Here is a 57,671-nt window from a genome sequence, read left to right as displayed (position 1 = left end):
ACGGTAAAGCGATCGAGAACCCCGAAAACCTGCAATTCAACTATTTCGTACAGACTACCGGTCCGTATATCCCGGAAGATATGCTCCGTGAATTGGGTATCAGCAAGGACGACACCATGCTGATAGAAGACTCCGGCTGGGAAAGCGGACTGCAGGAAATGGGACTGGACAGCCGGAATGCACAGGGCAAACTGAATCCGGTATATCATTTCCCGCTAACCAAGAAGATGTATGACACGCTGTCCGGCAACAAGAAACTGATCAGCAAGATTGTGATGGAACCGGAAGATTACGCAGGCCAGATGTATCCGTTGAATCTTTACACGAAATGGGACCGCAACAACTATGGTCCTATCTGGATTCCCGCCAAAGGAGCTACCATCACGCTGACAGAAGATAATCTGCCTATCTATGAGCGTTGTATCGTAGCCTACGAAGGCAATAAGCTGGAAGTGAAACCGGACGGTATCTACATCAACGGTGAAAAGACCAACGAGTATACCTTCAAAATGGATTATTACTGGATGATGGGTGACAACCGTCACAACTCCGCCGACTCCCGTTATTGGGGATTCGTGCCCGAAGACCACGTAGTAGGCAAACCGATCGTCGTATGGCTGTCGCTCGATAAAGACCGCGGATGGCTTGACGGTAAGATCCGTTGGAACCGACTCTTCAAGTGGGTAGGATGATAAGTGTACGGATAGAATAGCGTGATAAGGTGATAAATATTGATGAACATTCGTAAATTCAAATGGATACTAGCATTTGCCGGAGCAGTAGTCGTGGTGCTTCTGCTCCGGGGATTTGCTTTCACGTCCTGCCTTATCCCTTCCACCGGCATGGAGAATTCCATTTTTCAGGGTGAACGTATCCTGGTCAACAAATGGAGTTACGGGTTGCGGGTTCCTTTCATGTCGCTTTTCTCTTATCATCGCTGGTGCGAGAGTCCCGTGCGTCGGCAAGATATCGTAGTATTCAATAACCCTGCCGGAATCCGGCAACCTGTCATCGACTGTCGGGAAATCTATATCAGCCGTTGCCTCGGAGTGCCGGGCGATACGTTATTGGTCGATTCTCTTTTCTCCGTTATTTCTCCGGAGGCACAGTTTAACCCGGATAAGAAAAGACTTTATTCGTACCCCGCTTCAAAAGAAAATCTGATTACGTCACTCATGCATACTCTTTCCATCACCAACGACGGATTGATGGGAAGTAATGACAGCACCCATGTACGCAGTTTCAGCCGTTACGAATATTATCTGTTGGAACAGGTCATGAATGGGAAAGAGAGTTTCGTCCAACCTTTGTCAAACAAAGAAGATGCCGAACCAAATCCGCTGATTGTCCCCGGAAAAGGGAAATTTATCCGGGTCTATCCCTGGAACATAACCCTGCTACGAAATACACTCGTGATGCACGAAGGCAAACTGGCAGAGATAAAAAACGATACCCTCTACGTGGACGGAAAGCCCACGAAACACTGTTATTTCACAAAAGATTATTATTGGATGGGGTCTAACAATACTATCAACTTCTCCGACTCGCGTCTTTTCGGATTTGTCCCTCAAGACCATGTCATCGGAAAAGCCTCCGTCATATGGTTCTCCAAAGAAAAAGATACAGGACTGTTTGACGGATACCGATGGAACCGTTTTTTCAGAACAGTGAAATAATCTCCGGATCATAAAAGAAACTACTCCTGAATAATATCCTTCATTATAAAGTCTCCTAAACGAATTAAAATGAAAGAAATGAAAATAGCTTATTTATCTTCAGCTTATCTCGCTCCCGTCGAATATTACACCAAACTTCTGGCTTATGACAAAGTGTTTGTAGAGCAACACGACCACTATATCAAACAAACCTATCGTAACCGGTGTACCATTGCCGGCCCATCCGGTGAATTAGCTCTTTCCATCCCAACCGTAAAACCCGACACATTGAAGTGTCCAATGAAGGATATCCGCATTTCCGACCACGGCAACTGGAGGCATCTGCACTGGAACGCCATCGAATCAGCCTACAACAGCACTCCTTTCTTTGAATATTACAAGGACGACTTCCGCCCCTTCTATGAAAAGAAATACGAGTTTTTAATCGATTTCAACGAAGAACTCTGCCGAATGGTCTGTGAACTGATTGATATTCACCCCACCATTGAGCGCACTTCCGAATATAAGATGGAGTTTGCTCCCGGAGAATCCGATTTTCGGGAAGCGATCCATCCCAAAAAGAATTTCCGGGAAGTAGATACAGAGTTTGTTCCGCAACCTTACTATCAGGTTTTCGAGTCCAAACTGGGTTTCCTGCCTAATTTGAGTATCATAGACCTGTTGTTCAATATGGGACCGGAAAGTCTGTTGGTACTAAGCGGTAAAAGATATACAAATGGATGAAAGTCTTATCAAAAGAAGTCCTACAAGATTAAAACATAAAGCTAAATCCTTTATTGTGAGAAGCTTTATATTTTTGAATTTCCAAAGACTGTGATTTTTTCAATTGCACCGCCATGAAATCCCCAAAAGGCCGGTTGGTTTCATCATCTTGCGCCTGTTGTAAAGAAAGGATATAATCTGCCCTATCCTCCTTAAGAATCTTAACGGGGAAAATTAGGCAATAAAAAACGCTAAGTCAATTTGTTGCAATCACTTAGCGTTTTCCGAGTACCCAGACTCTCTGTCATCTCCTTAAAAAATCTCTAACCAAACATCTACCTATTTCAACTCAAATGGTACAATACCTTTAATATCCCTGGATGAACTACCGATAATTGCTTCAAACTTGCCCGGTTCGGCCACCCATTCGTGTTTGGCATCATCAAAGAAGCTCAATGCTTTCTTATCAATCGTCAGCGTTACCGCTTTCTCTTCTCCCGGAGCCAGTTTCACTTTCTGGAAACCTTTCAACTCTTTGATCGGACGAGGGAGAGAGGATTTCTTATCGCTGATATAAAGCTGAACAACTTCTTGCCCCTCACGAGTTCCTGTATTCTTCACATTGACCGTGAAAGAGATAGTATCATCTGCTGTCATTGTTTTCTTGTCAGCCGAAGGCTTTCCATAGGCGAAAGTAGTGTAGCTCAATCCGTGTCCGAACGGGAACAACGGTTTGATCTTTTCTTTATCCGCCCAACGATAACCTACAAAGATATCCTCACGATAGATTTCATTAATAGTATCTCCCTTATGTTTAGACTGTGCCAATTCTTCTTTATTGCCCGGATATTCTCCTAATTTATGAGCACCCACATCTTCCAGTTTTGCCGGGAAGGTGAAAGGAAGCTTTCCCGAAGGATTGGCGTCTCCTACTAATACGGAGGCAAGAGCCGTTCCGGCTTCCGAACCTAGAAACCATCCCTGAACAATAGCAGGCACTTCATTCACCCAGGGCATGGCTACCGCATTACCGGAAATATTAACCACAATCAGGTTTTTATTTACCTTTGCAAGTTCACTAATCACTCTATCCTGTGCGTATGGCAAACCTAAAGAAACACGGTCCGAATCTTCACAGTCCTGATGGCTACTCTTATTCAGACCACCGAAAAAGATTACATAATCAGCATCTTTAGCCACCTGCAGAGCCTCAGCAAGGAGTTCATCTTCCGAACGGTCATCTTTCAAGTTCTGTCCGGTCTTCACTCCATTATATTCTCCTGTCGGATCACCGACATACCCACGGGCATATACAACCTCTGCCTGCGATCCCACTCGATTTTTCAATCCATCCAACGGAGAAACCTCATATTTCACTTTCAAAGAAGAACTACCACCGCCTACTGTCATCATCTTAATCGCATTCTCACCGATAACAGCAATCTTCTTCGCTTTGTTCAGATCGATAGGCAACACGTTATTATTATTCTGCAAAAGAACAATTCCCTCCTCGCCAATCTTTCGTCCGGCTTGTCCGTGCTCGGGAGAGCCTAAAGAACCGAACGGTTTATTCGGATCCATTGAGGTGCGGAAAATCAGACGAAGGACATTGCTTACCTTTTCATCCAACTCTTTTGTACCGACTTTCCCTTCCTTTATCAACCGCAGATAAGGGAAAGCCAAATAGTAATTATCGTAAGCGTTTCTCGTTCCGGCAGATAATCCGTTTGTCCACGAACCAAACTCCAGATCCATACCGTTATAGATGGCCTGTTCGGTATGATGCACACCTCCCCAGTCAGACACCACTACTCCGTCGAAACCCCATTCATCCCGAAGAATGTCTTTGAGCAAACGTTTATTGTGGCAACCATGTTGTCCTTGATAAAGGTTATAGGAACCCATTATCGACCAAGTTCCCCCTTTCTGAACAGCAGCTTTAAAGGCCGGCAGATATATCTCATAAAGAGCACGGTCGCTTACTTCAACATTAGTTGTATGCCGGTTGAACTCCTGATTATTCAACGCATAATGTTTCACACAGGCAGCCACTCCGTTTTCCTGTACCCCCTTGATGTAAGGAACTACCATAATGGAAGACAAATAAGGATCTTCGCCCATATATTCAAAATTACGTCCATTCAAAGGGGTACGATAAATATTCACACCGGGGCCTAACAGAATGTCTTTCTTCCGGTAGCGTGCTTCTTCACCGATACTTTTTCCATAAAGGTAGGACATTTCGGGATTCCATGTCGCGGCAAGGCATGTGAGTGCGGGATAAGCAATACAAGAATCGTTTGTCCATCCTGCCTGATTCCATTCATCCCATAATACTTCCGGACGGATACCGTGAGGCCCATCGGTAGCCCATACTTCCGGAATACCGAGACGGGGTACGCCTGCCGAACTAAATTTAGACTGTGCATGAATCATCCTGACCTTTTCTTCAAGAGTCATCCGGTTCAACGCATCTTTCACTCGCTCTTCGATTGGCTTGTTTGTATCCAAATATACCGGTTTCTGCGCACAGACAGGCAATGCGGTCATTATGGACAGGCCAAGCAACATTGCTTTGAATTTCATATTCATATAATTTCTATTCTTATTCAGACTTTACTACCACAGTATTCATACTTTGAGCCAGATTCTCAATTGTTGATTTCGAACCATCCAACGGAGCATAGATTTCCAAACTGGACTTCAACATACTTCCATCACAAAGTTTGTTTATTTCTTCCTCATTCATTGCCGAACGGTAGAAGAACAGTTCACTGTACTCTCTGCCCTCTGTAGAACTATTATCACCGATAATAAACTTACCTACAGTCAGTTTCTCGTTCAATTCTCCTGCTAAACTCTTATCGGTGTATAGCAATGTACGTCCTTGTGCATAATAATGTGTCAAAGATACTACATGCCATTGATTATCCGTAACATTTCCACCTACTATTTTACCTTGCGATGGAGAGTTATATACTACTTTTCCCTCCTGAATCTTCAAAGTTCCCATAGTATTGCCACCATTTGTAAAAGTGGCAATCGTTCCATCTGTAGCACCTTTCACCTTAAAAGAGATTGTAAACGGATGTACTGTTTCTTCCGGAGTAAATTCCAAAACCTTTCCCGCCAAAGTATATGAAGTTCCGGAGACACGTGCAGGAAGAGTCTTACCAGCTTCTATTGCATCAAACAACGAAGGAACCATAGCATAAAGGAATTCACGGTGTCCTTCTGTATTCGGATGATAAAGATCCGTACCATTCTGATAACCGTCTGCCCATTTACCACTACCGTTATCTATTGCACCTAACATATTGACAGAAGGAAGATCCCACTCATGAATCAGCAGATTCATCTGTTTTACATATCTATAATCGCTCTCCTCAAAATCTCCACGAGTATAATTATTCATCATCACGGGATATTTACCGTCTTCACGCGCTTTACTAATCAAAATCTGCATATTGTCTTTGAATTGATTATAGATAGCCTGCTGATCGGCAGCCCCATGTATTCCCTCATTACCCAAAGAAAGTCCGAAGATAACATACTTGCCGCAGTCATACAACAAATCATTGTAACGAGCCAACAAATTCAATGTACTGTTTCCACCAATAGAAATACCAGATGTATACCATGGCAGACGGGTCTCCTGATTCTTGAAACGCTCGTCCTGCAATTCACCGAACATATAGGCATAACCATGATTACTGTCTGCCCCCTGTCCGTTAGCGACAGAAGATCCCATTACAGAAATCTTAAAAGGATCTATACCTTCTTCACCACAATCAATATAGAAAGCGAAACGACGGAGATCTAAAGTGATATTATACGTACCATGATTCAAATTTATATCACTGGAAGAATAGCCAGAATTGGAGAAAGCCACTTCATTAGGAGTATCAGAAATACGTTTCATTGTATAATCCCAACTTTTGTTCATAATAAAGTTGAAGCGGGCACGGTCACTTGCCGTACCAAGTCCGGTCAGTTTTACCCGTCCACCCCATACACCTTTACCTTGATAGGCAAGCGGTACACCAGCTCCGGCATTCCAACCTCCTTCCGTAACACTCCCAACAATGCTCCATTCTTCTACCGGAGTAATGGTATAACTCTTCTTTGACATATCCACTACAATATATACCGGACCTGTCACCTCTGCCGAGATACCGTAACTATTCATCGCCACAACACCAGGTTCATGTCCCTTTCCAATATCAGTAGATACCCCCTCCGATGTTACCCCCTTGAAAGAAAACTTACCCGATTGAAGTGACAAAAAAGCTTCAAACTTATTACTTACCTTGTCTGTCGGAGAAATCATGTGCATAGGCACTTCTCCTTCTTCTACCGCACTACCGGTTATTGTCAACGAAGTAAATGTTTGGGGACGTTCTACATCGGTATATTCTTCTAGCTTCAAAGCATTTATTGCCATATATGCTCCCGTACTACGAGAAACAGCAAAGGTCAAGGTGCCTTCTTCATCCGGATAGACTAATCCGGACTCGCAGATATTAGCAATATTCTGGTTAACCCCTTCTCCGCCTAAATTTGTTCCGGCAATCTGCAACTCACCTTGATAACTGTTCAACCCGGACATCGTATAATAAGCAACACGTTTCTCTGTGGCACTTCGGCTACCGAACGCATAGAACTTATATGCCTTCTCCTTATCCAAGCCGGAAATGGTAAAGTTATTGCCATTCTCCCCACTCTCTATATAGAAATAATCTTCTGTAGCTGTAGATACGGCAAAATCTTTCAACAACTCTGCGTCAGGAGTTAACAAACCACCTCCGCCAGAACCTCCATTAGTAGAAAAACGGGTATTCAACGTCAGTTTATAGCCTACGGAAGTACCTTCCGAGTTAACAAAGTCTTCAAATACAGAGTTAACAGCAGCATAAATCCCATCATTATTATAAATGTTATTCCAATAGTGTCCGTTCTCATCCGGACTTTCAGTTTGAAAACCTCTATTTTCCCCTCCTACCGAACCAAAATCAAAATAAAGGGTTTGTACCAATACAGGATTGATAGGCTCCGGCGCAGGTATCACTACCTCTTCGTCTTCCCCCGGTATGGGAGAAACAACAGGCTCATCGTCATTGCAAGACCCAACAGTAAGCACTCCAAAGAGTGCCATAACCAAAAGTATATGTTTTTTCATGTTCCTTCTTTTTACAGATTAATATATGATATAGTTATCGTATGCCGGACCATTCTTCCATTTTCATGATATTCAAAGGGATATAATCACCTGTCGCACGGGAGACTGTAAACAAAATCTTTCCTTCTTCATCCGGATACACCCAATCCGATTCACAGATATTCTCTACATTATGATTCTTCCCAGTACCTCCACAATCGGTGCCGGCCGCCTGTAATTCTCCTGCCCATTCGTTTGTACCAGCTATCGTGTAGCGTGCTGTACGAATCTGAGTTGCGTCTCGACTAGCAAACATATAAAATTTGTACCCTTTATTTTTATCCAAGCCCGAAAGAGTAAAGTTACCATTATCTTCCAACTTTTCTAAGAAGAAATAATCACCGGTGGCTGTAATCACTGCTAAATCACCTAATTTGTCTTTATCCGGATTCGTCAAACCACCTGCTTTATTAGCCGTAAAACGTGAATTCAACGTCAATGAAAAGCCTGTCTGATCATTCCTTGAATTTACAAAATTGGTATAAACAGAGCCCTTCTTTGCATAAAATCCATCATTATTAATAATATTATTCCAGTAATTTCCATTATTATCCGGGGAGACTGTCGGTTCCCCGCGAGTTCCACTTTCATTACCACCAAAATCAAAATACAATGTCTGTACTAGTGTCGGTTGCGGTTTCACCTCTCCATCTGAAATCTTCTTGAAAGAAATTACTGCCTTATCATTTCCGGCTGTCAAATCAACAGTAAGTACATAGGTCGCTCCCTCTTCCAGCTTTACATCATTAGCAAGTTCAAAATTTTTGCTATCTGTCAACTTCAACAATGCTTCTGTACCGGAAGCCAATGTTATCTGAGAAAATTCTCCTCCATAACCATTCTGGAAGAAGAACTTAGCACTTATATAATCAAAACGGAAACGCTGTCCTATTGATGAACCATGTTCAGGGCCTGCCACTCCAGTAAACTGATATTTCTTTGATGAAATTTCCGGCATACAATAGTTGCTTCCGATATTCCACCCAAACTGGCTATCCAATGAAGGAGAGCCGACTCCCCAACCCATTAACCAAATAGCACCATGTCCGTCATCAGAAAGAGTAGCCTCCTCATCACCGTTCATGCGGGTCACACTAAAATATTTCTGCTTCATATTAGCTACTACACGATACTTGCCATTCACCGGTAAGAAAGTCAATGTGCCATTGGATTCTTTCCTAAAATAATCCGGATTAATCCACCAGCCATCCAGATCTATACCCACAACTACTATGGACTGTCCCTGAGTAAATGATTTCTGTATCAGATAAGTATTCGCATCCTGTGCTATCATCTTCTCTCCGTCAAACAATACATTGACCAATGGAGAAACTGCGTATGTAAGCACATTGAAAGTTACCTCATAAGGTTCTGCCTCCGTACCGGAGAAAGTGATGGGATCCACATTCTTCCCTTCCGAAAGCTGATTCTCATTATCCCATCCGAAAGTCAGTTCGTTGCCGTTTTCACCGACTTTCGGGGTTTTAAAATAAGCCTTCATATCTTGAGGAAATCTACCGGTCACACTATAATTATACAGAGACTGCCTCTTCATCAGATATTCTTCACCCATTTCGTCAACCAAAGTGACATAAGGGAAGTCCGGTCGGGACAAAACAACCTCCCGCTCCATTTCCGTAGTAGTGAAATGGATATTCTGAAGGACAAACTTCAAAGTAGCCCTACCATCAATCACGTTGGGATAATAAGGCACAAAGACTTTGCCCGTATAATCGCTACCACTTGTCTTGGTGCGAATCACAGTTTCCGACACCAATTCCTCTCCATAAAAAAGTTTCGCTTTCAAAGTAGAAAGAGGTACATCCACATCCGAAGCCTTAATGGTGAACGGGAGACTATCGCCATAAAGCGCACTTACTTTCCCAGCTCCGAGTTCCATATCCGGATTACCCGAAAGGAATTCATCGTCACTACAGGAATTCATGACCAGTATTCCTACCAATGCCAATATTATATAGATACTTTTATTCATGTCTTTATACTTTTAAGGTTCTTATTTCAACTTCGCCCAACGGTAAGAGGTCACAGACTTGCCAGGAACATCATAAGCAAAATGACGTTTACCATCACTGATAGTTATCCTCTTTGTCTTCTCATTGTTATTCATCAAAACAAAGGCGTATGTACCATCCGTATTCTCGAAAGCAGAATACATAATATTGCTGTCGGAATAGCCGGATGCACCGATACGTACTGCGCCCGGTTTCACTACACTTGAAAGATGGGCAATAATATAATAATGTGAGTTACGAATGATTGTCTTATAGTCACTATTGCTGATATCCACCGCTCCATAGCAAGTCTGGCAACCACCTTCACGATTGGGAGCACGGTCATTATCAAGCATCAGATTCCATACAATCACCCCTTTACACCAATTGTTCACTGTTCCCAATGCAACTTCTTTCATATCTTCCAGCAATCGCTTTGACAAGTCACGTCCGCTATTCCATGTACCGATAGAAGTTTCCGTAAACAGTAGTTCTTTCTCGGGATAAGCTTTATGGATTTCCAGCAGTTCCTCACGATCGCCGCCATAATTGTGATATGCTGCACCGGCTATATACTGGGATGCATCGCTATCACCGTAAATCTTGACCGGATACTGTTTCTCTGCCTCAAGATTGCTGTAATCATAATTATGATCATAGGCATAAATCTTTGTATCCAATCTCGCAGCCTTGAACTGAGGTCCGAGTGCAGTTTTCACAAAGTCTCTCTGTTCTTCCCAACTCATGTACATCGAAGCCGAATTGCCATGATTCAATGGTTCATTTTGAGGAGTCACAGCATAAATATCAATACCTTCGGCCTTAAATGCCTGTACCCATTTTACGAAATAGGTAGCATAGTCTTGATAATAAGCAGGATTCAGCTGTCCGCTTGTCCACGTCGTCAGCGGGGTAAGATCTTCCAAACTCTTTACCTTCATCCACAAAGGGCAAGTCCAGGGGGCTGCAATAATCTTAATAGAAGGATTAATGGACAGAATCTCTTTCAGAATCGGCAAGATATAGTTTTTCTCTTCACTCTGCAAAGCAAAGTTCTCTATTCCTTTCGTATCGCAACAAGTATATTCGCTCAACGAAAAGTCCGAACAACCAATCGAAATACGAATATAACTAAACCCGAAACCACTATTATCAGAGAATGTTTCGGTCAGGAAATCATGGCGGTCCGTCGGCTGCATCTGTAAAAGATTAAAGCAGGTAGCTCCCGTTATGGCTGCCCCGAAACCATCCATTGTTTGGTATTGTTCTGTAGGATCCAGCGTGATAGAAGTAGGTGCCAGGTTATCCTTCGAGCTGAAGTTAACCGCATCACGGGTTAAATCACGTGTCAGGCTGTTGGTCGTTGCATAAATCGTCACATCTCCGGTTGGAACAGGTGCTACCGGTTTTTCTGCGTCGTCACTGTTGCTGCATGCAGCTAATATGGTGAAGCACCCTAAAAAAGTCAATGCTATATTTCTCATGTTTATCATAATCTTAAGTTTCTAATATATTAATAACCCGGATTCTGTTGAATCTTATCATTCGCATCAATTACTGACTGCGGGATAGGCAAGCGATAGGAGTTCTTATCGAAAGCATAAACCTGTGCCTTGCGTCCTGAATCTTTCGCATACACAGCATTCATCACTTCTTCTACCTTGTCCAGACGTACTAAATCAAACCACCGTTGTCCTTCAAAAGCCAGCTCCAACCGACGTTCTTTAAGCAAAGCGTCAATCATGGAATTCTTGTTTTCACGGATAGATGAAGGAAGTTTCCCCAAACCGGCACGTTTCCGTATTTCATCAATAATACCGGCAGCCGCTTCCAAATCAGGTGTATCCTGCATTATCAATGCCTCTGCCTTCAGCAACAACACATCAGCATAACGATATTTTATAATACTACTATTGGCCGAACGGCATTTATACATGAACGGATAATTATCCGACGGATAATAATTGCTCCACGAACAGTCATAATAAACAACCGACTCTTTAAAACGAACCTCATCACCTTCTTTCTTGAAAGCATTAATCAAGTCACGTGACGGAGTTACCCATTTCGCCCATGTGAAGTTGGTATTCCAGTTCACCAAATCGCGTCCGAACATCCACGAACACCAATTGCCCGCTCCGGGAGTAAACTGTGCCTCAAGAATAGCTTCCTTTGTATTACGTACTTTCGCATCCGTATTAGCATCGTTCATGCCAAACAAATCGCTGAAATCTTCTACCAAATCGAAGCCATCCGCTTTCACTTCATCACAATATTGGATTACCTTCGTATAGTCACGCAACGGCTTTTCTGCATAAATTTTAGCTAATAATGTACGTGCCACCGATTTGGTGAATAATGTCTTATTGCTCAGTGTATTGTCCGGTGCATACTTCACAGCATCCAATAAATCTTTCTCAATCTGTTGGTAAGCTTCAAGTTCCGTATTTTGCTCAGGAAAATACTGGGAATATACATCTTCAATATTATCCGAAGTAATATCATCCGCCACAGTTGTAATCACCGGAAAGTCTCCCCAAAGACGCACCATATCAAACATAATCATAGCACGGAATATCTCCGCTTCCGCTTTATACTGTGCCCGTTCGTCGGCAGTCAATGAATTATCTTTCACCAGGTCGATGTTGCAAATCAGCTTATTGGCACGGGCAATATCCTCCAAATACCGGTTCCAGTCACGCTCCAATACAGAATTCGATCCTTCAATAGAATTATTTTCAAACGGAACAACTTCCGCTCCCGTAGTACCTGCATAGGCATTGTCTGAATGAGAATCCGCAATCAGCAGCAAATCCACATACCAATGTTCCTGACGATCACGCATCTGATTGTAAAGCGTAGTCAGATGGCTTTCAACAGCTGCCTTATCCTTGAACACAATCTTCGTTCCGTTATCCGTTATTCCTTCAGTCACATCCGAATAGGTGTCTAATGGCTCATAATCCAGTGAACAGGAAGAAATCCCCAATAACAGACCGGACGTCAATCCACAAAATATAGTTCTTAGTTTCATAATCTTTCCTTTCATTAGAATTCAACATTAATACCAAACACGTATGATCTGCAATGCGGGTAAGTTCCCCAGTCGATACCCTGCACCGTACCGCTATTACCCCATTGGTTCACTTCCGGATCCATACCGGAGTAACTGGTCCACGTCAGCAGGTTGGTAGCTGTAAAATAAGGTTGCAGACGGGTGATTCCCCATTTCTTCAAGAGTTTGCCTTTCACGTTGTATGACAAAGAGACGTCTTTCAACCGCAGATAACTGCCATCCTCCACGAAATAAGTAGAATTCAACAGTTTAAAATTGGCTTTCGGCACATCCGTTATCTGTCCGGGTATTCTCCAGCGTCCCAGCACGCGGGTCGACTGATTCTTACCATCATACATACCTTCCGTTTCGATACGTGAAGCGTTATAAACATCATTTCCGTACGAACCTTGTATAAAGATACTCAGATTAAAACCTTTCCAAGAGAATGTGTTGGTCATACCATAAGTGAAATCCGGATTCGGGTCACCGATATAAGTACGGTCGGAAGATGAGATCTTACCATCATGATTCAAGTCACGATACATCAGCTCACCGGTTTCCGGGTCCACACCGTCGCTAATATAGCCATAGAAACCTCCCAAAGCACGCCCCGGCTCATTACGTACGACATAATCATTGACTACATCCGCTGTCTTCGCATCATAATACACTTTTTGCAGTTCCAGCTTCGTCAGTTTATTCCGGTTGAAAGAAATATTGAAATCCGTATCCCAAGTAAATGCTCCGCCACGGAAGTTCTTCGAACTGATAGAAAATTCAAAACCCTTGTTCACCATTTCACCTTCGTTTCTGGCTATCGAAGTGGCTGCGGCAGCGCCGGCAGGCAGAGATACATTCATCAGCATATTCTTTGTTTTCTTATAGTAGTAGTCCGCATTGAACGTCAAACGTCCATTCAAGACTGTCAAATCCAAACCTATATTTGTCTGTGTGGTTGTCTCCCAAGTTAAATCGGATGTACGTAAGTTCGCCTGACTGATGGTCGGTACGGCATTGGCATAATCCGTCTTATCCCCTTCCTCACCTTTCTTAAACCATTCGATACGACCGATGTTATAACGTTGCAGATAAGCATAGTCTCCGATACCCGATTGGTTACCCGTTTGTCCCCAACCTCCACGCAGCTTCAAGTCATCAATCCAAGTCAGATCTTCCATAAACTTTTCTGAAGAGATACGCCAAGCGGCAGAAAATGATGGGAATACCCCCCAGCGATGGTCAGGATGCAGTTTAGAGGAACCATCAGCACGGATATTGGCAGTCAGCAGATACTTACTGTCGAAATTATAGGCTACACGTCCGAAGAATGACATGATACCCCATTGGGAAGCCCCTGTTCCGGTATTATCCCAAGAAATCTTATTGGCCGCATTCAAGGTCTGGATCTGGTCATCACGATAATGAGAACCGTTAATCCAACTGTTTGAATAGTCGGAATCCGTCCACGACGAACCGGCCATGACTTCCAGTCCATGCTTTTTGAAGTTCTTATTATAAGTCAAGACATTATCAAATGTCAGGACCGTATTCATGTTCCGATTATCCGAAGCCTCTCCATATTGGTTGCGTCCCCAAGTAGTGGAAATAGGATCAAGGAAAGTAGTATTGACAGCATTACGGCGGTCAAGAGTAAGTGTCGATTTGAATTTCAACTCAGGAAGAATCGTCAGCAACACGTTACCGGAAGCCAATAAACGATTTTCTTTATCTTTATTGTTCTTTGCACGTGCCATATTCTCCAGTGGATTGGTGATATTGCCCACTCCATAAAAATTATTATAATATTGGTTCGGGTTCAAAGCGTCCCAAACCGGAGCATACGTCGGAGTATTGATAACCGCCAGAATAACACCTCCCCGATTCGCTCCTGTACCCATAGCGCCTCCTCCATTGCTTGTATAGTCGGAATAAGAGATATTAGCACTAACGGTCAACCATTTACGAACCTGATTTTCGAGATTCACACGGAAGTTATAACGTTTGTAGTAAGAGATATCCAACACACCTTGTTCATTCAGATATCCGGCAGAAAGATAGTATTTCATCTTCTCGTTGCCATTGGATACAGCAATCTGATAATTCTGGGTCTTCCCTGTCTGGTATGTCTCATCAAACCAATCGGTGCGGTCGGGCAATCCGTCAGGCAGAGACACCAGTCCGATCTCGTCCTGCAATTCTTTGTACTGTGACGCATTCAAGGACTCCACTTTATCGGCCACTTTATTCAGTCCGAACTGGGCAGTCAGAGAAACTTTCGCATTTCCCGTCGCACCTGCTTTTGTCGTAATAAGAATCACACCGTTAGCGGCACGCGAACCGTATATAGATGCGGAAGAAGCATCTTTCAAGATCTGCATACTCTCAATATCATTCGGAGAAAGGAACTTGATATTGTCTACCGGCACTCCGTCTACTACATATAGCGGATCGTTACTTCCATTCATTGAAGTAGTACCACGCACACGGATAGACATCTCGCCTCCCGGCGTACCATTGGGCTGGATGACCGATACACCTGCCGCCTTACCCTGAATGGCCTGTCCGGCAGATACAATGGGACGCATATCCAGATCTTTGGTGGATACGGAAGAAATGGCTGTCGTCACATCTTTCCGTTTCACCGAGCCATAACCGATTACCACCACTTCATCGAGCACTTCATTATCTTCCTGAAGTGTGACCTTCATTTGACGGGTAGCCTTCATCTCCTGCGACTTATAGCCCACATAAGAGAATACCAGAATGGCATTTTGTTGAACATTTAATGAAAAGTTACCGTCCAGATCGGTAATCGCACCGTTAGTCGTTCCTTTTTCCTGTACACTAACACCGATAAGCGGTTCGTTCTGCGCATCCAGTACCTGACCGGAGGCAGTAATTTGTTGTGCGGATGCACTCAATGATAGAAACATTGCCAGAATAGCAAAGAGAATCTTGCGACTCCCCGAAAGGATTTTTCGCCTGTTCTTTTTCATGCGTACTAATTTTAAAGTTAATAATAAACGTCCGTCCGCAATGGAGTTCCTCTCATTGCTTCCGAAGCACAGGTCAAAATTATAAAGAAATGAGAACGGATTCATAAGGAGGGGGCAATAAGTGGATACCATTAAAAGGCAAACAATTCATTTCCAAAAGCTTACTCTCTTTTCTTCAGTCTAAAAAAGTGGATAGTTTACAACCTTGATTAGCGGATTTTTCGTACTAAATCCTCAAAATCCTCTCTCGAGCCACGAGTTTTGTTCTTCACTTTTGCACGGTAATTATAGATTGTGTTCACCGAATAACGAAGGAACTCAGCGATCTGTGAACTGTCTTCAATGCCTAGACGTATCAAAGCGAAAATACGTAATTCGGTATTCAACAGTTCGTCTTTCTTCAATACAATCCGTTCATTATCCTGCAGCAGGTCATTAAACTTCTTCACGAAATCGGGGAACAGATGTAGAAAGGCTGTATCGAAGTTGGCATACAACTCTTCCAACTCTTCGTCAAGAGCGTCCTGCGAACGGGTTATCTTTAAAAGTTCCGCTATCTGTCCGGCGGATACTTTCTTATTCACCATACGCCGATAAGCATCCAAACGGTTAATATAGGTGGAGCACAGCTTGATAAACCGCGCGATATATTCCTCCTTAATCTGATTGGACTCTGAAAGTTCTATGTTGGTGGATGACAGACAACTGTTCATCTGCCTCAACTCCTCATTCAGTCCGTTTAACTGCTCGTTAGCCTGTTGAAGATGGTTTCGTGCATCCGCAAGTTTCTTCATCTGACGATAGATATAGCCCAAAGCCACTATCAACAGTACCAGCAATGTAGTGATAAGCAACAGATATTGCTGGAGACGACCATTCTGCTTTTCAATCATTGCCTGATAAGTCTTGTCAATCAGTGAAAGTACATCAGCACTTTGCCAGCTACGCAAACGGGCATTGTAGAACTTGGTCGCATTCCATGAAAAACGCATATACTGATAGGCACGCTCCATATCTCCGTCCTCATAAAGAAGTTGGGCAAGCATCCACAGCGACGCATGATCTTTAATAGCCGAACGAATATCTGAAATAGCGGAGATGCAGAGATTCTTCTCCTCCCCTAGATGATCCCCACTGTATTTGTAGATGAGGGAACGATGATAAGTGGCCATCGCATATTGAGGTGTATACGGCTCCATCTCCGCCAATCGGAGGTCATTTATTTTCAAGGCTTCCTCATATTGATGTTGGTCACGAAGCAACGCTTCACGCATCAACAGACGTTCTTCCGATGCAGGCGGCAATATGGCGTACAAAGAATCCCTATATGCCTGCGAGATACTCCAATAATGTCCCGAAAGGGCTTTATCCTGTGTATAAACGCTCAATTCTCCATACACATGATCGAAACAAGTGTAATAATCCGGGATTAAGCGAGCGGCTACCTCCTGACGGTCTACCGACTCCAAAACGTCGATAGACTCTGTATACATCCCCGTCGAAGATAGTAGTAATGAGAGCTGCAGCTTGCTTTCTATCTTCCGGTCTGTATCATGCAGATACTCTGCAATCCGTATATTCTCATTCAAATAATGAATGGCGGAATCGCAGATAAAAGCTCTGTATTCTTTGTATATCTGATTATTCAAGTTGTAATGTTCCGCTGACTTGACCTCTATTCCATTTACCAATGACTTAAGATGTCCGATACGCAACTCACGTTGGGCAACGTATGTCTCATGCTCTTGAATCGTCCGGTCAAGCACGTTCAAGAGTGAATCTAAAGTCTTATCGGCCCAAGTATATAACGGCAAAGAAAGAAATACAAGGAATAACAGACTATTCTTTTTCATTGGAGTATCAAGCTTAAAATACAAAGGTTAGTTATTCAGTTATTTTTCTTCTTCTACCATCCAGCGCTCCACATTCCGCTTTTCCGCACTGAACTCCACACCGACTTTTATCACTTGCCGACCCTCTGCCGCATAAGGAAGCGTATAGCCTTTCTCTTCAATCTGTTGCAGGGCCTGTCCGGCAGTTCCTTTCAACTTAAACTCGAATACATAAACAAACTTAGGAGTCTTTACAACAGCGTCTGCACGACCCCGTGAGCTATGGACCTCCGCTTGGGTGAACTGCCCCATCAGCTTGAATATTAAATATATGATGACTTGATAATGACGTTCAGTCTGGCTATTCAACTGATTCAAGTCACTGAACACACTAACTTGAGAAAACTTTGTGACACCGGTCAGAAACGCAAAACGGAGGTAACGGTCCGCACTCTTCAATACCCCGTAAAAAGCCTTTAAGGTAGAACGGTAAGACTCAAGAAGAGGTTCATTCTGAATGGCCTGCAACAGTGGCTTATCATACTCATCCACCAATACCACAACACCCTTGCCCGTCTGTTCGGAAGCACGACGGATGACATAAGCAAAACGTTCTTCCGAAGCACGGTCACGCTTTTCTTCTCCATACACCGCTTCCCATCGTTCTAAGTGCTGATTTAAAATAGCATCCAAATCCGCCGGAGTGGTGTACTTACGGGCATTCAAGTCAAGATGAAGCACTGGATGCTCTTCCCACTTCTTCTCCAACTCTTCCACAGCAAGCCCCGTAAAAAGCTCACGTCTCCCCTTGAAGTAGACTTCGAACGTAGATATCAACAGACCTTTTCCGAACCGGCGCGGACGACTTAAAAAGAAAGGCTTGCCAATGTTCGCTATAGTCCACATCAATGCCGTTTTGTCCACATACAGATACCCGTCATTGCGAATATCCTCGAAAGTCTGAATCCCGATGGGGAGTTTTCTACCCGTTACCAACATACTGCCTCTGTTTTTAGATTGTTATCACACACGTATCTGCTACAAAAATACGAATTATACAGACGAAAACAAGTAGCATTCCTCTTTTTTAATTAGAATCACTCTTCATCCGTTCCGCAAATACGCACACAAGCTACAGATCGTCAACGAGCGGCACAATAAAATGCATCTGATTGCCACGTCCCACTCTCTTGATAATCCCTTCGGCCGCAAAAGATTTGAGGTCGGCAAGCGCGGAGTTCTTCAAGCGACCTGTGAGTTCAGTATAAGTAGCCCTTGTGATGAACCCATGCTTCCGGATATGCTGCAATACAATTTGTTCCAGTTGCTTCCTGTCCCACTCTTTCGAAGTACGGAAACCGATACATCTCCTACGTTCCAAATCTCCCCTAATACCGGTACGGAAAGACTTGGACGCACGGAAATTCACCCCATCAAAGGAAACGGAATTTGAACGTAAGTCATTCCTGTTCTCCACCAGGCGGGACTTTACTTTGGCAGAGAAGAATCCAAACTCTCCCAACTCCACCCGATATCCTTCACTCAGGTACTCCAACGTCTCGTTCTGCAACTCGGAAAGGATTCCTTCTATCATCCCCTCCTTGAAACCGGTTCTCTGGGCCACTGTCCGGATAAGACGCTCTGCCGTAATCGTTCCGCTATACACAATGTCGGCATACATTGTTTCCTTATCACCCTCTTTCGTGGTAAGGGACGGTTTTTTCTTCAAATTGTAATAAGCCATAATTCTTTTCTTACTATGTTTAGGACTCTTCAGTGCAGAGAATAAGAATGTTCTGTGCAGAAAACAGTGCGGTTTTATGTAGCCGGGAAGTCGTCACCTTGCAAGGTGACCATCGGCACCTTACAAAGGGACAAAAGGCACTTTATAGGGTGACAAACGGCACCTTATAGAGTGACATCTCTTTAGAGAAAAGAATAAAACTTGTAAAGATACGAATTTAATCAGCGAAAAGCAAGACCGCCTACTAATTATTTGTAAATCAACGTGGACAAATATTCCTCTGCAAACATTTCATTGGACACCTCCAACAACTGTTCCGCCGTCAAAGCTTCTATGCGTTTAAAGACAAGCTCGGACGACTCGTATTTGTGATAATGCAAATAGGTTTTCGCCATTCCCAAAGCATTATTTTCAAAATTGTCCGAAGCCACTCCTATTTGCCCTATCAGTTGCTTCTTGGCCGCCGCCAACTGGGACGAAGTCATCTTCGTATCCCGCATCCGCTTCAACTCCTTATAAGTCAGTTTCAAACAGGTATCCATATCTTCAACATCAGTGCCGAAGTAGATACAGAAAGCTCCCGTATCGGTGTAAGAAGTCAGATTGGACTCGACATTATATACCAGTCCCCTACGTTCGCGCAGAGATACATTCAGCTTGCTGTTCATACCGGGACCGCCAAGAATATTGTTCAGCAAATAAAGCGCCGTACGCTTATCGTCATACGCATTGTATCCACGACTGCCAATCATCACATGAGCCTGATGCGTATCCTTAGCGACCGTCAAATGCTCGGGAGCATAAAGCGGAGGAGGCACACGTCGGCTGTTTACCTCTCCGGCAGGGACATCCGACAGATACTTCTCCGCCAGACGGATTATTCTTCTGAAGTCATATTGCCCTTGAACGAAAAATACCATATTTCCCGGCTGATAGAACCGGCGCGTAAACGAAAGGACATCTTCGGTGCGAAAGCTACGCAACAGTTCCGGCTTACCCAGGATGTTCCTCCCCAACGGGTGGTTACGGAAAATCATATCCTCGAAATCATCGAATATCAATTCCGACGGAGTGTCTTCGTATGATTGAATTTCATCAATGATAACCTCCGTTTCCTTCTCAATCTCGTGTTGGGGAAAAGTGGAATGAAACACAATATCCCCCAGCAATTCGAGCGCCCGTTCCAGATGTTCGGTCAGGAAAGCGGAATAGACTACCGTTTCTTCTTTATTGGTGTAGGCATTCAAATCGCCGCCTACATTCTCCATCCGGTTAAGGATATGCCAGGCTTTCCGCTTCTCCGTCCCCTTAAAGATGAGATGCTCCACAAAATGAGCCATCCCCTGTTCGTGCTCCGCCTCGTCTCGTGTTCCGGCGTCGATGGCAAAACCACAATAAGCTACTTTCGAGAGAGTCGGTTCATGGATAATACGAAGGCCATTCGGTAGTGTATATTCGTTATAATGCATTGTTTTCTACTTCCTTATTGAATTATGCCGCAAAAATACAATAAAACTTATTGCTGTTTATAGAAAATTGCAGATATTTGTGGACTATAACAGTAACAACGTATATGGAAAAGATAGGAATATTCTGTTCTGCCGCCGCAAACATTGACAAAATGTACTTTGAAAGTGCCCGCCAAATCGGTGAGTGGATGGGTAAAACAGGTAAAACGTTGATTTATGGAGGAGCCGATCTCGGACTTATGGAATGCGTAGCGCGTGCCGTGAAGGAAAACGGCGGTAAAGTAATCGGGGTAGTTCCTACCAAACTGGAAGAGAAAGGACGTGTCTGCACGTTCCTTGATGAAGTGATCCATACCCACAACCTTAGTGAGCGGAAAGATATCATGACAGAGAAATCGGATATCCTGGTAGCATTGCCGGGAGGCATAGGCACATTGGACGAGATATTCCATGTAATGGCTGCCGCTTCCATCGGATACCACCGGAAAAAAGTCATCTTCTACAACGAATATGGTTTCTATGACGAACTGTTGAAAACACTCAAGACATTAGAGGATAAAGGATTTGCCCGGCAGCCTTTCTCCACCTATTACGAAATAGCAAACACGCCGGAAGAATTAAAAGAAAAAATAAACTGATTATATGATAGACTCCATCAAACAACTATTGCAACAGGAAGCACAAGCCGTGCTCAACATCCCTGTAACAGACGCATACGAGAAAGCTATACAACTGATTGTAGAGCAAGTACATCAGAAAAACGGGAAACTGGTTACTTCCGGCATGGGAAAGGCCGGACAAATTGCGATGAACATTGCTACTACTTTCTGTTCCACCGGTATTCCGTCCGTTTTCCTGCACCCCAGCGAAGCGCAACACGGCGACTTGGGAATCTTGCAGAAGAACGACTTGCTTTTATTAATCTCCAATTCCGGCAAGACACGTGAGATTGTCGAACTGACCCGGTTGGCACATAACCTCGATCCGGACTTGAAGTTCATCGTAATCACCGGAAATCCGGACAGTCCGTTAGCACAAGAATCGGATGTCTGCCTGAGCACCGGAAAACCGGCTGAAGTCTGTACATTAGGAATGACTCCTACCACCTCGACAACCGCGATGACCGTCATCGGCGATATCTTAGTGGTACAGACCATGAAAAAGACCCAATTCACCATAGAAGAATATTCGAAACGCCACCACGGTGGTTATCTGGGAGAAAAATCAAGGTCACTATGCGAAAAGTAATCGGCATCGGAGAGACCATCCTCGATATCATCTTTCGAGGAGAACAGCCTTCCGCAGCCGTGCCGGGAGGCTCCGTGTTCAACGGCATCGTGTCCTTAGGAAGGATGGGAGTCAACGTCGGTTTCATCAGTGAGACCGGCAATGACCGTGTAGGGAATATCATCCTGCAATTCATGCGTGAAAACAACATCCCAACCAATCATGTGAATGTATTTCCCGATGGCAAATCACCTGTATCGCTCGCTTTCCTCAATGAGCAAAGTGACGCTGAATATATCTTTTACAAGGACTATCCGAAGCAACGTCTGGATGTACTGTTTCCCAAATTGGAGGAGGATGATATTGTCATGGTAGGCTCATACTATGCCTTGAATCCAGTATTGCGGGATAAGATTCTCGAATTATTGGATCAGGCGCGTGAGAAGAGAGCCATTATCTACTATGATCCGAACTTCCGTTCTTCACACAAGAATGAAGCGATGAAACTGGCCCCTACCATCATCGAGAATCTGGAATATGCAGATATTGTGCGCGGTTCTTTGGAGGACTTCCTCTACATGTATAATATGCAGGACGTAGACAAGATATACAAAGATAAGATAAAGTTCTACTGTCCCCGTTTTGTCTGCACCGCCGGTGGCGACAAAGTATCTTTGCGTACCAACCTGGTCAGCAAAGAATATCCGATAGAGCCGTTGGAAGCCGTCAGCACCATCGGAGCCGGTGATAACTTTAACGCAGGCCTGATCTACGGACTACTTAAATATGATGTCCGTTACCGCGATCTGAATAACTTGAATGAAGAGATCTGGGATAAAATCATTCAGTGCGGAAAAGACTTTGCTGCTGAAGTTTGCCGAAGTTTCAGCAATTCGGTTTCGGCGGAGTTCGCACAAAAATATAAATAACAATTATTTCCTAATTTTATATAGGCATTTTTGAAAAAGATTCCATATCAAACCGGTATTTACTTTTACGGTTCGGTATAGAATTATAAATCTCAAACATGAGAATTAAATCACAAGCTAGTATTTATCAAATATTATATTTACCTTTATCCCAAATTCAACTTTAGCGATAAAATCTAATATAATCATGAGAAAGTTCATTTTACCTGTATTACTCTGCTTTATTTTTATCAATCCGGCTACAGCTAACGATGAAATCAAGTCATTACTAAAAACATTAGATAAAGCCCTAAAGTATAAATTAGATTATGCAGAACAAAAGCAAGAGCAAATAGATAGTCTTAAAATAGAACTGAAGTTACATCATAAAATACGTAAAAAAGTACAAATAGCCGAATTATTATGTTTCGCCTATTCTTCCTTTCAAAAAGATTCCGCTTTAACCTATGCTATTCATATGAATGAGTTAGCTCAAGAAAGTGGAGATAGAAAGCTTATCATAGAAGCCAAGCTAGACTATGCACGTATTCTATCTTCCATGGGATTTTTCAAAGAGGCATTGTCCATCGTCAATCCCATACAACATGAATTATTATCTCCCAAACTTAAAGTGGAATACTTCCTCGGGCAAGCCACTATCTACAATCACCAGAAGAATTTTGCTTCCAGTGAAATAGAATCACGCAAGAATGATTTGATAGAACAAACTTATCGCGACTCCTTACTCCAATGCGCAGAAGTCCCTTCCAATATACGAGCTTTCACAATTGCTCCTATCCTGCTACACAAAAAGAAATATAATGATGCCATCCATATGCTTGACAGTGCTTATTTAAGCTATCCCCAATATTCGCGGAATGCCGGTATATTAGCTTATTCATTAGCCTCCGCTTATCAAGGCAAAGGTGACTCTAAGAATGCGGTCAGGTATTTTACCATATCCGCCATATCTGATGTAATAAACGGAACTAGAGAAAACCGTTCTTTGCGAATATTGGCAAAACTTATTTTTGAAAGTGGAGATATAGATCGGGCATACGCATACATGAAAAATGCAATGGAAGATGCGATTTTATGTAATGCAAGAATTAATACTATCGAAGCCTCGGATATGTATCTCTTCATTGACAAAGCTTTTCAAGAGAAAGAAAAACGCAAATTTGTTATTATCAGTAGCCTACTCAGTTCGCTGTGCCTTGTTTGTATCCTATTATTTATACTTTTCACCCAACTAAAGAAGCAAAAGAAAAAAGTGGAACAAGCCAATAAAAGCCTGTCATATCATTTGGATGAAATACAAAACATAAACTCTGCACTGGCTGATAGCAGTAAAATTAAGGAAGAATATGTGGGATTATATATGGAGCAATACACCAACTATATCACTCAGATAGATAGTTTCAAAAAAAGAGCCCTTAAAATAGCAAAGAGTGAAGATATCAATAAAGTGGTTTCTTTCCTCAAGTCTTCGCTAAATACAGAAGGAGACTTGGCAGAGTTTTATAATAATTTCGACAAAGCAATCCTCAACTTATTCCCAAACTTCGTAGCAGACTTCAATGCGCTCTTATCACCCGAAAATGCCATAATACCCGGTACAGGCAAACTGCTGACTCCTGAACTGAGAATCTTTGCACTAATTCGGTTAGGAATCACGGACAGTGTAAAAATAGCCCATTTCTTGCAATATTCGCTGTCTACCATTTACAATTACCGCTCGAAAATGAGAAGCAAAGCTATTGGCGACCGTAACTCTTTCGAAGAAAGAGTGGGACGTATCGGGCAATAAAAGCTACTCTCACCATAACAAAAAACACCCACTGTAATAAGCTGTTTTCTCTCATTGCAGTGGGAATAATATTTTCTCATATTGGTGCTAAAAAAGCCCTTTGCACACATCTGTCTACATCAAGGATTGACTTTGACAACTTGTTCCCATTTCAATTTCGTCGGATAGCCCCAATCCGGTTTAGTAGGATCACAGAAATCGCCAACAGACGCCATTCGAGCATAAAGTAATTTAGTAAGTTCTTCACGTTTTTTACTATACTTCGAATTATCATAAAGATTATTCATTTCCATTGGATCCGCCTTAAGGTCAAAAAGCTGCGGATGACGCTGACCGTCTACATTGTAAAGTATAAGTTTGAAACCATCCTTCTTGATGGCTCGTTGGAGGTTAATATATGTCAGCAATATGTCCTTGCGCTTTTTCACTTTCGGGTTCTGTATGGTTTGCGCTAATGAAATACCCTTAACAGTAGCCGGCGCCTTTATCTTCGAAAGATCGCAGAGAGTGGGGTAAAGGTCATAAAGATAACAGTAGGCATCGCTCATAACATTTTGCGGGATATTAGGTCCGCATATCACCAAAGGCACTCTCACCGCCGCTTCATATAAGTTCTGTTTCCCCAACAGTCCGTGTTCTCCGACACAAAGGCCGTTGTCCGCAGCAAATACGATGATGGTGTTATCGGCTTTGCCGCTTTTTTCAAGCATATCAAGGATACGTCCTATCTGAACATCTACCTCGTTCACCATACTATAATAGCGGGCCCTTTCAGCAAGCACCTGTTCCGGTACACGCGGAGTAGGCAACAGTTTTTCATCACGTTCATTAAGGTCGCCATTATCAAACGGATGCTGTGTGACAAAATTCTTTGGCATCGTAATTTCCTTGCTGCCGTATTTGCGTCCGTAATCGGGTAATACGTTACGCGGATCATGCGGCGAAGTAAATGCGACATACATCAGAAACGGGTTATCATTCGATGCATTTGTTTCAATGAACTTGATGGCGGCATCGGCATACAACTCAGATGAGAAAGTATTGAGTGATGCATTTACCCATTGACCATTTTTGTATTTCCCTGTCGGGTCATACTCATGCAGATAAGGGCATCGGTGTCCCTTTTCTTCCTTTTCATTTCCATAGGGATGCATTCCCCCGAAAAAAATATTTGCACCCGTAGAGAACGAACGGTTGAATGCAGCTTTGTCACTATGCCATTTGCCGGTTCCGAAGGTTGTATAGCCGTTCTCGCGGAACAGTTCGGGAAATGTTTTCTCATTCTTGGGGATGATTTGTCCGTTGCGGTGTACATCCATCAGACCGCGCCCGGTAAGGAGCATCGCACGACTGGGCTGCGAGATGGCGCCATTGAGCCCGCCCATTACGTGAGTTTGGGTGAATGACATACCCTGATTGACAAGCCTATCCATATTCGGAGTCTGAATTTCGTTATTACCCCAGGCATGGATAGTGCTGAATGTCTGGTCATCCGTTAGTAATACAAGTACATTAGGACGTTTCGGGCTATTTTCTTTATTGACTTTTTCTGGATTTGCCCCGAATACAGAAGAGCCTCCAAAAGGGACATTTAATATGGCTGGAAGGCATAGGAACAGAGTCTTGTTTTTCATTTTTAAATTCATCATACTAGTTTTATTTTATAATTTAAGTTTCTATTTAGACGGTGCCTGGCAAGGGACTGCCCCCCAAGCACGATAATGCCTGGTCATTGCATTGTTCAATTTCCGAAACCTATCCCCTTGCAAAGGTAACGGAGTAGTTTCCAAAGAGTCCTCTTCCAAATTGAACATCTGCGCCTCTTCAAAGGGAAGATTCTGTAATAGTTTGTACTCATTATACCTCACAGCACTCTGTGACTTGCCACCAAACTGCGCACCACCTTCATTTCGGAGCCAAAAGACAAAGCGGTCTTCTGTGTTCTGGGTCTTTCCCTTAATGGCATCCAGTACGGAAATACCGTCTATCTCATGCTTGACCGGTACATTTACAAAGTCGCATATAGTAGGCATAAGGTCCATCATCACCACGAAGTGATTGTCATGTCGGCCACCTTCGAAAACTCCCGGCATATTCAATGCGCAAGCGACATGAATACCACCCTCAAACATATCGCCTTTGGCACCCCGGGTAGGACCATTATTCGCCATACTTCCCCGGTCTCCTCCATTATCAGAAGCAAATATCACCAACGTATTATTCAATTGACCACTTTCCTCAAGAGATTGTATCACCTTACCTATATTATAATCCAAATGTTCAATCAGGGCTATCAGCCTTGCACGCTTAACCGGCAGAGACTTGTCTCTCTCTTGCACCTTGTTCACCCATTCTACCGGAGGTTGCAAAGGAGAATGGGGAGCATTGTAGGCAAGATAAAGAAAAAAGGGCTTCTTCTCTTTTGCTTCTTTCTTGATATAATCCACACTCCATGAAGTAAACAATTCGGTAGCATGGCCTTTAGGATCGATTTCCTTATCATTCAGGTACATATAATTCCCTCCCTGTCGCCGATGCGTGTAATAGTCATCCATCATATCCGCAAGAAAGCCATGAAAATGTTCAAATCCTCTTTCATTAGGAAGGTTCGGACTTTCCCAACCCAAATGCCATTTACCAATCAACGCGGTTCTATAACCACCATTCTTGAGCACCTCAGGCATAGTGACGGCAGACGGATCAAAATAGCCCCAATTTTGGTCAACGGAGGGACGTATGACTCCGGGCACTCCTACCATAGCCGGGAAACGCCCGGTCAACAGTGCGGCACGCGAAGGAGAAGATACCGATGAATTGGCATAAAAATTATCCAAACGTACTCCCGTTTCAAAGATGCGATCAATATTGGGAGTACTCAAATCTTTGGCATATTGGCAGGACAAATCGCCCAATCCAAGATCATCTACAAGAATCAGCAAGACATTAGGAGTCGCTTTATCAACCGTATTCGAGGCCAAAGCCGCACCGGAAGTCATAGCAGCTCCCAATGCCAACAAGGCTGTTTTTTCTATCTTCATAGTTACTATGTATGTTAACGTGTTATTTTTTATTCGTGCGCTGTACTTTTCGGGCAAACTGATCAGGAACTTCCGAATAGACGGACTCAGCCCAGCGGGTAATCTCTTTGTCCAGTCTTTCAACCAATTCAGGTTCCTGCTTGCTCAAATTGTTTTTCTCATATGGGTCATTGTTCAAATCAAACAAATGCAGCGTAATGTCCCCCTTTTGATTGTAACGAACCAGTTTCCATTTACCGTCTCTCACTGATATAGTCTTATTACCATTACCCCAAAATAAAAGCCTTGTAGCAAGATTTTCTCCTTTGAACAAAGGCACCAGAGAGGTTCCATCCAGTTTCTTCTTTGAATCGTTATAATGAATGTCAGCCATATCCAACATAGTTGGAAAAAGGTCGAAACTCATCACTGTTTGTTCGCATGTTGTGCCCTCTTTAATAGTACCGGGCATATAACAAATGCCAGGAACACGATGACCACCTTCCCATGGACTTCCTTTAGCACCTTTATATCCTCCGGCAGAACCTCCATTATTTATTACCGGACCATTGTCGGAGAAAAAGACAACGAAAGTATTCTCATCCAGTTTATATTTCTTCAGTGTCTCCAGAATCCGCCCTACACTCCAGTCTAATTCCTCTACCATATCTTTATAGATTTCTTTATTCGATCTATCAGAGTTTTTATCCCCTTCCGGAGTGGCCTCTGTACGAATCGCTTTCTCATGAGGACCCTGCATGGGAGAATGAGGAGCCGCATGTCCTATATATAGACAAAACGGCTTATCTTTATTTTCCTTTATATAATCTTCAGAGAGCGTTGTTAATAGGGTTGTTGTGTATCCCGGCATATCTTTCACTTCCAGTCCATCCCACCAATCCATATCACCATAACGGTTGCGGTGGCTCTGATAGTCGACATTTCCGGACTTAAAACCTACAAACTTCTGAAAGCCGAAATTCATCGGATGATGTTTCTGTAAATATCCTAAATGCCATTTGCCAATCAAAGCTGTCCGGTATCCATTGTCTCCCATGACTTTTGCAAAGGTTATTTCTTCCGACGGAAGTCCCACCTCCTTATCTTTATCATTCCGGGGTACTAAAAGAACTCTCTCCAAACCAGCTCTCTGTTGATAACGTCCGGTTAATAGCCCGCAACGCGTCGGACTACTAACTGAACCGTTCGAGTGGAAGTCTGTGAACATCATCCCCTTCCGGGCCATTTGATCAATATTAGGGGTCTTTATATACTCATTGCCATATATGCCCACATCACCATATCCCATATCATCTGCAACGATAATAACAAAGTTAGGTTGTTTCTGAGCCATCATTTCAACAGGAGAAAATGCTGCTAAAGCACAAGTAACGGCTACAAAATGTCTTGAGTGATTCTTCATATTTTATGCGATTTTAGTTGTTGAAAGGGAAAACAAATACTTTTATATTTATGCAAATATACGAAATGCTAATACCATTGAGTCACATCTGGTTCCATTTTAAGATAAAAGTAAGTCCACCAACAGATAAAGTTCTATAAATCAAATGAATACATTAAAAACAAAGACAATTTATGTAGTTATGGTAAAAATGAATATAAAATCCGATATCTCCATATTCAACACCTTCCTCAACTATAAACAGTTCACACACCTATTACATTTTCCCCATCACTCACTACACATAAACAACTACTATTCAATACATTATATATTATACTGTTTTACAAATTCTCTTTGGCGGCTTTACATCCTATAAAAAATTAGTATATTGATTGTATTTTTGTGGCATAACTAAATTTATTACTATATGAGAAATATTATTTCTATCCGCATTCTTTTCCTAATTATTGTATTCTCCATATTTGCAGTTTCTTCATATACAGATGGAAATACATACGCCCAGAATGCCCGAACATTTGCAACAGGAACTGTTGTTGACGAGCAAGGACAGCCTATACCCGGCGTGAATGTCCTTTGCCAAAATTCCAATTATGGGACCACCACTACTATTGATGGCACTTTCAAAATTCAAACGAAAGGTAAAAATCCAATTCTTGAATTTTCGTTCATCGGATTTCAAAAACAAGAGATCACAATCAAAGATCCAAAGAAACTTATTAAGGTAGTCATGATTGAAGACGGCTATATGTTGGATGAAACCGTAGTTATTGGCTATGGAACGCAGACCAAAAGAACAATAACGTCTGCCATGACCTCCATCAAATCCGAAGAATTATCTGGATATGTAGGTTCTTCCATCGAACAGACCATCTCGGGTTTAGTGCCAGGAGTTCGTATACAGACTTCCGATGCAACTCCCGGTGGTGATATTAATGTAGAAGTTCGTGGTATCGGTACCGTTACTGCTGGCTCGGAACCTTTATACATTGTCGACGGAATACCGATGGAAGGCGGCCTGTCAGCAGTCAATCCTGATGATGTATCCAACATTCAGATTCTGAAAGATGCCGCTTCAACCGCTGTATATGGCTCGCGCGGTGCCAATGGTGTAATACTTATTACCACAAAGCGCGGTGAAAGTGCAAAACCAACAATAACCATTAATGCCGCAACCACCATAGCCCAAATACAACATAAGTTTGAATTGATGAACACAGCCCAATTGCTGGAATATTATAAAGATAAGAATCTGAATGAAAGATTCCGTTACACAACAAATCAAAATCAAGACTATTTTCCTTTCGACGAGAATCTCAATACAGACTGGCAAGATGCCATCTTCCAAAATGCCATTCAACAGAAATACAACTTATCTATTGCAGGAGGAAGTAAAAATATGCGTTACCGAATTTCCGGCGAATACTTCGACCAGGAAGGTATTCTGATATGTACTGGAATGAAAAGATTCGCTTTCCGTTCCAACTTCGACATCGAATTAAATAAATGGGCCAAAGTAACTGTGAACTTTGCTCCTACGTTTATCAATCAGAGAAGGACCAGAGAAGGCGGAGAAGGCTCGAACAGTGTAATCCGAACCGCAATTTCCATGTATCCCTTTTTCCCGGTCAAACTCCCGAATGGAGAATATTTTTCCACATTAGAGTACAACCTGGCACCGACTAAGGCAACCGATTCAAGAGATCCCGAAACCGGTGCATTCCCCACTCTTACCGATTCGCCATTAGCTGACAACCAAGACAACCCAGTCAGAATCGCTCATGAGTACAAAAACGAAACGAGTCAGAATCGCATTGTTGGCGGTCTTAACTTCGAATTAAAGTTGGCCAAGGGATTAACGTTCAAACCATCATTGGCTATCGATATCATGTCATCCGAAAACTCAATATGGTATCCGGCTTCCATTGGCAAAAACCGTACTGACTCTGAGGCTTCCACCACAATGACCCGCAAGCTCATGTGGATTAACGAAAACATACTGACCTATCAGAAAGAGTTCGGAGACCATAACATCAGTGCCGTAGGAGGTATGACTATACAAAGCAACCAACTCAACAAGCTCTACACATCCGCCTATCATTTTGCGACAGAATCTCTACCTTCCATCAACGGAGGTGTAGTCAACGGAGGATATTATAATAAAACCGAAGACCGTATGCTATCCTACATAGCCCGACTGACCTACGACTACAAAAGAAAATATATGGTTCAAGGAGTATTCCGTGCAGATGGCTCAAGCCGCTTCGGAAAGAACAACAAATATGGTTATTTCCCCTCCATTTCTGCAGGATGGGCTATGACAGAAGAAAAGTTCATGAAACCACTCAGGAAAGTACTTAGTGAACTCAAATTGCGAGGTAGCTTCGGCTTGTCCGGCAACAATGCTATCGGAGACTACAACTATGAGACCAAAATGTCACAGCAATCGTATATAGTAGATGGTTCTGTTGTAAATGGCTGGGCTCCATCGAACATTGCTAATCCAGATTTGAAATGGGAAGTGTCCAAACAGACAAACTTAGGTATAGATATAGGTCTTTTCCACAACCGAATATTCATGCAACTTGATTTGTACAAGTCTATCACCTCCGATATGCTTCTCAATACAATCGTTCCAAGCACTTTAGGAGTTTCACGCATGCTACAAAACGTCGGTTCCGTTGAAAACAAGGGTATCGAGTTCAATATCGTATCACGTAACTTGACCGGCAAATTCAAATGGACAACTACGTTCAACATCTCCGCCAACCGAAACAAGGTATTGGCACTAGGACTCGATTCTGAAGCCATCACTGATGGAGTAGCAGAATCAAACATCACGAAAGTAGGCTATCCGATAGGTATGTTCTACGGAAATGTATTCGGCGGTATCTATCAGTCAATGGAGGAGATTCAAGCACTGCGGAACGACCCCTATTCAGGACTAGCTTTCGACCCGAACGTTCGTCCAGGAGACTGTAAATGGTATGATCTCAACGGTGACGGACTTTATGATGATAATGACCGTACTATTATAGGAAATCCTTATCCACGTTTCAATGCCGGTATGGTCAACACATTCTCATACAAAAACTTCTCATTTAGTTTTCAGTTGAACGGACAATACGGAAATCAGATTTACAACTATACATTACGTGAAACACTCCGCGGAAACAACAATAACAACCTTTCCATCAAAGTAGTAGACAGATGGCGTTCGCCCGAATCGCCGGGTAATGGTTTAGCGGACCGTACTTACACCTCCAATGATGTACGTCCAACTACGGAAATGAGTAAATTTACCAACCGATATCTCGAAGATGGTTCTTATTTATCCATCCGTAATATCCAACTTTCGTACACATTCGACAAAAAAATGCTTCGGAAAACCTTTTTAAACGGATTAGTACTAAGTTTCAATATCGACAACTTGCATACTTTCACCAAATATACCGGTATGAACCCCGAAGCCAACACATTCCGTTCGGCCACCGCACCGGGCATCGACCGTACCGGATATCCTTTATCCAGAAATTTCACCATGGGACTGAAAGTTACATTATAAATCTAAAGCATGAAAAAGAATATGAAAAATTTGAAGAATATATTTACAATGGCATTGGTTACTACCTGTATGTCCGCTTGTACCGGTTTTCTAGACATTGAGCCGGAAACCACTTTAACGGGTAAAAATTTCTACAAGTCACCCGATGATATACGTTCGGCATTGTATTCAACTTACTCTTCATTGAGAGACAACGGACTGTATTCGGCCAGCATCTATCTCTTCGGTGATGTGCGTTCGGATGTCGCATTCCCGAATCAGACCAATTATTATGCCAATACTTTCCGACATGAAATTGAAAAATTTACCATATCTGCCAACAACAGCGGAAACCAAAACTACTGGGCTCATCACTACAAAGGAATCATAAGAGCCAACACGGTCATTGAGAAAGGAAAAGAACTTTTCGGAAATGATGAAGCTGTTCAGAAGTACATTGCAGAGGCCGAAGTACTACGTGCCCTTTTCTATTTCAACTTAGTTCGCGCTTACGGCGGAGTACCCATCATTATGGATATCCCGCAAGAATACACAGATTCCAGAGGTCATCTGCGTGCATCCACAGAAGAGGTGTATATACGAATTCTCACCGATTTGACCACCGCCATCGAATCTAACAATCTTTATCGCTCAACAAATAACGGAGAGAAAACTCCAACAGGAAGAGTTAATAAATATGCGGCAGAGGCTTTACTGGGAAAAGTACTTCTATCCATGCCGAACGACATCACAGAAGCTGCTTATCCCAACGTAGAAGCATGGAAAGATATATCTGCCAATCCAAACATTACCGTATTTTATCCGGAAACGACCACTACGCAATACGAAGCCGCCAAGTATTATCTAGAAGATGTGATAAACAATGGAGGATACGAATTGTACCCGAATTTCAGTGAATTATTCAAGCCCACAAACAAACATTCAAGTGAGTCTATATGGGAAGTGGAATATAAAACGGGGCAGGCAGAAGGATTGGGCAGCCCGTTCTACACTCTTTTCTCACCCGCATCCTATGCACCCCGCAATAAAGCCAACTCAAACGGATATATCCCATCTCCCATTTCAAATCAAGGAAATGGCGCATGCGCACCGACCGGATATTTTATGGACATGGCAAAGAAATGGGATTCCATGTATCCCGATTATCAATATGAAGTACGCAAATTCGATGATGTTATCTACACCGATACACGCATCAGCGACGGTAACATCAAATTAGACACAGATGGTATTTCTTATCTTCCGGTTAATGAGAATAAAGATTATACACAAAACGTCGCATATCCTTACGACCCTTATACTGGTACCTCTTTCCGGACTTCTGTCAAAGGCTTTAGTGCAGACGACCAGTGGATGTGTGGCAAATACATGGGTTCATCAGAATATAAAGTAAATGATTCTGATGACAATTGGTATATCCTCCGTTTTGCGGACGTACTGCTGTTATTGGCAGAAGCGGAAGCACATATAAGTGACGGAGTTCTGTCACAAAGCGTTTTGAATAATACAATCAACCTTGTACGGGAAAGGGCCGGTATTGTTCCGTACCTTGCGTCTGGAGACTCTAATAAAGAATGGGTTCTAGATACTCCGGAAAAGGTTTACCAAGCAATCTATGACGAACGAACATTGGAATTGGCGTTCGAAGGACATCGCTGGTTCGATCTCGTACGCTCAGGGAAAGCAGTAGAAGTAATGAACCAACACTTCACCAATTTCTATAATGCTTATACTTCCAACAGCTCTCCTAATGTGAACAACTACTATATGAAGAGCGAAAAATTTGAGATTGACCAATACTGTACCTTATTTCCTATTCCGTCACAAGAGATACGTTCCAATCCTAAGCTGACACAGAATTATGGTGCAAGATAACAAATGTTATATAAACGAAAGGAAACATGATTATGAATAAGATTACCGCATTACTATCCATATTGTTTATTTCAAGTCTGTTCTGTTCTTGCGAACACCCCGGAATAGAATATATTGTACAAGAAAAGGGGTTAAACGTACAAGAATCAACCATTTATGTAGACGGATTCCTAGCTAAAGGTACCCCCGCTTTTGCTGGTGATGAAAACGAACCGGGTGACCGCTTGGGTATTCCGTTCGTCAACGGGTTTGGTCGGAAACTACTTGTCAAGTTTGTTGATCGGTCATCCGAAACAGGATTGAAAATAGAAGACGGAGAGATACAACTCTCCTTTCAGGGAGATAAACAATATGCTTATTTCCCGATAAGTGGAACCCCAACGCAGGATGGAACGGTACCTATTTCGTTTGACATTTTTGAAAACGGAGAAAAAATTGGCACCACCATCACTAAAACAATTCCAATTTGGGCTGAGGGCACTCAACGTCCTCCACGCGAACTTATTCCTACTAGTGAAAAACCTTTTGTTCTTCTCGGTGGAGAAATTAACTGGGTAAACCAATCTACTCCAACAACCGGAGCACAAAACGAACAAATATTTTGGTATGCCCGAATGTCCAGTCCCTCCACAGAAATCAAAATTTCAGGACTTACATACAACTGCGTGGCTAATCTACGCTACAATTCCATAATGATTGCCAATAATGCCATTCGTCCCGGTTTTACCGAAGATAATGGCGTAAAAACACTTATCTTATTTACTCCCACACCAGAAAATATAGAACAATACCCCGAAGCTTTTACATTAAAAGACGGTACTCTAAGTCACGTTTGGGGAGAAAATGATATATTCTTTCATGGAACAAACTCAAAACCAATATCTGTAGGCATGTGGGACGAAAACACACCTGATATACTCTATGGCGGAAACCGCACACGTCCCATGTCATCCGCATCTTGGACTATCAGTGCTTCAACCCCCAAATCTTATATCGAAAAACCAGGTAACTATAAAATATACATCAAGTATACAAATACAGATGCCGGTAATAACATCATACAGTATTTTCCCAAACATCCTGTCACAGGAGAAACAGGATGGGTACCTTTTGAATTTACAATTACAGAAAATCCTGTATCCGGATTTATAGTCAACCCTAACCTTACTACCGATACTCCTGACGTACCGACTTTCAATGAAGATTGGGAACCTACAGAAAGCGATCCCGTAAAAGCAATACGAGGCGAATTAATACAGAAAAGTAACCAGCAGACGAAAATACTGACCAAAGGGGAAGTACTTGGAGGTAATACTGCTATGCGCATTTGGTTTGCAACATACAAGCCGGAAGGGGCTACAGCACCAACAGGTTATAACTTCAAAGCACATGATGATAACAAAAACAATTGGTTCAGAGGTTTCTACACACCAGATGTTGTAAAGGTTGCCGGTGATAAGTCCAAAATTGGAGCTGGAACAGCCAATAAGAAAAGTAATGAGATCGTTCATTTCTTTGAAGATTCAAAACTAAATGAAAAGTATTTCATATCGTATGTCGATTTCAATGCGGATGCAGGTACCTTGTTGAATAAAGCGGGAACATTCACTTTCATATTCGAGTCACTGCCTAATTCGGGTACGGCATACCCAAAATTTGAAAAAGGATTCACTTGTCCTATAAATGTTATAGTACAAGAATAAATAACAAACGTGGGTTTGATGATTTTTCACATTGTACCATTCTGAAGTTCATTGAACTCACGTTGACCAATTGAAAAGAAAATAAAATTCACAAAAGATTTAATCAAAAGTGATGAACAAACTAATAACAGTCTCATCTATACTCCTTGCGGCAACTGCCGTAAAGGCACAATCGCCCAATGTGATATTCATATTAGCAGACGATTTAGGCTATGGAGACATTTCAGCATTCAATCCGGAATCCAAAATCCACACTCCGAACATTGATAACCTGACACACTCCGGAATTTCCTTTACGGATGCCCATTCATCTTCCGCGCTCTCCACTCCTTCACGCTATTCCATTATCACTGGAAGGTATCCTTGGAGAACAACTATGAAAAGTGGAGTATTGAACGGATTCTCTTCAGCTATGATTACTCCCGACCGCCGTACAATCGCCCAAATGTTTTCTGAAAACGGCTACAACACTGCTTGTATAGGAAAATGGCATCTTGGCTGGGATTGGGCATATCCTCAAAATGCCAAAAACAAACAGGATGTGGATTTCTCACTCCCTATCAAGAATGGTCCTACGGACAGAGGATTCGATTATTTTTACGGTATACCTGCTTCACTCGGAACAGCTCCACACGTTTATGTAGAAAACGATAAAGTGACAGCTCTTCCCAATCGCACCATTGGCCCGCAAAAGGGGATCAAACTGATACGTAATGGAGTCGCAGGTGCCGATTTTGAGCCACAAGACTGCCTACCCAATATTATACGTCATGGTATAGACTACATTAATAAACAGCGTGACAGTAAAAAGCCGTTCTTCCTATATCTTCCTATCACAGCACCGCATACTCCCATATTGCCGACAAAAAAATATCAAGGTCAGACAATCATAGGAGATTATGGAGATTTCGTAATTATGATAGACGACATGGTACAGCAAATCGTAGAAACATTGAAGAAAAACAATCAACTAGAGAATACCATCATTATTTTCACTTCAGATAACGGATGCGCTCCATACATAGGTGTAGAAGAAATGGAAAATAAAGGGCATCACCCAAGTTACATCTACAGAGGTTATAAAAACGACATTTATGAAGGTGGACACCGTATTCCACTCATCGTTTCCTGGCAAGGAAAATATACGAACGAAACCAACAGTTCATTGGTATCACTCACCGATTTCTATGCCACCTTTGCCCAAATGGTGAACTACCAATTGAAAGATGAAGAAGCGGTGGACAGTTATAGTATATGGCCTATACTAAGCAAAAAGGGAAATTCTGCCCGAAAAGATCTTATCTATGAATCGGGAAAAGGTTATCTATCTCTACGTACGCCTCAGCTAAAATTAGTATTCCACGGTGGTTCAGGAGGATGGGGATACCCTAATAAACCTGCTGATCTAGCCAAACTACCCAACATGCAACTCTTTAACCTTAAAGAAGACCCTTCGGAGAAGAAGAATATCATCAGTAACAAACGCTACAAAAAAGATGTGGATAAAATGACACAGATGATCAAAAAGTATGTGGAAGAAGGACGTTCTACCCCAGGAAAGAGGAGTGCGAATGATACTGGTAATAGCTGGAAGCAAATCGAAATATTCATGCAATAAACAAAACCTAGGAGTTAGAATATAAACATCTAAAACTATCAACAAATGAAAGTCATTAATAGCTTCTTATGGGAATGTCTCGCTATAATTCCCTCCGTTTTGATGGCCCAAACAGCTAACAAACAGCCCAATATTGTGTTGATCTTAGCTGATGATATGGGACGTGAATGTTTAGGATGTTATGGCAGTACCTATCAAACACCAAACCTTGACAAACTTTCAGAAATAGGAGTGAGATTCGACAACTGTTTCTCTCAACCCTTAAGCACACCATCGCGCGTACAACTAATGACAGGTAAATACAATAATAAAAATTACTCCTGCTTTGGGCACTTAAATCAAAAGGAGAAAACTTTTGCCCATTTAGCAAAGGACGCCGGATATACCACTATGATAGCTGGCAAATGGCAATTAGGCAGAAACAGAAATCTGCCTAATCATTTTGGTTTCGATCACTATTGCCTTTGGCAGTTAAGCTATGACAGGATGATAAAAGAAAGATATGCCGCTCCACTAATAGAACAAGATGGAAATATAAAGCTTTACTCAAACAATGAATATGGACCGGATATATTCACTCAATATGTGATTGATTTTATTGAAAAGAACAAAACTAAGCCCTTTTTCATATATTATCCTATGGTATTAGTGCATGATCCATTTTACCCCACTCCTCAAAGTGATGTATGGAAAGATCCCTCCATGCGTGAAGTACGCAATACCGCCAATTTCACAAAGATGGTAGAACATGTGGATAAAAACATAAACATGATATTCAACAAGTTAGAAAATTTAAACTTATTGAACAATACCATTATCATTTTTATTGGAGATAACGGAACAAACCGTAACATAAGAACAACCATGAAAGATGGAACAATAGTAAGGGGGGGGAAGGGGCTAACAATTGATACTGGAGTACGTGTACCTATGATAGTTTATTGGGGAAAAAATAACAATACAAAGCATGAATGTGCAGATATGATAGATTTCACCGATTTTATGCCTACTTTTGCAGAAGCTATGAATATTAAAGTGCCTAAACAATGGGATATAGATGGACAAAGCTTTTTACCTCAAATAAAGGGAGAAAAAGGTAAGTATCGCGAATGGGTATTCTGTCATTATGATTCAAGATTTAACGCGTCCGCGAGTAAAAATGCAAAACAATTTTTTAGAGACATGCGATATAAGCTCTATTCCAATGGTAATTTTTACGATACAATAAAGGATCCTAAAGAAACGAATCCTATTGCAAAGGGTAAAGGAAATGCCGAAGCTGAAAAATCAAGAAGAAAACTAGAAAGACTCTTTGCAAATATACCAGCTTGGAAAGTAGGAGATCCTGCAATACCCATGTGTATACTACCAGAATTTCCTTTATTACAAACCCCTAAAAACATAAGTCTAGAGCAAATATTACACTCATATTAAAAAAACATGCATAAACTAATCACCCTTTCATCCGCATTACTTGCGACAGCAGTCGTAAGAGCACAATCTCCCAATGTAATATTTATATTGGCGGACGATTTAGGATATGGAGACATCTCGGCATTCAATCCAGAATCTAAGATTCCTACTCCTAACATTGATAATCTAACCCAAGATGGGATTACTTTTACAGATGCCCACTCCTCTTCCGCCTTGTCAACCCCGTCACGGTATTCCATTCTCACCGGAAGATACCCGTGGCGAACAAAATTAAAAGAAGGTGTACTCGATGGTTATTCACCTGCTATGATTACACCCGACCGTCGGACAATCGCCCAAATGTTTTCTGAAAATGGCTACAATACCGCCTGTATTGGAAAATGGCATTTAGGCTGGGATTGGGGATATCCTCAAAATGCGAAAAATAAGAAAGATGTAGACTTTTCATTACCTATAAAAAATGGTCCCACAGACCGAGGATTCGACTATTTTTATGGTATACCTTCTTCTCTTGACATAGCTCCTTATGTTTATGTAGAAAACAATAAAGTGACTGCTCTTCCCGACCATATCATTGAACCGCAGAAGGGACTCGGTTTAATGCACGGAGGAGTGGCAGGAGCCGACTTTGATCCACAGGATTGTCTACCAAACATAATACGTCATAGTATAGACTATATTGACAAACAGCGTAACAGTAAAAAACCATTCTTCCTATATTTGCCTATTACAGCACCACACACACCAGTGTTGCCGTCAGACAAATATAAAGGTAAAACAACAATAGGAGCCTACGGAGATTTTGTAGTCATGATAGATGATATGGTACAACAAATCGTGGAAACATTGAAGAAAAATAACCAATTGGATAATACTATCATTATTTTTACTTCTGATAATGGCTGTGCTCCTTATATCAGCGTAAAAGAAATGGAAAAGCAAGGTCATTTTCCCAGTTATATTTACAGAGGATATAAAACAGATATTTACGAAGGAGGACACAGAATTCCTCTAATAGTATCTTGGAAAGGGAAGTTCTCGAATAAAATAAGTAATTCCCTTGTTTCTCTTACCGATTTCTATGCGACCTTTGCACAAATGGTCAATCATAAACTAAAAACTGAAGAGGCTGTAGATAGTTACAGTATGTGGCCTATATTAAGTAAAGAAGGGACTTCTACCCGAAAGGACCTTATTTATGAATCAGGGAAAGGATATTTGTCTCTACGCACACCACAACTTAAACTAGTTTTTAATGGAGGTTCAGGCGGATGGGGATACCCCAATAAGCCTGCTGATTTGGCCCAACTACCTCCAATGCAGCTATTTGATCTTGAAAAAGACCCATCAGAGAAAGAAAATATTATCCATGATAAACGCTATGAACAGGAAGTAAAAGAAATGACACGACTCATCAGAAAGTATGTAAAGGAAGGACGTTCCACACCAGGAGCAGAAGTAGCGAATGATACTGAAGACAAGTGGAAGCAAGTAAATATTTTTATGCAATAATCATTTATAAAATAATAAAATCATGCATTACTTATTAGTGAATATTATTTGTGCATTAACTTTATCGAATGCCAGTTCCGACGTAGAAAGAGCACAGCAGACCCTAGATGCTCTTTACCAAAACTATGCAGCACCCAACACGTGTCTGTTACGTGAGAACTATCCTTTTAACCAAGACAATAAGGCGACTTATCTGGCATCAGAAGAACAAGCAAAAAGACGCAATGAATATTCCTACCTTTGGCCGTATTCGGGCACATCCTCTGCAGTAAATGCATTACTGGAGAGCACTGGAAATAAGAAATATAAAAAGCTTCTGGAAAACAAAGTACTACCAGGATTGGAAGAATACTTCGACACACGAAGAGAACCATTCGCTTACTCATCTTATATCAGCAGTCAACCTCTCTCCGATCGTTTTTATGATGACAACGTCTGGTTAGGTATCGATTTTACCGATTCTTATCGTATGACAGGAAAACAAGCTTATCTGGAGAAAGCTAAACTAATATGGAAGTTTATCCTTAGTGGTAAAGATGACGTACTCGGCGGAGGAATCTACTGGTGCGAACAAAAGAAGGAATCTAAAAATACTTGTTCTAATGCACCGGGAGCCGTATTTGCTCTCAAGCTATTTCAAGCTACTCAAGATGATGCCTATTTAAAAGAAGGAAAAGAGTTATACGAATGGACTAAAAAGAATCTGGAAGATCCAAAAGATCATTTATACTTTGACAACATCTCACTCAACAAAAAAATCGGTCGTGCCAAATTTGCCTACAACAGTGGGCAAATGATGCAAGCAGCTGCCCTACTCTATCAAATTACCAAACAGAAAAGTTATCTGGAAGATGCCCAAAATATAGCAGAAGCGTGTCACAAACACTTCTTCACTCATTTCACCTCTCCAGACGGACAAACGTTCCAATTACTGAAAAAAGGAAATATTTGGTTCACAGCAGTTATGCTAAGAGGTTTTATTGAACTTTATCAAATAGACCATAACAAGACTTATCTAACTGATTTCCAAAAAAGTCTTGATTACGCATGGCATCATGCCAGAGATGAACGGGGCTTGTTCCAGACAGATTGGAGCGGTACAGATAAAAACGAGAAAAAATGGCTCTTGACACAAGCTGCTTTCATAGAAATGTATGGAAGACTAGGCGGAATCGATTTATAATAATCACTTTTAATAACCCTCTTAAAAACAATAGAGATATGAAGAAAAGAAATATCGGAATATGTATCATCACGACCACCCTATTAATGGGAGGTCCTGCTAAAGCTACAGAACTTATTCTGGCTAAGGATCATACCAATGTGGTTAATCAAGCAGTTGAAATTGCCGCTTATAAAAGTAATCGTCCACCCGTAAACAAGCGGCTTTTTACATCAAAAGCCGTGGAAGCGGAAATCACCAGGGTGAAAAAGCTACTTACTAATCAAAAATTGGCATGGATGTTCGAGAATTGTTTTCCAAATACTCTTGAGACAACAGTTCATTACCGTACAACAGACGGTAAGCCTGATACTTTCGTCTACACAGGAGATATCCATGCCATGTGGTTACGCGACTCCGGAGCACAGGTTTGGCCTTATATACAATTAGCGAATAAAGACCCGGAATTGAAGAAAATGCTCGAAGGAGTGATACGCAGACAATTTAAATGTATAAATATCGATCCATACGCCAATGCTTTCAATGACGGGGCTGTGGGAGGAGATTGGATGTCCGACCTGACCGACATGAAACCGGAACTGCACGAACGTAAATGGGAAATAGATTCTCTATGTTACCCACTACGTCTGGCCTATCAATATTGGAAAGAAACCGGTGATGCAAGCATCTTTGATAATGAATGGATACAGGCTATCACCAACATACTGACAACTTTCAAGGAACAACAGCGCAAAGAGGGAGTAGGACCTTATAAATTTCAACGCAAAACGGAACGTGCACTCGATACATTAAACAACAACGGTTTAGGTGCTCCTGTGAATCCTGTCGGACTCATTGTTTCAGCCTTCCGTCCGTCTGACGATGCGACAACTTTACAGTTCCTCGTACCGTCTAATTTCTTCGCTGTTTCTTCTCTAAAGAAAGCTGCGGAAATTCTGAATGTTGTAAACAAAAACACCAGTCTGGCGAAACAATGCACAGATTTGGCATTAGAAGTGGAAGCTGCATTAAAAAAATATGCAACTTACAATCATCCTAAATATGGTACAATCTATGCTTTCGAAGTAGACGGATTCGGAAATCATCTCTTAATGGATGATGCCAACGTACCAAGTCTGTTGGCAATGCCTTATCTGGGGGATGTAGACATTAACGATCCTATTTATCAAAACACACGTCGTTTTGTATGGAGCAAAGACAACCCCTACTTCTTCAAAGGAAAGGCAGGAGAAGGTATTGGAGGACCTCACATCGGTTATGATATGGTATGGCCTATGAGTATCATGATGAAGGCATTCACCAGTCAGGACGACCAGGAAATTAAGTCTTGCATAAAAATGCTGATGGATACAGACGCAGGAACAGGATTCATGCACGAATCTTTCCATAAGGATGACCCTAAAAACTTCACACGCGCCTGGTTTGCATGGCAAAACACCTTATTTGGTGAGCTCATTTTAAAGTTGGTCAACGAAGGAAAAATAGATCTATTGAACAGCATACAGTAAAATAAATTATAAGATAGCCATTCAATTCGAAGGTGTGTCGTAATGCACGATGCACCTTCTTTCTTGTTCATCACTATATAAATCGGTTTATTTTCTTCAAGCTGCGATAATTCGAAGATTTCTTTGATTTATGTGTCTCCAGCATCTAAATAAAGCGACAGTAAGCTCATAAAACCATCCAATCAGCCAATTCATACCTTCTTTTGTCAGTTTTGCACACATCTTTTTTATATTGAAGGCAATGGCTAGGAAGGCAAAGTCCATGAAGACCTTGTCCTTTCCAAAATGTCGGAAACGTTTGTAGTTCATATTGTTTTTAATTTGTCCGAACACGGCTTCCGGTTCTATGCATCTCTGCCCTCTGTGTTTCAGTCCTTTCTCAGAGCAGAGCAGTTCTTTGGCTCTCCGCTTGTATTGTCTAAGCCTATGATTCAGTTCTATCGTCCTGTTTCCTTTTGCTTTAAAACAGCGGCATCGCAGGGGACAGCCTTCACACCTGACAGCTCTGTACCGTGCATTTTCGCTGACATATCCGGATGCGGTTTTCACATTCCTGGTGCCTATCCTCCGCATCCTTTGCCCCATAGGGCAGATGCAGAAGTCATGTTCTTCATTGTAGTAGAAGTTTTCGGCCTTGAACGGGTCCGGTTTGAATCTCGGCCGCTGCTCCATGTGGAAATAGTTGTACTTTACGTAGGCTTCCATGCCGTTTTCGGACATGAAGCGGTAATTCTCTTCGGAGCCATAGCCGGAATCAGCAACCACCGTATGGGCCATCCGGTCATACCTGTTTGAAAAAGATTGCAGGAAAGGAATCAGGGTCAGTGTATCCGTAGGGTTCGGGAAGAGTGCAAAATCGGTGATGAACTGATTTTCGGTGCCGATTTGAAGGTTGTAACCGGGCTTCGTCTGTCCGTTGCGCATGGCATCCTCCTTCATTCTCATAAAAGTAGCGTCCTTGTCCGTCTTGGAATAGGAATTCCTCTCTTGCAGCGTTTCCAGATGGCAGTCGTATTCCTGCAGTTTGTCCCTGTGTTCTTCCAGTTCCTTCAGCTGTTTGCGTTTCTTTTTCAACGCAGTCTTTTCCTCTTTCGCGGATGGCTCGGAAACCTTTTCTAGTGCATGACGCAATTCTCCTGCCATTTCAGTCAGCATGGCCGGAGTGAACTCAACCTCCTCATTGTTCTCTGATGACTTCTCCCGGACAATGACATCGTCTATCTGCCCTAACAGGACATGTATCTTCTTCATCAGGCGTTCACGGTTCCGCTCAACCGTTTTTCGCCAGACGAAAGTGTACTTGTTGGCTTTGGATTCGATCTTTGTCCCGTCAATGTATTCCACATTCAGGCTGATGAAGCCTTTGGAAGAGAGAAGAAGTACGGTTTGCGTAAACACCTCGTTGATTTCCTTCTTCACCCGGTTGCGGAAACGGTTGATGGTAATGAAATCCGGTTTCTCATATCCGGCCAGCCAGATATAATGGATGTCACGGTGAAGGAGCTTTTCAATTTTCCGGCAGGAGTAGATGTTGTTCATATAGGCATACAGAATGACCTTGAGCATCATCTTGGGGTGGTAAGGGCTGCGGCCGCATTCCTTATACAGCTTTCTGAAACTTTCAAGATTCAAGCCCTCAACCAGGGCGTCAACCATGCGCACCGGATCGTTTTCTGCAATATCCTCATCAATTCTTGGAGGAAAAAGCACTGTTTGGTTGGGATTGTAAGGACGAAAATGTATCTTTGTCATAGTATAAAATCTTATGCCTAAAGATACGAAATCTTTAGGTAATAACAAAGCCCCAGCTTGTGAAAGTCGGGGCTTTGTGCGTAAAAGAAAGAAGGGGTGCATTTTGACACACCTTCTTTTCAACACGTAAATTACTATTAACATTGACTAATTATCGCAAAGGAATTACCACATCTGCCGATAATTCCTAACTTTGCGTATATGATTTACTCAGACAAAAAAACTATGTACAAGAACCTGTTAAGCTGGCTTACCATTCTACTGGGGCTTTCCTCCTGTTCCGGCACCTCACCGACCATATCGGTGGTATGTGAAGAAAATAACATAGGAAACAGTGTCATCAAATGGGAAACAGCTCCCTTGCTGAAAGGACAGGTACAAGTCTATGCTTCCACATCCCCCACATTGATTCCTGAAGAATCTCCTGTGGCAATGAGTAATATCTCCGACGGAAAAATGACAATCATCACCGAAGATCCTTCCCAACGCTATTACTATATGATGGTATTCAACAACAAATACCGGGTCAGAGTAGCTACCCGCAATGTCAATATTCCCGGCGTACAGAACTTTCGTGATCTGGGAGGATATAAATCTACCGATACAGGGAAAATGATCAGTTGGGGGATGCTCTATCGTTCTGCACAGATAGACAGCATTTCTCCCGGTTCGCGCCGTGAACTCAAAAATATGGGCATACGCACCATCATAGATCTCCGTTCCGAAGAAGAACTCCACAATTACCCGCAACTGGATGATAAGGAATTTAGAATAGTCCATATCCCCATCCCGACAGGAAATATGGAAAGTATCCTGCAAGGAATCCGGAAAGAGAAAATAAAAAGCGACACCATTTACCGGTTGGTAGAACGTATGAACCGGAAATTAGTAGCAAATTACCAAAAAGAGTTCAGAGAAGTGTTCGACATACTTCTCAATCCGGACTGTTATCCGGCTGTGATTCATTGTACATCCGGAAAAGGACGGACAGGGGTAGTATCAGCCTTGCTGCTTGCCGCATTAGGGGTCAATGAAGACGTGATTATGTCCGATTATCGTTTAAGTAATGATTATTTCAACATTCCCAAAGCTTCAAAATATGCCTACGAGTTACCGGCAAATTCACAGGAAGCAATTACCACCATTTACTCGGCTAAAGAAGACTTTCTGAATGCCGCCAAAGACCAAATCGAGTCAGAATATGGAAGCATACAGGGCTATTTGGAGAAAGGAATCGGACTTTCAACAGAAGAAATAAGGCAGTTACGCAGCATATTGTTAATAAATTGACTATCTTTGCAGCCGAAATAAAAGATATACAGAGATTTAATGAAGACATTTGAAGAGCTTGGCGTTTCTCCGGAGATACGTAGAGCAATTGAAGAAATGGGATACGAGAATCCCATGCCGGTACAAGAAGAAGTGATTCCGTACCTTTTAGGAGAAAATAATGATGTAGTAGCTCTTGCACAGACAGGAACAGGTAAAACAGCCGCATTCGGTTTGCCCTTGCTCCAACAGATTGACGTAAAAAACAGAATTCCACAATCGCTTATCCTCTGCCCTACCCGCGAGCTTTGTCTCCAGATAGCAGGAGATCTGAACGACTATTCCAAATACATTGACGGACTGAAAGTGCTGCCTGTATATGGTGGTTCTTCCATCGACAGTCAGATACGCAGCTTGAAAAGGGGAGTACATATCATTGTCGCCACTCCCGGACGTTTGCTGGATTTGATGGAACGCAAAACCGTATCTCTATCGACCATCCGCAATGTTGTGATGGACGAAGCGGACGAGATGCTGAACATGGGATTTACGGAAAGTATCAACGCTATTCTTGCCGATGTTCCAAAGGAGCGTAACACATTGCTTTTCTCGGCAACGATGAGCCCGGAAATCGCACGTATTTCAAAGAATTACCTGCAGAACGCAAAGGAAATCACGATTGGCCGTAAAAACGAAAGCACCAGTAACGTAAAGCACGTTGCCTATACGGTGCACGCCAAAGATAAATACGAAGCGCTGAAACGCATCGTTGACTATTATCCGCAGATCTACGGTATCATCTTCTGCCGCACACGTAAGGAAACTCAAGAGATTGCAGACAAACTGATGCAGGAGGGTTATAACGCTGATTCACTGCACGGTGAACTTTCGCAGGCGCAACGCGATGCTGTAATGCAGAAATTCCGTATCCGCAACTTGCAACTGCTTGTCGCTACGGACGTAGCTGCCCGTGGTCTGGACGTGGACGACCTGACTCATGTCATCAATTACGGATTGCCGGATGACACGGAAAGTTATACCCACCGTAGCGGTCGTACGGGACGTGCCGGAAAGACTGGTACTTCTATCGCTATCATCAACCTTCGCGAGAAAGGAAAGATGCGCGAGATAGAGCGCATTATCGGCAAAAAATTCATTCCGGGCGAAATGCCGACGGCAACCGGAATCTGTCAGAAGCAGTTGCTGAAAGTGATTGACGAACTTGAAAAGGTGAAAGTCAATGAGGAAGAGATTGCCGAGTTCATGCCGGACATTTACCGCAAACTGGAATGGTTAAGCAAGGAAGACTTGATTAAACGCATGGTGTCGCATGAGTTCAACCGTTTCGCTGAATATTACCGTAACCGTGCCGAAATAGAGATCCCGACCGACAGTCGCGGAGAACGTGCCGGACGGGGTGATCGCAAAGAAGGTGGTTTCGAGAAAAGAAGCAGGAAAGCCGCTCCGGGCTTCAACCGTCTGTTCATCAACTTGGGTAAGACGGACAGTTTCTTCCCTAGCGATCTTATCGGTCTGCTCAACAGCAATACACGCGGACGTATTGAGCTTGGACGTATCGACCTGATGCAGAACTTCTCTTTCTTCGAAGTTCCGGAAAAGGAGACGATCAATGTAGTAAAAGCTTTAAGTCGCAGTAAATGGAACGGACGCAAAGTGGTAGTGGAAGTATCCAACGAAGAAGGAGGTAAAGAACGTGCCCCACGCCGCGAGAATAAGGATAGAAAGTCCAAAGAGGTCTCGGTAAAAGGTTCCAAAGCGGGCAAGAAAGAGAAACCAAGCCGTGCCGAACGAGGATACGCAAACGCACGTGGTCCTAAAAAGAAGGATGATTGGCAAGCATTCTTCAAAGATAAAGAGCCTGACTTCAGCGAAGAAGGATGGGCACGCAGAAAACCGAAGAAATAGATTCACCACAGATTACACGGATTAACACAGATTAAGACGAAGATTAAACGTGAATTGAAGAAAGAAAAGAATAAAACGTTTCTCCTCTCTTAATCTGTGTTAATCCGTGTAATCTGTGGTGAAAAAGACTTCGGTATACATATAAACTGTTTTATTTGGCTATTTTCAACTCCTTGATAAGATTCCCTGCTTTTCCGTACTTTTCTATAATAAAAAGTACATAACGGATGTCTACACCTATACAACGTTGAAGTTCGGGTTCAAAGACAATATCACTGCTCATTGCTTCCCAATTACCATCGAATGCCAGTCCCAACAATTCACCTTTACCATTAAACATGGCACTGCCGGAATTTCCTCCCGTAATATCATTGTTAGAGATAAAGCAAACACTCATATCCCCCTTTTCATTAGCATATCTACCGAAATCACCGGAAGAAAACAGACTCAGCAGTTCCGGCTGGACAGCAAAGTCAATATCTCCGGCGTGCTCTTTCACCTTTTCAAAGATTCCTTTTACAGTCGTATAATAATCATAAACAGCTCCGTCAAAAGGTGAGTAACCGTTCACCGTCCCAAAGCTCAAACGCATGGTAGAATTAGCGTCGGGGTAGAAGTTATGGTCGGCATACATACGACGCATGGCAGCATTGAACACACGCTCCCCCTGTTCTATCTGTTCGGAAGCCTCAGAAATACTTTGATTCATCTCATAATACTTCACTATCAGATCGAGACTTAAAGCTACAGCCGGATCCTCAAATAAGTTATAGGTAGTATCCCGCTCCAAGAAACGTTTCAGACCTTTGGAAGAGGTTATTTGGGACGTGGCATACAGAGAATCCACATAGGCCTGAATGTTCCCGTTGTAAAGCGTATCAATCTTCTCATACATGGCAGGCAGATACTTCTTGTCTACTTTTGCCTGATATTCTTTGAGCATGGAGACAAAGACTTCTTTGTCAATGGCAAGATCCAGATTGTCATATTTCTCCAATAGTTTCTTGATACGTGTAACTACCTGCTTCTCTTCCGCCTCAAAATCGAAATTCAGGATTTCCAAGGCAAGCTGAACCAGTTCAGGACCATTAATAAATGCTTCACCGAAATAGGCTAAGGCATGATTTGTCTCCCGACGACCGCTGTAACTCAATTCCAAAGAAGAAAAAAGACGAAGAAGCTTTTCTCTTTCCGCCGGATGAGATTGAATCCATTCGCGAAGCGCAGCCTCAGCCGCCCGTTTCTTTTCCAGAACTTTCAAATGCTTGATAGCCTTATTTGTTCCAATGCTGTTTTTCCAGTAGTTAGAGCTCTCGTCGTACTTTGAAGCATATTTGATACGAATATCCGGACGATGGTCCATCTCCCGCTTCCAGATAGCCTGCTTCACTCCACGCACATCAATCATAGCCTGATTAATGCCGTTCATCATTTCTTCGATACCGTACGAAGAAAGATAACGTTCCGTACTTCCCGGATAACCAAGCGTCATGCAGAACGAGCCTTCCCTATAGCCATCCAGAGAGATAGGAGCTACATATTCGGGGTGATAGGGAACGTTTTCGGGGGAATAGTCCGCCGGACCGTTTTGGGCATTGGCGTAAATACGGAATACGCTAAAATCACCAGTATGACGCGGCCACATCCAATTATCCGTATCCCACCCGAATTTACCGACAGAAGAAGGAGGAGCAAAAACCAGGCGTACATCATTATAATCCCGATAGACGGAAAGCCAAAATTCATTTCCCGCATAATAAGCGTCTACAACACCGGTCAAGGTAGAATCCTTTTCGGAAACTTCCATTCCGATTACATTCATGATAGAGTCGACGGCTACCCTGCGTTCCGCTTCTGTTCTGGCATATTTGGCAGCAGACAGTACCCGCTTGGTGACATCTTCCGTGCGAAGCAGAAAACGGACATACAACTCCGGATTCGGCAGTTCTTCTTGAAGGCTACGCGCCACGAAGCCATCTTTCAGATAATCGCACTCCACCGAAGAGTGTTGCTGAATACTGCTGAACCCGCAGTGATGGTTAGTAAAAACCAGCCCGTCGTCCGAGACCACCACTCCCGAGCAAAAACCTCCAAAGCTAACCACAGCATCCGCAAGACACGGTTTCTTCGGATTATAAAGTTTGTTTACAGGCATCTGCAAACCAAGATCTTTCATCACCCGTTCTGTCTGCTTGTTCTTTTTAAGGTTTCCCAACAACCACATTCCCTCATCGGCAAAAGCATTCGAGAGACAGATAGAAAGAAGCACGACGGCGGTTAGTCTGAATTTCATGTTCTTATTTTTAGATTCATTATTCTGTAATCAGTCGCAACTGCTTGGCTCCCACCCTAGCTTTCAGCCATTCGCAGATTTTCTCTTTCTCGGCAACGGAGGGGCGTTTGGAGAATTTCAATACAGCCAATGTGACTGTATCCGTTTTCAACGAATCAACCCGTACCTCAAGTGAATGAGCAATGGAAAGAGTGGTAATGGAAGGATAAAGTACCTTCAACTCAGGAACCAGTTTACGGCTCATTGCATCATATGTCTTGTATTCTTCCAAAGTTTTCTCCAGTTGGGAGATCTTCACTTTCTGTTCCTGAAGCCGTTGCTCACTGTTCTTGTAGAAGTCTTCCATCACCATAGCACGAATGGAAGACACATCTACCGCTTCATTATTCATCCCCTGCAATACAATTAACTTTGTATCGTCCAGCTTATATTCTTTCAATTTGCTGCGAGCGATGGAGATGGACGCATCCGGCACCTCAGAGCCGATCAGGACAACGCGGACTTCTTTATGTTCATAACTGATTTTTTTGTCGAGTACCTGCGTATTGTCAAATCCCAGCTGTTCGTTAATAAAACGATTGGCTGCCGCTTCGTAGAAAGTACTTTTTATAATGCCGTAGGTCAGGTAAACGGCCGGACACATCGTCAGAATGACGATCAGAACAATGTACTTGCGTACAGTCTTCTCACGGGTTTTATCTACAAACTCTTTCCGTTGGAAGTGCATCACACGGACACCGAGAAAAGTAGCTAGACTGATAAATACGGAGTTGATGAAATAGAGATAGAAGGCTCCCAAAAAATAAATCAGATTACCGGACGCCAATCCGTATCCTGCCGTACAAAGCGGCGGCATTAATGCAGTAGCGATAGCAACTCCCGGAATCACATTTCCTTTTTCCTTGGTAGAGAGAGCTACCACACCTGCCAAACCACCAAAAAGCGCGATGAATACATCATAAATAGTGGGCGATGTACGTGCCAGCAGTTCTGACTGTGAACCAGCAATAGGGGCAAGAAGGAAGAAGATAGTGGCCGTCGTCACACTGAAAGCGGTCGTTATGAGAAAGCTCTTTAAAGAGCGTTTCATTAATTCGAAGTCGTTCAGTCCGACAGAGAGTCCTACTCCCATAATAGGTCCCATCAGTGGAGAAATCAACATGGCACCGATAATTACTGCAGTAGAGTTTACATTCAATCCGAGTGATGCCATAAAGATGGCAAAAATCAGGATCCATAAATTGGCACCTTTGAACTCTACACCTTTACGGATAGAATCCACGGTGGCCAGTTCGTTATCCTTGTCTTTTTTCAAGTCCAGATATTCTCCCAGAAAGGACTTGATAGCAAACTTATTACGTTCATCTGTCTTCATAGTTATTTCTTCTTTATAAAGCGATTAATAACAGGAATCTGACTCAATGGTAAATCCTTTTTGATAATATAAGCTATAAATAGCAATAAAAGTACGGTACGGAAAGCAAGACGGAGCACAAGATTAGAGATAGGCACTTGTTCCCCGAGAATGTACAAAACGGCAGCTAACGCCACATAGCAACCGATTCCCCGCAGGTCATACCCGATAGGGTATTTCTTCTGACCGACAAAATAGGACAGAAGCATAGCCACAGCATAACCGGTGAAACCTGCCCATGCACAAGCCATATACCCATATATAGGAATCAAGAAAATATTCATCAGTACGACAATGAGACAAGCAATCAGCGAGAAGTAAGCTCCCCATTTGGTCTCATCCGTCAACTTATACCAGAAAGAAAGGTTGAAATAAATACCCATAAACATCTCGGCAATCATCACAATAGGAACTACACGAAGTCCCTCCCAATAATCACGGCCTATGACATACCGCAAAATATCCAAGTAGAACATCACCGCCAGAAAAGCAAGCACGGTGAAAATGATAAAGAACTTCATAGCCTGTGCATACATCTGTTTGTTATCCTTATCCTTGCTCTTGCCAAACACAAAGGGCTCATAAGCAAAACGGAAGGCTTGGGTAAACATTGCCATAATCATGGCTATCTTACTGGTTGCCCCGTAAATGCCAAGTTGCACGGCTGCTTCAGCCTCATCCGGATAGACAAACGGGAAAATAATCTTATCGGCTACCTGGTTCAAGATTCCGGCAATACCGAGAATCAACATCGGAAACGAATAATAGAGCATTCGTTTCATCAAAGAACGGTCAATGCAATAACGGAAAGCACGAAATTCCGGTATTAGTCCCATCATCACCGTAAACGAACAAATCAAATTTATCAAGAAAGCAGCTCCTACATCCGTACCTTTCAGAACCACGAAATAAGTGATATTCAAAGAAATACTGATAAATATAAAGAGTAGCTTCAGCCCCGCAAACTTGATGGGACGTTTCTTATAACGCAGATATGCAAAAGGAATGGCTTGTATGGCGTCCATCGCAATCACGATGAGCATCATCCCTAAATACCAAGGATGTTCTCCATAACCGAATAAATCGGCAATAGGAGACAAAAACAGAAGACAGAGAAGTAAAAAAGTAAGAGAGACACTACTCACCATCAACAAAGAGGTAGAATATACCCGATTCGGATCATCATCTCCCTTATTTGCAAAACGGAAAAAACCGGTTTCCATACCAAAAGTCAGCAATACGAGTAATAAAGCTACAATGGCATACATATTAGTGATTACCCCATAGCCACCACTCGAAGCCGGAAGGGAGATCGTATAGACAGGCACCAACAGATAATTGAGGAATTTCCCTATAATACTGCTTGCACCATAAATTGCTGTGTCTTTTGCCAATGATTTTAATTCTGCCATTTTTATTAGTGATTAGTTGTTTGGTGGTCAATGATTAAACGATCATTAATCACCAAACAACGTTTTCTGGTTTCCGCTATAAAGACTTCTTCCCAAATGTTTATAAGCAAGCTCCGTCACTTCACGCCCGCGAGGAGTACGTTTCATGAATCCTTCTTTTATGAGGAAAGGCTCATATACCTCTTCAATGGTTCCCGCATCTTCTCCTAAAGCGGTTGCAATAGTCGTCAGTCCCACAGGACCACCTTTGAACTTGTCTATAATCGTGCAGAGAATCTTGTTATCTATTTCATCCAAGCCGTATTTATCGATGTTCAGTGCTTCCAATGCAAACTGAGCTATCTCCGTATCAATAGAGCCGGAGCCTTTCACCTGCGCAAAGTCACGTACCCGACGGAGCAACGCATTGGCTATACGAGGGGTTCCACGACTGCGGGAAGCGATCTCAGCCGCCGCACGTATCGAACAAGGCACATCCAATATAGATGCGGAACGACGAATTATGCTACTCAAGATATCATCATCGTAATACTCCAGATGCAGGTTAATACCGAAACGGGCACGAAGCGGAGCTGTCAGCAAACCACTACGTGTTGTCGCTCCAACTAACGTAAAAGGATTCAAATCAATTTGAATGCTGCGCGCAGAAGGCCCCTTATCAATCATAATATCGATACGATAGTCTTCCATAGCAGAGTAAAGATACTCTTCTACTACCGGAGACAACCGATGAATCTCATCAATAAAAAGCACATCATTCGGCTCAAGACTAGTTAATACACCTGCCAAATCTCCTGGCTTATCAAGTACAGGACCGGAAGTTACTTTAAATCCAACTCCCAATTCGTTGGCAATAATATTCGAAAGAGTTGTTTTTCCTAATCCGGGAGGACCGTGAAGCAGCACATGATCGAGTGCTTCTCCACGCAGGCGCGCCGCCTTCACAAAAATGCGAAGGTTTTCCACCACCTTGTCCTGTCCACTGAAGTCCTCAAAGCTTAACGGACGGAGTGCATTCTCGAAATCCCGTTCTTTTGAAGTAAGCTGATGTTCGCGTATGTTAAAATCTTCCTGTTCCATTTATTTCTTGAAAGTAGGAGACAAAGATAGAGATTTACATTCATTTTCAGTATAAGAAAGCTGAATAAAAAAGCCTGATAGCATGAAAAGCAACGATAAAATATTACTTTTGCATTATCTATATACAATCAACTATGGTTCTAAATTACATTTGGATAGGATTCTTTGTTATTGCTTTCATCATCGCCCTCCTGAAAGTTATTTTTCTTGGAGACACAGAGATATTCACTGCTATCATGAACTCTACATTCGACTCTTCAAAGACCGCTTTTGAAATCTCGCTAGGTCTTACAGGAGTATTGGCGCTTTGGTTGGGTATCATGAAGATTGGTGAGAACAGTGGATTGATTAATGCACTGGCCCGCTTTCTAAGTCCGGTGCTTTGCCGCTTGTTTCCGGACATTCCTAAAGGGCATCCGGTGCTAGGCTCCATCTTTATGAATATGTCTGCCAATATGCTCGGTTTGGACAATGCCGCCACCCCGTTGGGACTGAAAGCCATGAAAGAGCTGCAGGAACTGAATCCGAAAAAAGACACTGCTTCCAATCCGATGATTATGTTTTTGGTGATTAATACCTCCGGCCTTATCATCATTCCGATCAGTATCATGGTGTATCGTGCACAAATGGGGGCTGCACAGCCTACAGATGTATTTATCCCTATTCTGCTAAGTACTTTCATTTCAACTCTAGTAGGAGTCATAGCAGTCAGCATCGCTCAAAAGATAAACTTAATCAATAAGCCTATTCTCCTTTTAATGGGCGTTATCTGCCTTTTCTTTTCCGGCTTGATTTATCTGTTCCTAAGCGTTTCACGAGAGGATATGGGTACTTATTCTACATTGATAGCGAATATTCTGCTGTTCAGTGTCATCATCCTGTTTATTTTGACGGGAGTCAGGAAAAAAATCAATGTATACGATTCATTTGTAGAGGGAGCTAAAGAAGGGTTTACGACGGCTGTGCGCATCATCCCTTATCTGGTTGCTTTTCTTGTAGGAATTGCAGTGTTCCGCACTTCAGGAGCAATGGATTTTCTGGTGGGAGGCATCGGTTATATAGTAGGTCTATGTGGGGTTGATACAAGCTTTGTCGGAGCCTTGCCTACTGCACTGATGAAATCACTTAGTGGCAGCGGTGCAAACGGCCTGATGATTGATACGATGAAAGAACTAGGACCGGATTCGTTTGTAGGACGTATGAGTTGTGTAGTTCGCGGAGCTTCGGACACCACATTCTACATTCTGGCCGTTTATTTCGGCAGTGTGGGGATCACCAAGACTCGTAATGCGGTGACTTGCGGTCTGATAGCAGACTTCTCGGGTATCATAGCCGCTATCTTAATCAGTTATTTATTTTTCTTTTAAATCATAACATTCAATTATGGCTGTAACTTATCAAACAGAAGGCGTAAAAATGCCTGATATCAAGAAACGTGAGACTACGGAATGGATAAAAGCCGTAGCTGCTTCTTACGGGAAAAGACTCGGTGAAATCGCTTATATCTTCTGCTCGGACGAAAAGATTCTAGAGGTAAACCGTCAGTATCTGCAACATGACTACTACACGGACATCATTACTTTTGATTATTGTGAAGGCGATCGTTTATCAGGCGACTTATTCATTAGTCTGGACACAATACGCACTAACGCGGAGCAATTTGGCGCTTCTTATGACAACGAACTGCACCGTGTCATTATCCACGGAATTCTTCATCTTTGCGGTATTAACGATAAAGGACCCGGAGAACGGGAAATTATGGAAGCTGCGGAGAATAAGGCATTGGCTATGCGACAAGTGTAAGCAAACCTCCACAGCAAACGGTTTCAAAAAGTAATCAGTTTACTAAAACATACTATACTGTAACATACACTAACTATAATGAAGACGCCCCATCGTAATCACTACGACGGAGCGTTTTCATTAGCAACGGAATTGCTAGGGATATTCAGTAAATGTTCCTCTTTCTAAAAAATCAAGAGAAAAGCTTTGCTTTACGTGAGCTTTTCTCTTGATTTTTTCGTTCAACTCTCCCAGTCTTCTATCTTTTTTGTAGAATATTGTTTACATATTCTTGTTTTTTCCTTCCCACCCATGCATTATGTACATGTCTTTTTTAGGGGAAGTTAAAACCTCTCCTGTTTTTCCTGTTATTTTAGTCAGATTATGCTGCCTTTCTTTTTTTCTTTTCGACCTTTTCTATCATACATACCGCATTGGCTGTATGTATCCCAAAGAAAATCCAAAGTACTTCCGTTTTCCTGTTTCTAGCTTTTATCCTGGCCAGTGAGTAATGTTGTTTCTGCGTTCCAAAACTTCCTTCCAGGCGGGTAGCTCTTTCGCGGCTGAGTTCCGACCGTAAGATTCTCCGAAGCGGCTCATCTTTGGCAGCTCTGCCCTTACGCTTAAAGGAAGTACTTATATGATATTTTGTACAAAATTTCCGGTTGGCATTATTGGCATAGATTGAATCCGCCGCAAGCGCCTTAACCCTAACCCCGGTCAGTTGTTGTTGCAGATGAATACAGTCTTTCAAACGTACTCCTTCGTTAAAAGCCTTAAAGGAGATATGTTCTATAAAGGAGATTCCGTCTATCTGTATATTGTTGACTTTGGCTCCGAATTCAACGGATTTGGTTTCCTTGCCTCTGATAATGGGGCGAAGGTAATGCCGGTCGATACTCACGATACGGTTGGACACTTTTTTGCCTGCAAATAAATTCTTCCCTTGCTCAAGGACTGTCTGTATGACCGAGAAACGTCTTTGGTAATCAGAGGATAGTGCAAGCCTGTTCCTGTAGGATGAATGAAGCTGCTCCAGCTGGTCAAGTAACTTTTCCAATAACTGAAGTAACCTTCGTGTAATCATACGAGTCTGTGATTTCCTGCGTTTACGCAGTTTGCTATAAGCAAGACAGGCACGGCGTACATCAAGATACTTGTTACGGGGACGTTGTATGTGCAAGGTCTGGCAATGTTTGCACAGATGACGATGAAGCCATACAATACCTTCCCATAAGAGTTTGGTATCAGTA

At 42.5% G+C, this 57,671-nt stretch carries 38 protein-coding genes and 1 pseudogene (1 of these 39 running past the window's edge); 19 read left to right on the top strand and 20 right to left on the bottom strand.

What is annotated here, in order from left to right; genetic code table 11:
• The 3 genes from H8S63_RS13275 to H8S63_RS13265 form a co-directional block, all read left to right on the top strand.
• Positions 1-692 carry the 3' end of a S26 family signal peptidase gene (locus H8S63_RS13275; RefSeq protein ID WP_186927058.1) on the top strand. 793 nt of this gene lie to the left of the window's left edge, so the window shows 692 of its 1,485 coding nt (coding positions 794-1,485); the start codon falls outside the window, past its left edge; it ends in the stop codon at positions 690-692.
• Positions 693-734: 42 nt separating this feature from the next.
• Complete coding sequence (gene lepB, locus H8S63_RS13270) at positions 735-1,676, top strand: signal peptidase I (protein ID WP_186927057.1); 942 nt, start codon at positions 735-737, stop codon at positions 1,674-1,676.
• A 69-nt stretch (positions 1,677-1,745) separates the two neighbouring features.
• Positions 1,746-2,399, top strand: a complete 654-nt coding sequence (locus H8S63_RS13265) for a WbqC family protein (protein ID WP_186927056.1) — start codon at positions 1,746-1,748, stop codon at positions 2,397-2,399.
• A gap of 28 nt (positions 2,400-2,427) precedes the next feature.
• Here H8S63_RS13265 and H8S63_RS20160 read toward each other — a convergent pair.
• The 11 genes and pseudogenes from H8S63_RS20160 to H8S63_RS13215 form a co-directional block, all read right to left on the bottom strand.
• Positions 2,428-2,613: pseudogene (locus tag H8S63_RS20160) on the bottom strand (hypothetical protein); the annotation flags it as partial.
• A 104-nt stretch (positions 2,614-2,717) separates the two neighbouring features.
• On the bottom strand, positions 2,718-4,970 hold the full coding sequence (locus tag H8S63_RS13260; RefSeq protein ID WP_186927055.1) for a glycoside hydrolase family 3 C-terminal domain-containing protein: 2,253 nt from the start codon (positions 4,968-4,970) through the stop codon (positions 2,718-2,720).
• A 13-nt stretch (positions 4,971-4,983) separates the two neighbouring features.
• Positions 4,984-7,557, bottom strand: coding sequence for a GDSL-type esterase/lipase family protein (locus H8S63_RS13255; RefSeq protein WP_186927054.1), 2,574 nt, complete (start codon positions 7,555-7,557; stop codon positions 4,984-4,986).
• A gap of 34 nt (positions 7,558-7,591) precedes the next feature.
• Positions 7,592-9,589, bottom strand: a complete 1,998-nt coding sequence (locus H8S63_RS13250) for a DUF5125 domain-containing protein (protein WP_186927053.1) — start codon at positions 9,587-9,589, stop codon at positions 7,592-7,594.
• 21 nt (positions 9,590-9,610) lie between these two features.
• Complete coding sequence (locus tag H8S63_RS13245; RefSeq protein WP_186927052.1) at positions 9,611-11,101, bottom strand: glycoside hydrolase family 30 beta sandwich domain-containing protein; 1,491 nt, start codon at positions 11,099-11,101, stop codon at positions 9,611-9,613.
• Positions 11,102-11,121: 20 nt separating this feature from the next.
• Entirely contained in the window at positions 11,122-12,657 is a 1,536-nt protein-coding gene (locus H8S63_RS13240) for a RagB/SusD family nutrient uptake outer membrane protein (protein WP_007749848.1), read from the bottom strand.
• Positions 12,657-15,662: a TonB-dependent receptor gene (locus H8S63_RS13235; protein WP_022275596.1), complete on the bottom strand. Its 3,006-nt coding sequence runs from the start codon at positions 15,660-15,662 to the stop codon at positions 12,657-12,659. The genes H8S63_RS13240 and H8S63_RS13235 overlap by 1 nt, the downstream gene beginning before the upstream one ends.
• Positions 15,663-15,871: 209 nt before the next feature.
• The gene (locus tag H8S63_RS13230; RefSeq protein ID WP_186927051.1) at positions 15,872-17,515 is read right to left on the bottom strand and encodes a DUF6377 domain-containing protein; all 1,644 of its coding nucleotides are present in this window, start codon (positions 17,513-17,515) and stop codon (positions 15,872-15,874) included.
• A gap of 39 nt (positions 17,516-17,554) precedes the next feature.
• The gene (locus H8S63_RS13225; RefSeq protein ID WP_186927050.1) at positions 17,555-18,493 is read right to left on the bottom strand and encodes an AAA family ATPase; all 939 of its coding nucleotides are present in this window, start codon (positions 18,491-18,493) and stop codon (positions 17,555-17,557) included.
• A gap of 133 nt (positions 18,494-18,626) precedes the next feature.
• A complete protein-coding gene (locus H8S63_RS13220) occupies positions 18,627-19,238 on the bottom strand; it encodes an HU family DNA-binding protein (protein WP_186927049.1) in 612 nt (203 codons plus the stop codon).
• Positions 19,239-19,486: 248 nt separating this feature from the next.
• The gene (locus H8S63_RS13215) at positions 19,487-20,707 is read right to left on the bottom strand and encodes a pitrilysin family protein (RefSeq protein ID WP_186927048.1); all 1,221 of its coding nucleotides are present in this window, start codon (positions 20,705-20,707) and stop codon (positions 19,487-19,489) included.
• Between the two features lie 104 nt (positions 20,708-20,811).
• Between H8S63_RS13215 and H8S63_RS13210 the strand changes: the two genes are divergently transcribed.
• The 4 genes from H8S63_RS13210 (at position 20,812) to H8S63_RS13195 (ending at position 24,652) form a co-directional block, all read left to right on the top strand.
• The gene (locus H8S63_RS13210) at positions 20,812-21,345 is read left to right on the top strand and encodes a TIGR00730 family Rossman fold protein (protein ID WP_007749864.1); all 534 of its coding nucleotides are present in this window, start codon (positions 20,812-20,814) and stop codon (positions 21,343-21,345) included.
• A gap of 4 nt (positions 21,346-21,349) precedes the next feature.
• Complete coding sequence (locus H8S63_RS13205; protein ID WP_007749866.1) at positions 21,350-21,955, top strand: SIS domain-containing protein; 606 nt, start codon at positions 21,350-21,352, stop codon at positions 21,953-21,955.
• Entirely contained in the window at positions 21,943-22,863 is a 921-nt protein-coding gene (locus H8S63_RS13200; RefSeq protein WP_186927047.1) for a carbohydrate kinase, read from the top strand. Before H8S63_RS13205 ends, H8S63_RS13200 begins: the two co-directional genes overlap by 13 nt.
• Positions 22,864-23,050: 187 nt before the next feature.
• Entirely contained in the window at positions 23,051-24,652 is a 1,602-nt protein-coding gene (locus H8S63_RS13195; protein WP_186927046.1) for a DUF6377 domain-containing protein, read from the top strand.
• A 119-nt stretch (positions 24,653-24,771) separates the two neighbouring features.
• Here the strand turns inward: H8S63_RS13195 and H8S63_RS13190 are convergent, their stop codons facing one another.
• From H8S63_RS13190 to H8S63_RS13180, 3 genes are read right to left on the bottom strand one after another with little or no spacing between them, the layout of a single operon-like run.
• The gene (locus H8S63_RS13190; RefSeq protein WP_186927045.1) at positions 24,772-26,301 is read right to left on the bottom strand and encodes a sulfatase-like hydrolase/transferase; all 1,530 of its coding nucleotides are present in this window, start codon (positions 26,299-26,301) and stop codon (positions 24,772-24,774) included.
• A 27-nt stretch (positions 26,302-26,328) separates the two neighbouring features.
• Positions 26,329-27,690 (bottom strand): sulfatase, encoded by a 1,362-nt coding sequence (locus H8S63_RS13185; RefSeq protein ID WP_186927044.1) that lies wholly within the window; start codon positions 27,688-27,690, stop codon positions 26,329-26,331.
• A 22-nt stretch (positions 27,691-27,712) separates the two neighbouring features.
• Positions 27,713-29,092, bottom strand: coding sequence for a sulfatase-like hydrolase/transferase (locus tag H8S63_RS13180; RefSeq protein WP_186927043.1), 1,380 nt, complete (start codon positions 29,090-29,092; stop codon positions 27,713-27,715).
• 409 nt (positions 29,093-29,501) lie between these two features.
• Between H8S63_RS13180 and H8S63_RS13175 the strand changes: the two genes are divergently transcribed.
• From H8S63_RS13175 to H8S63_RS13140, 8 genes are all read left to right on the top strand, one after another.
• The gene (locus tag H8S63_RS13175; RefSeq protein WP_008023837.1) at positions 29,502-32,657 is read left to right on the top strand and encodes a TonB-dependent receptor; all 3,156 of its coding nucleotides are present in this window, start codon (positions 29,502-29,504) and stop codon (positions 32,655-32,657) included.
• A 21-nt stretch (positions 32,658-32,678) separates the two neighbouring features.
• A complete protein-coding gene (locus tag H8S63_RS13170) occupies positions 32,679-34,532 on the top strand; it encodes a RagB/SusD family nutrient uptake outer membrane protein (RefSeq protein ID WP_008023835.1) in 1,854 nt (617 codons plus the stop codon).
• 32 nt (positions 34,533-34,564) lie between these two features.
• Entirely contained in the window at positions 34,565-36,235 is a 1,671-nt protein-coding gene (locus H8S63_RS13165; RefSeq protein WP_229102265.1) for a hypothetical protein, read from the top strand.
• Positions 36,236-36,347: 112 nt separating this feature from the next.
• A complete protein-coding gene (locus H8S63_RS13160) occupies positions 36,348-37,853 on the top strand; it encodes an arylsulfatase (RefSeq protein WP_186927041.1) in 1,506 nt (501 codons plus the stop codon).
• A gap of 45 nt (positions 37,854-37,898) precedes the next feature.
• Positions 37,899-39,287, top strand: coding sequence for a sulfatase-like hydrolase/transferase (locus H8S63_RS13155; protein ID WP_186927040.1), 1,389 nt, complete (start codon positions 37,899-37,901; stop codon positions 39,285-39,287).
• A 6-nt stretch (positions 39,288-39,293) separates the two neighbouring features.
• Entirely contained in the window at positions 39,294-40,799 is a 1,506-nt protein-coding gene (locus H8S63_RS13150; RefSeq protein WP_186927039.1) for a sulfatase-like hydrolase/transferase, read from the top strand.
• 22 nt (positions 40,800-40,821) lie between these two features.
• Complete coding sequence (locus tag H8S63_RS13145; RefSeq protein WP_186927038.1) at positions 40,822-41,982, top strand: glycoside hydrolase family 76 protein; 1,161 nt, start codon at positions 40,822-40,824, stop codon at positions 41,980-41,982.
• Between the two features lie 38 nt (positions 41,983-42,020).
• A complete protein-coding gene (locus tag H8S63_RS13140) occupies positions 42,021-43,490 on the top strand; it encodes a glycoside hydrolase family 125 protein (protein WP_186927037.1) in 1,470 nt (489 codons plus the stop codon).
• Between the two features lie 96 nt (positions 43,491-43,586).
• Here H8S63_RS13140 and H8S63_RS13135 read toward each other — a convergent pair whose 3' ends face one another.
• The gene (locus H8S63_RS13135; RefSeq protein WP_186927036.1) at positions 43,587-45,242 is read right to left on the bottom strand and encodes an IS1182 family transposase; all 1,656 of its coding nucleotides are present in this window, start codon (positions 45,240-45,242) and stop codon (positions 43,587-43,589) included.
• A 225-nt stretch (positions 45,243-45,467) separates the two neighbouring features.
• On the opposite strand from H8S63_RS13135, the gene H8S63_RS13130 reads away from it, so the two are divergent.
• Both H8S63_RS13130 and H8S63_RS13125 read left to right on the top strand, forming a co-directional pair.
• Positions 45,468-46,532: a tyrosine-protein phosphatase gene (locus tag H8S63_RS13130; RefSeq protein WP_186927035.1), complete on the top strand. Its 1,065-nt coding sequence runs from the start codon at positions 45,468-45,470 to the stop codon at positions 46,530-46,532.
• 39 nt (positions 46,533-46,571) lie between these two features.
• Positions 46,572-48,437: a DEAD/DEAH box helicase gene (locus H8S63_RS13125; protein ID WP_186927034.1), complete on the top strand. Its 1,866-nt coding sequence runs from the start codon at positions 46,572-46,574 to the stop codon at positions 48,435-48,437.
• 151 nt (positions 48,438-48,588) lie between these two features.
• Here H8S63_RS13125 and H8S63_RS13120 read toward each other — a convergent pair whose 3' ends face one another.
• The 4 genes from H8S63_RS13120 to ruvB are packed head-to-tail and all read right to left on the bottom strand — an operon-like array spanning position 48,589 to position 54,636.
• Positions 48,589-50,730 (bottom strand): S46 family peptidase, encoded by a 2,142-nt coding sequence (locus H8S63_RS13120; RefSeq protein WP_186927033.1) that lies wholly within the window; start codon positions 50,728-50,730, stop codon positions 48,589-48,591.
• A 19-nt stretch (positions 50,731-50,749) separates the two neighbouring features.
• Positions 50,750-52,105 carry a TIGR00341 family protein gene (locus tag H8S63_RS13115; RefSeq protein WP_007748686.1) on the bottom strand — a complete coding sequence of 452 codons (1,356 nt, stop codon included), beginning with the start codon at positions 52,103-52,105 and terminating at the stop codon, positions 50,750-50,752.
• Positions 52,106-52,107: 2 nt separating this feature from the next.
• Positions 52,108-53,556, bottom strand: coding sequence for a lipopolysaccharide biosynthesis protein (locus H8S63_RS13110; RefSeq protein ID WP_186927032.1), 1,449 nt, complete (start codon positions 53,554-53,556; stop codon positions 52,108-52,110).
• Positions 53,557-53,601: 45 nt separating this feature from the next.
• Positions 53,602-54,636 (bottom strand): Holliday junction branch migration DNA helicase RuvB, encoded by a 1,035-nt coding sequence (gene ruvB, locus H8S63_RS13105; protein ID WP_143867118.1) that lies wholly within the window; start codon positions 54,634-54,636, stop codon positions 53,602-53,604.
• Positions 54,637-54,770: 134 nt separating this feature from the next.
• On the opposite strand from ruvB, the gene H8S63_RS13100 reads away from it, so the two are divergent.
• On the top strand, positions 54,771-56,003 hold the full coding sequence (locus H8S63_RS13100) for a nucleoside recognition domain-containing protein (protein WP_186927031.1): 1,233 nt from the start codon (positions 54,771-54,773) through the stop codon (positions 56,001-56,003).
• A gap of 16 nt (positions 56,004-56,019) precedes the next feature.
• Positions 56,020-56,439 carry an rRNA maturation RNase YbeY gene (gene ybeY, locus H8S63_RS13095; RefSeq protein ID WP_007748675.1) on the top strand — a complete coding sequence of 140 codons (420 nt, stop codon included), beginning with the start codon at positions 56,020-56,022 and terminating at the stop codon, positions 56,437-56,439.
• A gap of 361 nt (positions 56,440-56,800) precedes the next feature.
• Here ybeY and H8S63_RS13090 read toward each other — a convergent pair.
• Positions 56,801-57,671, bottom strand: an 871-nt coding sequence (locus H8S63_RS13090) for a transposase (protein ID WP_186927030.1), incomplete at its 5' end; no start/stop codon positions are given.

The organism is Bacteroides sp. NSJ-39 (assembly GCF_014287315.1).
GTDB lineage: Bacteria > Bacteroidota > Bacteroidia > Bacteroidales > Bacteroidaceae > Bacteroides > Bacteroides finegoldii.
This window is presented reverse-complemented; position numbering and strand designations above follow the sequence as displayed.

Excerpts from the sequence above, each read along its gene's own strand:
- H8S63_RS13165 (WP_229102265.1), top strand. The coding sequence starts at position 34,565 with ATGAATAAGATTACCGCATTACTATCCATATTGTTTATTTCAAGTCTG.
- H8S63_RS13155 (WP_186927040.1), top strand. The coding sequence starts at position 37,899 with ATGAAAGTCATTAATAGCTTCTTATGGGAATGTCTCGCTATAATTCCC.
- H8S63_RS13145 (WP_186927038.1), top strand. The coding sequence starts at position 40,822 with ATGCATTACTTATTAGTGAATATTATTTGTGCATTAACTTTATCGAAT.
- H8S63_RS13205 (WP_007749866.1), top strand. The coding sequence starts at position 21,350 with ATGATAGACTCCATCAAACAACTATTGCAACAGGAAGCACAAGCCGTG.
- H8S63_RS13220 (WP_186927049.1), bottom strand. The coding sequence starts at position 19,238 with ATGGCTTATTACAATTTGAAGAAAAAACCGTCCCTTACCACGAAAGAG.
- H8S63_RS13215 (WP_186927048.1), bottom strand. The coding sequence starts at position 20,707 with ATGCATTATAACGAATATACACTACCGAATGGCCTTCGTATTATCCAT.
- H8S63_RS13100 (WP_186927031.1), top strand. The coding sequence starts at position 54,771 with ATGGTTCTAAATTACATTTGGATAGGATTCTTTGTTATTGCTTTCATC.
- H8S63_RS13115 (WP_007748686.1), bottom strand. The coding sequence starts at position 52,105 with ATGAAGACAGATGAACGTAATAAGTTTGCTATCAAGTCCTTTCTGGGA.
- H8S63_RS13240 (WP_007749848.1), bottom strand. The coding sequence starts at position 12,657 with ATGAAAGGAAAGATTATGAAACTAAGAACTATATTTTGTGGATTGACG.
- ruvB (WP_143867118.1), bottom strand. The coding sequence starts at position 54,636 with ATGGAACAGGAAGATTTTAACATACGCGAACATCAGCTTACTTCAAAA.
- H8S63_RS13250 (WP_186927053.1), bottom strand. The coding sequence starts at position 9,589 with ATGAATAAAAGTATCTATATAATATTGGCATTGGTAGGAATACTGGTC.
- H8S63_RS13255 (WP_186927054.1), bottom strand. The coding sequence starts at position 7,557 with ATGAAAAAACATATACTTTTGGTTATGGCACTCTTTGGAGTGCTTACT.
- H8S63_RS13140 (WP_186927037.1), top strand. The coding sequence starts at position 42,021 with ATGAAGAAAAGAAATATCGGAATATGTATCATCACGACCACCCTATTA.
- H8S63_RS13200 (WP_186927047.1), top strand. The coding sequence starts at position 21,943 with ATGCGAAAAGTAATCGGCATCGGAGAGACCATCCTCGATATCATCTTT.
- H8S63_RS13230 (WP_186927051.1), bottom strand. The coding sequence starts at position 17,515 with ATGAAAAAGAATAGTCTGTTATTCCTTGTATTTCTTTCTTTGCCGTTA.
- H8S63_RS13265 (WP_186927056.1), top strand. The coding sequence starts at position 1,746 with ATGAAAGAAATGAAAATAGCTTATTTATCTTCAGCTTATCTCGCTCCC.
- H8S63_RS13235 (WP_022275596.1), bottom strand. The coding sequence starts at position 15,662 with ATGAAAAAGAACAGGCGAAAAATCCTTTCGGGGAGTCGCAAGATTCTC.
- H8S63_RS13170 (WP_008023835.1), top strand. The coding sequence starts at position 32,679 with ATGAAAAATTTGAAGAATATATTTACAATGGCATTGGTTACTACCTGT.
- H8S63_RS13120 (WP_186927033.1), bottom strand. The coding sequence starts at position 50,730 with ATGAAATTCAGACTAACCGCCGTCGTGCTTCTTTCTATCTGTCTCTCG.
- H8S63_RS13225 (WP_186927050.1), bottom strand. The coding sequence starts at position 18,493 with ATGTTGGTAACGGGTAGAAAACTCCCCATCGGGATTCAGACTTTCGAG.
- H8S63_RS13160 (WP_186927041.1), top strand. The coding sequence starts at position 36,348 with ATGAACAAACTAATAACAGTCTCATCTATACTCCTTGCGGCAACTGCC.
- H8S63_RS13110 (WP_186927032.1), bottom strand. The coding sequence starts at position 53,556 with ATGGCAGAATTAAAATCATTGGCAAAAGACACAGCAATTTATGGTGCA.
- H8S63_RS13180 (WP_186927043.1), bottom strand. The coding sequence starts at position 29,092 with ATGAAGAATCACTCAAGACATTTTGTAGCCGTTACTTGTGCTTTAGCA.
- H8S63_RS13125 (WP_186927034.1), top strand. The coding sequence starts at position 46,572 with ATGAAGACATTTGAAGAGCTTGGCGTTTCTCCGGAGATACGTAGAGCA.
- H8S63_RS13210 (WP_007749864.1), top strand. The coding sequence starts at position 20,812 with ATGGAAAAGATAGGAATATTCTGTTCTGCCGCCGCAAACATTGACAAA.
- H8S63_RS13175 (WP_008023837.1), top strand. The coding sequence starts at position 29,502 with ATGAGAAATATTATTTCTATCCGCATTCTTTTCCTAATTATTGTATTC.
- H8S63_RS13190 (WP_186927045.1), bottom strand. The coding sequence starts at position 26,301 with ATGATGAATTTAAAAATGAAAAACAAGACTCTGTTCCTATGCCTTCCA.
- H8S63_RS13135 (WP_186927036.1), bottom strand. The coding sequence starts at position 45,242 with ATGACAAAGATACATTTTCGTCCTTACAATCCCAACCAAACAGTGCTT.
- H8S63_RS13195 (WP_186927046.1), top strand. The coding sequence starts at position 23,051 with ATGAGAAAGTTCATTTTACCTGTATTACTCTGCTTTATTTTTATCAAT.
- lepB (WP_186927057.1), top strand. The coding sequence starts at position 735 with ATGAACATTCGTAAATTCAAATGGATACTAGCATTTGCCGGAGCAGTA.
- H8S63_RS13245 (WP_186927052.1), bottom strand. The coding sequence starts at position 11,101 with ATGATAAACATGAGAAATATAGCATTGACTTTTTTAGGGTGCTTCACC.
- H8S63_RS13260 (WP_186927055.1), bottom strand. The coding sequence starts at position 4,970 with ATGAATATGAAATTCAAAGCAATGTTGCTTGGCCTGTCCATAATGACC.
- ybeY (WP_007748675.1), top strand. The coding sequence starts at position 56,020 with ATGGCTGTAACTTATCAAACAGAAGGCGTAAAAATGCCTGATATCAAG.
- H8S63_RS13185 (WP_186927044.1), bottom strand. The coding sequence starts at position 27,690 with ATGAAGATAGAAAAAACAGCCTTGTTGGCATTGGGAGCTGCTATGACT.
- H8S63_RS13130 (WP_186927035.1), top strand. The coding sequence starts at position 45,468 with ATGTACAAGAACCTGTTAAGCTGGCTTACCATTCTACTGGGGCTTTCC.
- H8S63_RS13150 (WP_186927039.1), top strand. The coding sequence starts at position 39,294 with ATGCATAAACTAATCACCCTTTCATCCGCATTACTTGCGACAGCAGTC.